Annotated in this window: 55 protein-coding genes, 1 tRNA gene and 1 pseudogene; 31 read left to right on the top strand and 26 right to left on the bottom strand. The window is 67.8% G+C overall.

Features of this window, described 5'->3' with window-relative positions:
* Window positions 1–26: 26 nt before the first annotated feature.
* Window positions 27–461 (top strand): hotdog fold thioesterase, encoded by a 435-nt coding sequence (locus AC14A7_RS09905; RefSeq protein WP_484008547.1) that lies wholly within the window; start codon window positions 27–29, stop codon window positions 459–461.
* Here the strand turns inward: AC14A7_RS09905 and AC14A7_RS09900 are convergent.
* Window positions 458–1,204, bottom strand: coding sequence for a hypothetical protein (locus tag AC14A7_RS09900; RefSeq protein WP_484008546.1), 747 nt, complete (start codon window positions 1,202–1,204; stop codon window positions 458–460). The two genes, AC14A7_RS09905 and AC14A7_RS09900, sit on opposite strands and share 4 nt — an antisense overlap.
* The gene (locus AC14A7_RS09895) at window positions 1,204–1,824 is read right to left on the bottom strand and encodes an ANTAR domain-containing response regulator (RefSeq protein ID WP_484008544.1); all 621 of its coding nucleotides are present in this window, start codon (window positions 1,822–1,824) and stop codon (window positions 1,204–1,206) included. The genes AC14A7_RS09900 and AC14A7_RS09895 overlap by 1 nt, the downstream gene beginning before the upstream one ends.
* A gap of 39 nt (window positions 1,825–1,863) precedes the next feature.
* Here AC14A7_RS09895 and AC14A7_RS09890 point away from each other — a divergent pair.
* From AC14A7_RS09890 to AC14A7_RS09880, 3 genes are all read left to right on the top strand, one after another.
* Window positions 1,864–1,946: transfer RNA gene (locus AC14A7_RS09890), tRNA-Leu, on the top strand.
* A 48-nt stretch (window positions 1,947–1,994) separates the two neighbouring features.
* Window positions 1,995–2,174, top strand: a complete 180-nt coding sequence (locus AC14A7_RS09885; protein ID WP_484008543.1) for a hypothetical protein — start codon at window positions 1,995–1,997, stop codon at window positions 2,172–2,174.
* Window positions 2,175–2,235: 61 nt separating this feature from the next.
* Window positions 2,236–2,688: a cytochrome c oxidase subunit 4 gene (locus AC14A7_RS09880; protein WP_484008541.1), complete on the top strand. Its 453-nt coding sequence runs from the start codon at window positions 2,236–2,238 to the stop codon at window positions 2,686–2,688.
* 1 nt (window position 2,689) lies between these two features.
* Here the strand turns inward: AC14A7_RS09880 and AC14A7_RS09875 are convergent, their stop codons facing one another.
* Complete coding sequence (locus tag AC14A7_RS09875) at window positions 2,690–3,334, bottom strand: DUF1990 family protein (RefSeq protein ID WP_484008540.1); 645 nt, start codon at window positions 3,332–3,334, stop codon at window positions 2,690–2,692.
* 39 nt (window positions 3,335–3,373) lie between these two features.
* On the opposite strand from AC14A7_RS09875, the gene AC14A7_RS09870 reads away from it, so the two are divergent.
* Window positions 3,374–4,198: an NAD-dependent epimerase/dehydratase family protein gene (locus AC14A7_RS09870; protein ID WP_484008538.1), complete on the top strand. Its 825-nt coding sequence runs from the start codon at window positions 3,374–3,376 to the stop codon at window positions 4,196–4,198.
* Window positions 4,199–4,232: 34 nt separating this feature from the next.
* Here the strand turns inward: AC14A7_RS09870 and AC14A7_RS09865 are convergent.
* The 3 genes and pseudogenes from AC14A7_RS09865 to lepA all read right to left on the bottom strand — a co-directional run.
* Window positions 4,233–4,682 (bottom strand): annotated as a pseudogene (locus AC14A7_RS09865) (DUF1990 family protein); the annotation flags it as partial.
* Between the two features lie 8 nt (window positions 4,683–4,690).
* On the bottom strand, window positions 4,691–4,894 hold the full coding sequence (locus AC14A7_RS09860) for a hypothetical protein (RefSeq protein ID WP_484008537.1): 204 nt from the start codon (window positions 4,892–4,894) through the stop codon (window positions 4,691–4,693).
* Entirely contained in the window at window positions 4,894–6,744 is a 1,851-nt protein-coding gene (gene lepA / locus AC14A7_RS09855; protein ID WP_484008536.1) for a translation elongation factor 4, read from the bottom strand. The genes AC14A7_RS09860 and lepA overlap by 1 nt, the downstream gene beginning before the upstream one ends.
* 166 nt (window positions 6,745–6,910) lie before the next feature.
* Here lepA and AC14A7_RS09850 point away from each other — a divergent pair, with 166 nt between their 5' ends.
* The gene (locus AC14A7_RS09850) at window positions 6,911–7,945 is read left to right on the top strand and encodes a hypothetical protein (RefSeq protein ID WP_484008534.1); all 1,035 of its coding nucleotides are present in this window, start codon (window positions 6,911–6,913) and stop codon (window positions 7,943–7,945) included.
* A gap of 56 nt (window positions 7,946–8,001) precedes the next feature.
* Here the strand turns inward: AC14A7_RS09850 and AC14A7_RS09845 are convergent, their stop codons facing one another.
* Together AC14A7_RS09845 and AC14A7_RS09840 are read right to left on the bottom strand one after the other, a co-directional pair.
* Window positions 8,002–8,343 carry a DUF4190 domain-containing protein gene (locus AC14A7_RS09845; protein WP_484008533.1) on the bottom strand — a complete coding sequence of 114 codons (342 nt, stop codon included), beginning with the start codon at window positions 8,341–8,343 and terminating at the stop codon, window positions 8,002–8,004.
* Window positions 8,344–8,395: 52 nt separating this feature from the next.
* On the bottom strand, window positions 8,396–9,535 hold the full coding sequence (locus AC14A7_RS09840) for a pyridoxal phosphate-dependent aminotransferase (protein WP_484008531.1): 1,140 nt from the start codon (window positions 9,533–9,535) through the stop codon (window positions 8,396–8,398).
* 25 nt (window positions 9,536–9,560) lie between these two features.
* On the opposite strand from AC14A7_RS09840, the gene AC14A7_RS09835 reads away from it, so the two are divergent.
* Together AC14A7_RS09835 and rpsT are read left to right on the top strand one after the other, a co-directional pair.
* The gene (locus AC14A7_RS09835; protein WP_484008530.1) at window positions 9,561–10,274 is read left to right on the top strand and encodes an alpha/beta fold hydrolase; all 714 of its coding nucleotides are present in this window, start codon (window positions 9,561–9,563) and stop codon (window positions 10,272–10,274) included.
* A 150-nt stretch (window positions 10,275–10,424) separates the two neighbouring features.
* The gene (gene rpsT, locus AC14A7_RS09830; protein WP_484008528.1) at window positions 10,425–10,685 is read left to right on the top strand and encodes a 30S ribosomal protein S20; all 261 of its coding nucleotides are present in this window, start codon (window positions 10,425–10,427) and stop codon (window positions 10,683–10,685) included.
* Window positions 10,686–10,784: 99 nt separating this feature from the next.
* On the opposite strand, the gene holA is transcribed toward rpsT, so the two are convergent.
* From holA to AC14A7_RS09805, 5 genes are all read right to left on the bottom strand, one after another.
* Complete coding sequence (holA, locus tag AC14A7_RS09825; RefSeq protein WP_484008526.1) at window positions 10,785–11,789, bottom strand: DNA polymerase III subunit delta; 1,005 nt, start codon at window positions 11,787–11,789, stop codon at window positions 10,785–10,787.
* A 10-nt stretch (window positions 11,790–11,799) separates the two neighbouring features.
* Window positions 11,800–13,962, bottom strand: a complete 2,163-nt coding sequence (locus AC14A7_RS09820) for a ComEC/Rec2 family competence protein (RefSeq protein ID WP_484008524.1) — start codon at window positions 13,960–13,962, stop codon at window positions 11,800–11,802.
* A complete protein-coding gene (locus tag AC14A7_RS09815) occupies window positions 13,959–14,525 on the bottom strand; it encodes a helix-hairpin-helix domain-containing protein (RefSeq protein ID WP_484008522.1) in 567 nt (188 codons plus the stop codon). Before AC14A7_RS09815 ends, AC14A7_RS09820 begins: the two co-directional genes overlap by 4 nt.
* 62 nt (window positions 14,526–14,587) lie before the next feature.
* Window positions 14,588–17,149 (bottom strand): leucine--tRNA ligase, encoded by a 2,562-nt coding sequence (gene leuS / locus AC14A7_RS09810; protein WP_484008520.1) that lies wholly within the window; start codon window positions 17,147–17,149, stop codon window positions 14,588–14,590.
* Between the two features lie 94 nt (window positions 17,150–17,243).
* The gene (locus AC14A7_RS09805; protein WP_484008518.1) at window positions 17,244–18,536 is read right to left on the bottom strand and encodes an anthranilate synthase component I family protein; all 1,293 of its coding nucleotides are present in this window, start codon (window positions 18,534–18,536) and stop codon (window positions 17,244–17,246) included.
* Between the two features lie 17 nt (window positions 18,537–18,553).
* Between AC14A7_RS09805 and AC14A7_RS09800 the strand changes: the two genes are divergently transcribed.
* Window positions 18,554–19,333 (top strand): aminotransferase class IV, encoded by a 780-nt coding sequence (locus tag AC14A7_RS09800; RefSeq protein ID WP_484008516.1) that lies wholly within the window; start codon window positions 18,554–18,556, stop codon window positions 19,331–19,333.
* On the top strand, window positions 19,333–20,016 hold the full coding sequence (locus AC14A7_RS09795) for a DedA family protein (protein ID WP_484008586.1): 684 nt from the start codon (window positions 19,333–19,335) through the stop codon (window positions 20,014–20,016). Before AC14A7_RS09800 ends, AC14A7_RS09795 begins: the two co-directional genes overlap by 1 nt.
* A 46-nt stretch (window positions 20,017–20,062) precedes the next feature.
* Here the strand turns inward: AC14A7_RS09795 and AC14A7_RS09790 are convergent, their stop codons facing one another.
* From AC14A7_RS09790 to AC14A7_RS09770, 5 genes are all read right to left on the bottom strand, one after another.
* Complete coding sequence (locus AC14A7_RS09790) at window positions 20,063–20,992, bottom strand: ABC transporter substrate-binding protein (protein WP_484008515.1); 930 nt, start codon at window positions 20,990–20,992, stop codon at window positions 20,063–20,065.
* Window positions 20,993–21,036: 44 nt separating this feature from the next.
* Window positions 21,037–21,810: an ABC transporter permease gene (locus AC14A7_RS09785; protein ID WP_484008514.1), complete on the bottom strand. Its 774-nt coding sequence runs from the start codon at window positions 21,808–21,810 to the stop codon at window positions 21,037–21,039.
* A complete protein-coding gene (locus AC14A7_RS09780; protein WP_484008512.1) occupies window positions 21,741–22,427 on the bottom strand; it encodes an ABC transporter permease in 687 nt (228 codons plus the stop codon). The genes AC14A7_RS09785 and AC14A7_RS09780 overlap by 70 nt, the downstream gene beginning before the upstream one ends.
* Window positions 22,427–23,302, bottom strand: a complete 876-nt coding sequence (locus AC14A7_RS09775; RefSeq protein ID WP_484008511.1) for an ABC transporter ATP-binding protein — start codon at window positions 23,300–23,302, stop codon at window positions 22,427–22,429. Before AC14A7_RS09775 ends, AC14A7_RS09780 begins: the two co-directional genes overlap by 1 nt.
* Window positions 23,303–23,437: 135 nt before the next feature.
* A complete protein-coding gene (locus tag AC14A7_RS09770) occupies window positions 23,438–24,088 on the bottom strand; it encodes a TetR/AcrR family transcriptional regulator (protein WP_484008509.1) in 651 nt (216 codons plus the stop codon).
* Window positions 24,089–24,271: 183 nt separating this feature from the next.
* Between AC14A7_RS09770 and AC14A7_RS09765 the strand changes: the two genes are divergently transcribed.
* From AC14A7_RS09765 to AC14A7_RS09735, 7 genes are read left to right on the top strand one after another with little or no spacing between them, the layout of a single operon-like run.
* Complete coding sequence (locus AC14A7_RS09765) at window positions 24,272–25,345, top strand: App1 family protein (protein WP_484008508.1); 1,074 nt, start codon at window positions 24,272–24,274, stop codon at window positions 25,343–25,345.
* A 41-nt stretch (window positions 25,346–25,386) separates the two neighbouring features.
* Window positions 25,387–25,704 (top strand): helix-turn-helix domain-containing protein, encoded by a 318-nt coding sequence (locus tag AC14A7_RS09760; protein ID WP_484008507.1) that lies wholly within the window; start codon window positions 25,387–25,389, stop codon window positions 25,702–25,704.
* Window positions 25,704–26,999, top strand: coding sequence for a type II toxin-antitoxin system HipA family toxin (locus AC14A7_RS09755; RefSeq protein WP_484008506.1), 1,296 nt, complete (start codon window positions 25,704–25,706; stop codon window positions 26,997–26,999). Before AC14A7_RS09760 ends, AC14A7_RS09755 begins: the two co-directional genes overlap by 1 nt.
* Window positions 27,000–27,033: 34 nt before the next feature.
* On the top strand, window positions 27,034–27,810 hold the full coding sequence (locus AC14A7_RS09750) for a class I SAM-dependent methyltransferase (protein WP_484008505.1): 777 nt from the start codon (window positions 27,034–27,036) through the stop codon (window positions 27,808–27,810).
* Between the two features lie 44 nt (window positions 27,811–27,854).
* Window positions 27,855–28,940 (top strand): winged helix DNA-binding domain-containing protein, encoded by a 1,086-nt coding sequence (locus AC14A7_RS09745; RefSeq protein WP_484008503.1) that lies wholly within the window; start codon window positions 27,855–27,857, stop codon window positions 28,938–28,940.
* A gap of 9 nt (window positions 28,941–28,949) precedes the next feature.
* On the top strand, window positions 28,950–29,990 hold the full coding sequence (locus tag AC14A7_RS09740; protein WP_484008502.1) for an FUSC family protein: 1,041 nt from the start codon (window positions 28,950–28,952) through the stop codon (window positions 29,988–29,990).
* A 23-nt stretch (window positions 29,991–30,013) separates the two neighbouring features.
* On the top strand, window positions 30,014–30,835 hold the full coding sequence (locus AC14A7_RS09735) for a UbiA family prenyltransferase (protein ID WP_484008501.1): 822 nt from the start codon (window positions 30,014–30,016) through the stop codon (window positions 30,833–30,835).
* Here the strand turns inward: AC14A7_RS09735 and AC14A7_RS09730 are convergent.
* The gene (locus AC14A7_RS09730; protein ID WP_484008500.1) at window positions 30,832–31,488 is read right to left on the bottom strand and encodes an esterase/lipase family protein; all 657 of its coding nucleotides are present in this window, start codon (window positions 31,486–31,488) and stop codon (window positions 30,832–30,834) included. The two genes, AC14A7_RS09735 and AC14A7_RS09730, sit on opposite strands and share 4 nt — an antisense overlap.
* Window positions 31,485–32,306, bottom strand: a complete 822-nt coding sequence (locus AC14A7_RS09725) for an alpha/beta fold hydrolase (RefSeq protein WP_484008498.1) — start codon at window positions 32,304–32,306, stop codon at window positions 31,485–31,487. The genes AC14A7_RS09730 and AC14A7_RS09725 overlap by 4 nt, the downstream gene beginning before the upstream one ends.
* Before the next feature lie 41 nt (window positions 32,307–32,347).
* Here AC14A7_RS09725 and AC14A7_RS09720 point away from each other — a divergent pair, with 41 nt between their 5' ends.
* The 4 genes from AC14A7_RS09720 to AC14A7_RS09705 all read left to right on the top strand — a co-directional run bounded on the left by AC14A7_RS09720 (window position 32,348) and on the right by AC14A7_RS09705 (window position 36,087).
* The gene (locus tag AC14A7_RS09720) at window positions 32,348–32,728 is read left to right on the top strand and encodes a hypothetical protein (protein ID WP_484008497.1); all 381 of its coding nucleotides are present in this window, start codon (window positions 32,348–32,350) and stop codon (window positions 32,726–32,728) included.
* Between the two features lie 82 nt (window positions 32,729–32,810).
* On the top strand, window positions 32,811–33,536 hold the full coding sequence (locus tag AC14A7_RS09715) for an ABC transporter ATP-binding protein (protein WP_484008496.1): 726 nt from the start codon (window positions 32,811–32,813) through the stop codon (window positions 33,534–33,536).
* Window positions 33,533–34,810 (top strand): ABC transporter permease, encoded by a 1,278-nt coding sequence (locus AC14A7_RS09710; RefSeq protein WP_484008495.1) that lies wholly within the window; start codon window positions 33,533–33,535, stop codon window positions 34,808–34,810. Before AC14A7_RS09715 ends, AC14A7_RS09710 begins: the two co-directional genes overlap by 4 nt.
* 26 nt (window positions 34,811–34,836) lie before the next feature.
* Window positions 34,837–36,087: an FAD-binding protein gene (locus AC14A7_RS09705; protein WP_484008493.1), complete on the top strand. Its 1,251-nt coding sequence runs from the start codon at window positions 34,837–34,839 to the stop codon at window positions 36,085–36,087.
* A 274-nt stretch (window positions 36,088–36,361) separates the two neighbouring features.
* Here the strand turns inward: AC14A7_RS09705 and AC14A7_RS09700 are convergent, their stop codons facing one another.
* Window positions 36,362–38,842, bottom strand: coding sequence for a DEAD/DEAH box helicase (locus AC14A7_RS09700; protein WP_484008492.1), 2,481 nt, complete (start codon window positions 38,840–38,842; stop codon window positions 36,362–36,364).
* 37 nt (window positions 38,843–38,879) lie between these two features.
* Between AC14A7_RS09700 and AC14A7_RS09695 the strand changes: the two genes are divergently transcribed.
* Genes AC14A7_RS09695 through AC14A7_RS09680 form a run of 4 tightly spaced genes read left to right on the top strand, consistent with a single transcriptional unit; the run spans window position 38,880 to window position 42,051 of the window.
* Window positions 38,880–40,337 (top strand): SDR family NAD(P)-dependent oxidoreductase, encoded by a 1,458-nt coding sequence (locus AC14A7_RS09695; RefSeq protein WP_484008491.1) that lies wholly within the window; start codon window positions 38,880–38,882, stop codon window positions 40,335–40,337.
* The gene (locus AC14A7_RS09690) at window positions 40,331–41,230 is read left to right on the top strand and encodes a hypothetical protein (protein ID WP_484008489.1); all 900 of its coding nucleotides are present in this window, start codon (window positions 40,331–40,333) and stop codon (window positions 41,228–41,230) included. The genes AC14A7_RS09695 and AC14A7_RS09690 overlap by 7 nt, the downstream gene beginning before the upstream one ends.
* Entirely contained in the window at window positions 41,227–41,451 is a 225-nt protein-coding gene (locus AC14A7_RS09685; protein ID WP_484008488.1) for a putative acetyltransferase, read from the top strand. Before AC14A7_RS09690 ends, AC14A7_RS09685 begins: the two co-directional genes overlap by 4 nt.
* Before the next feature lie 51 nt (window positions 41,452–41,502).
* Window positions 41,503–42,051: a TetR/AcrR family transcriptional regulator gene (locus tag AC14A7_RS09680; RefSeq protein ID WP_484008487.1), complete on the top strand. Its 549-nt coding sequence runs from the start codon at window positions 41,503–41,505 to the stop codon at window positions 42,049–42,051.
* An 18-nt stretch (window positions 42,052–42,069) separates the two neighbouring features.
* Here the strand turns inward: AC14A7_RS09680 and AC14A7_RS09675 are convergent, their stop codons facing one another.
* Genes AC14A7_RS09675 through AC14A7_RS09665 form a run of 3 tightly spaced genes read right to left on the bottom strand, consistent with a single transcriptional unit; the run spans window position 42,070 to window position 45,478 of the window.
* A complete protein-coding gene (locus AC14A7_RS09675; protein ID WP_484008485.1) occupies window positions 42,070–43,956 on the bottom strand; it encodes an FAD-binding oxidoreductase in 1,887 nt (628 codons plus the stop codon).
* Window positions 43,953–44,669, bottom strand: a complete 717-nt coding sequence (locus tag AC14A7_RS09670; RefSeq protein WP_484008484.1) for a lysophospholipid acyltransferase family protein — start codon at window positions 44,667–44,669, stop codon at window positions 43,953–43,955. Before AC14A7_RS09670 ends, AC14A7_RS09675 begins: the two co-directional genes overlap by 4 nt.
* Window positions 44,669–45,478 (bottom strand): SDR family NAD(P)-dependent oxidoreductase, encoded by an 810-nt coding sequence (locus AC14A7_RS09665; RefSeq protein ID WP_484008483.1) that lies wholly within the window; start codon window positions 45,476–45,478, stop codon window positions 44,669–44,671. The genes AC14A7_RS09670 and AC14A7_RS09665 overlap by 1 nt, the downstream gene beginning before the upstream one ends.
* An 82-nt stretch (window positions 45,479–45,560) precedes the next feature.
* Between AC14A7_RS09665 and AC14A7_RS09660 the strand changes: the two genes are divergently transcribed.
* The 6 genes from AC14A7_RS09660 (at window position 45,561) to AC14A7_RS09635 (ending at window position 54,356) form a co-directional block, all read left to right on the top strand.
* On the top strand, window positions 45,561–46,403 hold the full coding sequence (locus AC14A7_RS09660) for a hypothetical protein (RefSeq protein ID WP_484008481.1): 843 nt from the start codon (window positions 45,561–45,563) through the stop codon (window positions 46,401–46,403).
* On the top strand, window positions 46,400–48,775 hold the full coding sequence (locus AC14A7_RS09655; RefSeq protein WP_484008480.1) for an SDR family oxidoreductase: 2,376 nt from the start codon (window positions 46,400–46,402) through the stop codon (window positions 48,773–48,775). Before AC14A7_RS09660 ends, AC14A7_RS09655 begins: the two co-directional genes overlap by 4 nt.
* Window positions 48,775–49,593, top strand: coding sequence for a ferritin-like domain-containing protein (locus tag AC14A7_RS09650; protein ID WP_484008478.1), 819 nt, complete (start codon window positions 48,775–48,777; stop codon window positions 49,591–49,593). The genes AC14A7_RS09655 and AC14A7_RS09650 overlap by 1 nt, the downstream gene beginning before the upstream one ends.
* A 69-nt stretch (window positions 49,594–49,662) precedes the next feature.
* Entirely contained in the window at window positions 49,663–50,157 is a 495-nt protein-coding gene (locus AC14A7_RS09645; RefSeq protein WP_484008476.1) for a cation:proton antiporter regulatory subunit, read from the top strand.
* Window positions 50,158–50,168: 11 nt separating this feature from the next.
* Complete coding sequence (locus AC14A7_RS09640) at window positions 50,169–51,356, top strand: cation:proton antiporter (RefSeq protein ID WP_484008475.1); 1,188 nt, start codon at window positions 50,169–50,171, stop codon at window positions 51,354–51,356.
* A gap of 159 nt (window positions 51,357–51,515) precedes the next feature.
* The gene (locus AC14A7_RS09635) at window positions 51,516–54,356 is read left to right on the top strand and encodes a discoidin domain-containing protein (RefSeq protein WP_484008473.1); all 2,841 of its coding nucleotides are present in this window, start codon (window positions 51,516–51,518) and stop codon (window positions 54,354–54,356) included.
* A gap of 44 nt (window positions 54,357–54,400) precedes the next feature.
* Here AC14A7_RS09635 and AC14A7_RS09630 read toward each other — a convergent pair whose 3' ends face one another.
* Both AC14A7_RS09630 and AC14A7_RS09625 read right to left on the bottom strand, forming a co-directional pair.
* Window positions 54,401–55,438, bottom strand: coding sequence for an LLM class flavin-dependent oxidoreductase (locus tag AC14A7_RS09630; protein WP_484008472.1), 1,038 nt, complete (start codon window positions 55,436–55,438; stop codon window positions 54,401–54,403).
* Window positions 55,439–55,503: 65 nt separating this feature from the next.
* Window positions 55,504–56,112 (bottom strand): flavodoxin family protein, encoded by a 609-nt coding sequence (locus AC14A7_RS09625; RefSeq protein ID WP_484008584.1) that lies wholly within the window; start codon window positions 56,110–56,112, stop codon window positions 55,504–55,506.
* Window positions 56,113–56,119: the final 7 nt, after the last annotated feature.

The raw sequence follows: 56,119 nt of genomic DNA, 5'->3' as shown, positions 1-56,119 counted from the left end.
ACAGCCCCCAGACCCGCAAGGATGCCATGACCAAGCTGCCAGACGGCCTCGCGCCAGAGCTCTTCGAACGACTCGTCAGCTCGGGCGGAGGGGCGCTCACGACGAAGATGGGCATCGAGTTCCTCGAGCTCTCTGCTGACTACTCCGTCGCGAGGATGCCGGTCGAGGGCAACACCCAGGTCGTCGGCCTGCTGCACGGCGGTGCGCACGTCGTGCTCGGCGAGTCGCTCGGCTCGATCTCCTCTGCCATCCACGCCGGCCCCGGCCGCTACGCCGTCGGCATCGAGATCAACGCGACGCACAGCCGGTCGATCACGAGCGGCTTCGTCACGGGAACCTGCCGGGCCCTCTCGCTCGGCCGCACCCTCGCGACACACGAGATCGTCATTACGGATGAGTCGGGTCGGCGACTCTCGACCGTTCGCATGACCAACATGCTGCTCGATCAGAAGACCGACTAGTCGAGGCTCGCCAGCCGCTCGGCCACGCGCTCGGCGAGGTCGTCGACCTGCTCTAGCGAGAAGGTACTGTCGGTAGCCAGCTGGGCGGTGATGGCCACCACGGCGTTGTCGAACTGAAGCAGGGTCAGGCGGTACCTGGCCGCGTAGCCGTCGACGATCGTCTCATCCTGCTCGACGGCGGTGACGCCCTCGGGAACCGTCAGCCCAGATGGCGTGCTCGTCGCCACCGCAGACACGTCCCACCCGACCACGCCGTCGCCCTGGTACAGCTCGTATCCTCCGGCAGCGGTGCAGGCTGCGGCGCTGGGAGCGACGGTGCCGAGGAAGGCGACCGCGGCATCCTCCGACTCGAAGGATCGCGCGGCGACGTTGATGCCACCGTCGTCACCCGGGTAGTACCCGGCGATGTCGGCGAACTCGTCGTCGGGAGAGGATTCAACCTCGCTCGGCTGGAGCAGGAACGACACGAAGTAGCTCTTAAGACAGTCGTCTGGCTTGCCGTCGGATGCCTCCCAGAAGGAGAGGATGGATGGGGCCTTCAGCGCGAGCGGCTCGAGGTTGAACGTGGTGTCGATCGGCTGGTCGAGCTGGAGGTCGTCGGCGGAGACGAGCCCCTCGAACTCCGACGCGGCGATGTGACGCGCATCTGGCTGTGGCTCTGGTTCAGGCGCCGCAGTGCATGCGCACAGGATCGCCGCCGAGAGGAGGGCTGTCACACCGGCGATGGCGCGACGACCGTGCACTACTTCTTGGGGCTGAGCTGGTCGATGATCGTGATGGCGACGTCGTGCATGGTGAGCCGGCGATCCATGGATGCCTTCTGGATCCAGCGGAACGCCTCCGGCTCGGTGAGCCCCATCTTGTCGTTGAGAAGGCCCTTGGCCCTGTCGACGAGCTTGCGGGTCTCGAAGCGCTCGGCGAGGTCGGCGACCTCTGACTCGAGCGTGAGGATCTGCGTATAGCGGCTGAGCGCGATCTCGATCGCGGGCAGCAGGTCGTTGGGTGTGAACGGCTTGACGACGTAGGCAAGGGCCCCGGCCTCAGAGGCACGTTCGACGAGCTCCTTCTGGCTGAACGCGGTCAGCAGCACCACGGGAGCGATGTGGTTCTTGTTGAGCTGCTCTGCAGCAGAAATGCCATCGAGCTTTGGCATCTTGACGTCCATGATGACGAGGTCGGGCTTGAGCTCTGTCGCGAGCGCGACCGCTGCCTCTCCATCGCCAGCCTCGCCGACGACGTCGAAGCCGGCGTCGCGAAGGATCTCGACAATGTCCATGCGGATGAGGGACTCGTCTTCAGCGACAACCACCCGTCGCGCGGGGGCTGGCTGCGTCTCCTGGAGGGGCGCGTCTGCGTCTGTCACGAAAATGACTCTACGGTATTCTCAGGATCGTTGTTGTGCGCCGGTGTGGCGGAATGGCAGACGCGGAGCACTCAAAATGCTTTGCTCGAAAGGGCGTGTGGGTTCGACCCCCACCACCGGCACAACGTGGTTTCAGGCTCTTCGCAGGGCGCGCGTCGATAGTGGAGCGCATGAGCGACACACACGACAACGAAGCCCTCATCTCCCCCGGCAGCACCGCGACCGGATCCGGCACGAGCGTCGGAGAGAACCCGGAGCACGAGGGGCTTGCTGACGCGGAGCAGGAGCTCGGCACGACGGAGGCCGATGTGAGCGACGGCAGCGAGCAGAAGCAGCAGCCGATCGACTAGCACTCTCTCCGCGTTCGTCAAGGGCCTAGAGCCGGCATGATCTCGGGCGTCTCATGGATGCATGACAGCGAACGCGCGACTCATGTTCATACTCTGCGGCTTCTTCATCCTCGCCACCACCGTGTACGTGGTGTGGACGCTCGCCTATGGATCCCAACGGGCGGCAACCTATCCGACCACGATCCAGGGCCCGCCCATCGAGTGGGCTGGCACCGTAGCGCTGGGGCTGTGCGCCGTGCTCTCTGGGCTCATCGCCTTCTACCTCACTCGCGTCTCACGCAGCGTCGGCCGCCTCCCCGAAGACCGCGCCGACGCGGAGATCGACGACGGCGAGGCGGAGCAGGGCATGTTCAGCCCACACAGCTGGTGGCCCGTACTGCTCGCCGGGGCCCTCGCGCTCGTGTTCATCGGCCTTGCCGCGGGCATCTGGCTATCGTTCCTCGGCGCGCCGATCGCCGTGCTGGCGATCATCGGCTGGGTCTACGAGTACTACCGCGGGTACTTCTCGCACTAGCTCAGCCGATCGGCCCCGCGAGCGAGCGAAGGTATCGCCTCGTGTAGACCTCCTGCACGATGCGGAGGATGGGGTACCCGCACCACCAGAACAGGTTCGCCGGGCGCGAGAAGGCGCGCACGGTCATCCAGACGGAGTCGTCGTCTCTGTGCTCGACGATCCATGCCTCCTCGCCGTCCTCCGGATGCCCGCGCAGGGTTCCGTATGCGAAGCCGACCTTCTTCGGCTCGTTGACGACGTAGATGACGCGCACGGGGAGCTTGATGCCGATGGGCAGCCGCAGCAGAGCGGTGTCGCCTGCGACGATCATGGGCGTGCCGTCCTCGCCGTAGACAACCTCATCCGCGAGCTCTCCCACCGCGGGAGACTGCGGTTCGCCCTGGTCGTCGAATGTCACGGGAGCGTACGTGCCGTCGGTCACCTGCGGCGGGCTGTCGGTGTGGATGACGCGGAAGCCGCTGTTGCGCTGGATGCCCCAGGTGAGTGCAGCGAGCGAGGCGTACTCGAACCGGGCCTCGCCGTGGCCGATGCGCATGACCCGTTCGATGGCGCGATAGCCGCGTGGTGGGTACCGCAGGAGGTCGTCTGCCTGGGTCAGCCCGATCGCGGCATAGGTGACGGGCTGTTTCCATAGCTCCGTCTTCACCAGGCCATTCTACCCAGCGCCCGGTGCGACACTGGGGTCATGAGAATCGCAGTCACCGGCTCGACCGGCAAGCTCGGCGCTGTCGTCGTCGCCTACCTGAAGGATGCCGGACACGAGGTCGTGGGAATGGACCGTGCCGGAGAGCGAGGCGAGGGCTTCCTCTTCGTCGACGTCGCCGACTACGGCCAGGTTGTCGACGCCCTGCACGAGGGCGGGCGCTTCGACGCGGTCGTGCACCTCGCCGCGATTCCGGCCGGAGGCATCGCCCCGGAGTCGGCAACGTTCCACAACAACATGGGCGCCACCTTCAACGTCTTCCAGGCAGCCCGCCGGGCCGGCATTCGCACGGTCGTCTACGCGTCGAGTGAGACGCTGCTCGGCATTCCGTTCGAGACCGCTCCCCCGTACCTGCCCGTCGACGAGGACTACGACTCGAGGCCGGAGTCGATGTACGCCGTGGTCAAGCACCTCGAGGAGGAGCTCGCGCAGAAGCTCGTGCGCTGGGACGACTCGCTGTCGATCACGGCTCTGCGCTTCTCCAACGTCATGGTGCCCACCGACTACCCGGCGTTCGCCGACTTCACAGCGGAGAACCGCAAGTGGAACCTCTGGGGCTACATCGATGCGCGGGATGCCGCCCAGGCGGTGCTGCTCTCCCTCGTGCGCAGCAAGCCGGGCTTCGACCGCTTCGTCATCGCGAACGCCGACACGGTGCTCGACGTTCCGACGGCATCCCTCATCGCTTCGTACTACCCGACCCTTGAGGTGAAGCGAGAGCTCGGCGAGTTCGAGACACTGCTGTCGATCGAGAAGGCGCGGGCAGAGCTCGGGTACGAGCCGGCGTTCGGGTGGCGTTCCAACTAGTGCGCACGGCGCGGGCCACCACGCGCCCGTACCGTCGCACGAAGTACGCCTGCGCGAGGCGCAGCACGGGTGACAGGATGCGCCAGCCGAGCGTCGCAGGACGCGACACGGAGCGGTAGACGAAGGTCACCATCCCGTCAGCGCCGTGCTCGACGAGGAAAGCCTCCTCGCCGCTGAGCGGGTGGCCCGCGAGGGTCGTATAGCCGAAGCCAGCAGCACTTCGCCATTCCACCCGCACCGGCTCGCGGATGGGGCCGAGCGTGATCGTGTACTCGTCGCCCGCCCGCACCGCGTCCGTCGTCGGACTCACGCGGAACCCGGCGCGGGTCTTCACGCCCCATGACAGCACGATCGCCATAGCCCGGTCGCGCACGGCGTCGCCAGAGCCGAGAGGCGTGCGCCGCTCGACCAGGCGGTAGCCGGGCGGGATTGCAGCGGGAGACGTGCGGGTGATGCCGCCGTGGGCGAAGTTCGGCAGCGGCATCCGCTGCCCTATTTGCGCAGCTCGTGCAGGTTGCGCCGCGCGAAGTAGATGCCGCCGAGGGCAAGCGCGATGAAGAGCAGGCCGAGCAGCACGGGGATGACGGCCGGGGCGGTCGACCCGATAATGATGAGCACGACGCCGACGAGGATCATGCCGATCTGGAACATGATGGCGAACTTCCAGGCGGCTTCGCCCTGCACTGGCTCTGCCACTACTTCTTCTTCTCCTCGACGTCGCCGGTGAGGGCTGCGACGAACGCCTCCTGCGGCACCTCGACGCGACCCACCATCTTCATGCGCTTCTTGCCCTCCTTCTGCTTCTCGAGGAGCTTGCGCTTGCGGGTGATGTCACCGCCATAGCACTTGGCGAGCACGTCTTTGCGGATGGCGCTGATCGACTCGCGCGCGATGATGCGGGCCCCGATGGCGGCCTGGATCGGCACCTCGAACTGCTGGCGTGGAATGAGCTTCTTCAGGCGCTCCGTCATGAGCACTCCGTAGGCGTATGCCTTGTCGCGGTGTACGATGGCGCTGAACGCGTCGACAGCCTCGCCCTGCAGCAGGATGTCGACCTTGACCAGATCGGCCTCCGCCTCACCACTCGGCTCGTAGTCGAGGGAGGCGTAGCCGGCGGTCTTCGACTTGAGCTGGTCGAAGAAGTCGAAGACGATCTCGCCGAGTGGGATCGTGTACTTGATCTCCACCCGGTCTTCGCCGAGGTAGTCCATGCCGATGAGCGTGCCGCGGCGGGACTGGCAGAGCTCCATGATCGTGCCGACGTAGTCCTTCGGGGCGAGGATCGCGGCTCGCACCATCGGCTCGCTGACCGAGGCGATCTTGGTGCCGGTCGGGAACTCGCTCGGGTTGGTGACTGTGAAGTGCTTCTTGTCCTCCGTCGTCACCTCGTATGGCACCGACGGTGCCGTCGCGATGAGGTCGAGGCCGAACTCGCGCTCGAGGCGCTCTGTCACGATCTCGAGGTGGAGGAGCCCGAGGAACCCGCAGCGGAACCCGAAGCCGAGGGCGACGGAGGTCTCTGGCTCGTAGTTGAGCGAGGCGTCCGAGAGCTTCAGCTTGTCGAGCGCCTCGCGCAGGATCGGGTAGTCGCTGCCGTCGATCGGGTAGAGGCCAGAGAAGACCATCGGCTTCGGGTCGGTGTAGCCGGGCAGCGCCTGGCTCGACGGCTTCTGCGCGTTGGTTACGGTGTCGCCGACCTTCGACTGGCGCACGTCTTTCACACCCGTGATCAGGTAGCCGACCTCACCGACACCGAGACCCTTGGATGGCGTCGGCTCTGGCGAGGACACACCGATCTCGAGCAGCTCGTGCACCGCACGCGTCGACATCATCTGGATCTTCTCGCGCGGGCTGAGCTTGCCGTCGATGACGCGCACGTAGGTGATGACGCCGCGGTAGGAGTCGTACACCGAGTCGAAGATCATCGCGCGGCTGGGCGCGTTCGGGTCACCCTGCGGCGGCGGGATGAGCTCGACGACCCGATCGAGCAGGTCTTCGACGCCCATGCCGGTCTTGCCGCTGACGCGCAGCACGTCATCCGGGTGCCCGCCGATGAGGCTCGCGAGCTCCTTGGCGTACTTATCGGGGTCGGCGGCGGGCAGGTCGATCTTGTTGAGCACCGGGATGATGGTGAGGTCGTTGTCGAGAGCGAGGTACAGGTTCGCGAGGGTCTGGGCCTCGATGCCCTGGGCGGCATCCACGAGCAAGATGGCTCCCTCGCACGCGGCGAGCGAGCGAGAGACCTCGTAGGTGAAGTCGACGTGCCCGGGGGTGTCGATCATGTTGAGCGCATAGGGCTTGCCATCGAGGGCCCACGGCATGCGAACTGCCTGGCTCTTGATGGTGATGCCGCGCTCGCGCTCGATATCCATGCGGTCGAGGTACTGCGCGCGCATGTCGCGGTCGCTGACGACACCGGTGATGCCGAGCATGCGGTCGGCGAGGGTCGACTTGCCGTGGTCGATGTGGGCGATGATGCAGAAGTTGCGGATGAACGCCGGATCGGTGGAGGCAGGGGCGAGGGCCGTGGTTGCGCGGGGAGACATTTGTGGCAATTGTCCCACGAACCGCCGCCGCGCTCGTGCTGGTGCCGTTTCTGGCCCCATTTGGAGTGACATCCGCTCAAAATCGCCCCGACCTGCCGTCGATGATCGATATGCTGCGCTTGACTCTTACCCGAGTAGAAGTCCTCACATTCTCGAACGGACGCCCGTGAAGCTCACCCGAATCGCAGCGTCGACCGCTGCGGCCGCCCTTGTCGCAGCATCCGCGTTTGCCCTGGCCACCCCCGCGGTCGCAGCCCCACCCGCGGGCGTGACCTTCGTGGAGGCTGGCGACATCACCCTCAGCGCGACGTTCGCGAACGTCGGCTGGGGAAACGAAAGCCCGGGAGGGCTCTCGAGCACCCTCAACGGTCTCTCAATGGACAACAACGTCGCCCTGTTCTACGGCTTCAACAGCAACGTGCCGACGTCGGGAGGGAGCACGCTTCGCAACATCGGAAACAGCTCCTACTTCTACGCCTCCAATGACGCGGACCTGTTCGCGGAGATCCAGTGGTACACCGACGCGGGCTTCACCGACGGGCAGTACTTCTTCGCAGACCAAGCCGGACCCGAAGCCTTCACCGACCCGGCGGCAATCTGGTACTCGACAGCCACCATCGGAGCCATCAGTGCCTTTTCCCCGACGACTCTCGACGCGTTGGACGCAGAGCTGTTCGCCGACGCATCGTTCTCTGGCGCCTCTGTTCACAGTGTCGGGCTCTACAACGACGGAGGAACGGTATTCCTCTCGTCGTTCCCCGCTGGCGGTAACCTCTTCTTCTTCACCCCCGTGCCCGTCTCCACGGCAGCCGCCTCGATCGGCCAGTACTCCTTCGGCACCGGCGGGTACACCGCGACGACGACTGGCTTCATTCCCGGTGAGACCGTCTCCGTCTATCCCAACACCACCGAGTCGACGAGCGACCCGATCGACATCGTCGCCGACGCCAACGGTGCAGTCACCTACACCTGGATCGCACCGGTGACCACGATGGATGTCGGCACCTACTCGGTCAACTTCTCCACCCAGTTCACCTCCGGCCTCCTTCAGCTCTTCGAGTTCGACGTCGTCGCGCAGGCCGCTCCGGCGGCGCTCGCCGCCTCTGGAACCGACTCCATCGCGACGATAGCCGTGGCAGCAGCCGTGCTCCTCGCCGGCGCCGCGCTGGCCGTCGTTGCACGGCGACGCCGTCTCGCCTAGGCATCACACACGAAACGCGGCTCGGAGAACCCGGGCCGCGTTTCGTCGTTGAGCAGTTAGAGGGCCCAGCTCCAGTCGCCGAAGGCGAGGAACGGAAGGGCGAAGGCGAGGCCGAGGGCGCCGACGATCATCCAGCCGAACAGGGCGAGGCCGCCGAGCACGATGGCGAAGACGGCGAAGGTGCGGCCAGCCGGCTCCTGGCGGTAGCCGAGAATGCCGAGCACGATTGCGGCGACCGGCAGCACGACCGCCTGGCCGGTGACGAGCGAGATGAGCCCGAGCACGAATCCGACGATGCTGAGGGTGCGGGGCGGGACAGCAACCGCTGGCGTCGCGGAGCCTGTGGGGGCGGAGACCGCGGGGGTGGAGATGGTGGGGGTGGCTTCTGTGGTTGTCATGCTCCAAGGCTAGAAAACGCCAGCATCCCAGGCCATCGGGGTAACCCCCGATTCACGCAGCGGGCAGCCGCCCCAGTCCGGTAGTGAGATCCGCCGGGGTCGCCGCGAGGCAGACGCGGATCCAGCCCTCGCCTGACCGGCCGAAGGCGCTGCCGGGGGCAACGGCGACCCTCTGCTCGAGGAGGAAGTCCATGGCCCAGGAGGCGACGTCCCCACCGGTCGCGTGGCTGAGGTCGATCCACACGTAGAACGAGCCCTGCGAGGCATAGAACGGGATGCCGCGGGCGGTGAGCAGCGCCGCAGCGGTCTCGAAGTTGTCGCGATAGTGCCGCGCCGCATCCGTGACGCCCTGCTGGCTGCCCGTGATCGCGGCAACCGCTGCCGCCTGGTCTGGACCGGCAACGCAGCTGATGCTCGCCTCCTGCACCGTGCGCATGACGTCTGCGTAGCCGGGCGGCGTCACGAGATAGCCGACCCGCACCCCCGTCATCGCGTAGGTCTTCGAGAGCGAGAACGCACTCCAGACCCGATCCCCGCCGGGCAGGGACGCGGGGCTCACGTGCTCTGCACCATAGGTGAACGCCTCGTAGACCTCATCGCTGATCACCCACAGGTCGTGCCGCTCGGCGAAGGCGAGCAGCTGCTGCAGGGTCTGCCGGTCGAAGACCACGCCGAGCGGGTTCGACGGGGAGTTGACGATGAGAACGCGGGTGCGCGGCGTCACGAGAGACTCGAGCTGGGCGAGATCGGGCAGGAACCCGTGCTGCGGCAGCAGCTGGTATGGCACGGCGACCGCGTCGAGCATGCGCGCGTTCATCGTGAAGGTCGTGTACCCGGGGTCTGGCACGAGCACCTCGTCGCCGGCGGCGAGCGTGAGCGCCATGGCCTGGTGGAGGGCCTGGGTGGCTCCGACGGTGACCCAGACCCGCTCGACGTCGACGCGGAGGTCGTTGTCGCGCTCGAGTTTGGCTGCGATTGCGGCCCGCAGCTCTGGGATGCCGGCGTTGGGGCCGTAGTGGGTGTGCCCCGCATCCCACGCGTGCTTTGCCGCCTCGGCGATGTGGGGGGCGACGTCGCGATCCGGCTCGCCGATCGCCAGCATGACGACGTCGTCGAGGTGCACCGCGACCTCGAAGATGCGGCGGATTCCCGACCCGGGAACGGACTCGATGTGCGGGGCGAGGTGCGGCATGACCTCAGGCTAATACGGTGGTCTCATGGCCGGATCCGTGGTGCTCGTGCACGGCCTTCGCACGTCGTCGACGATGTGGCGCGCCCAGCGCGAGCTGCTCGAGTCGCGCGGTGTCACCGTCGTCACCCCGGACCTCCCTGGTCACGGAACCCGCATGCGGGAGCGCTTCACCCTCGATGGCGCCGTGCGCACGATCGACGAGGCGGTGCGCGCTGCTCCCGAGCCCGTGCTGCTCGTCGGGTTCTCGCTCGGCGGCTACCTCTCGATCCACTACGCAGGGCTCGCGCGACAGCCGATCGCCGCGCTGCTCGCCGCGAGCTGCGGCACCCAGCCGCACCGCCTCATCCTGTGGGGGTGGCGGGGGCTCGCCGCCGTCACCCACCGCTTTCCCGACCGCGGCCTCCTGCTCAACAACACGCTGCTGCGGCTGTTCGTGCGCGACCGGCGTCTCGTCGACGACGTGCTCGCAGGCGGCGTTGCCCTGGAGGTCATGGATGACGTGCTGCGCCAGCTGCGACCGGTCGACGTTCGCGCATCGCTGGCCCGCATCCCGCAGCGCGTCACCTTCGTCAACGGCAGCCTCGACCACTTTCGGCTGCAGGAACGTCGGTACCTGCTGGCCGCTCGCGACGGTCGACTCGAGCACGTGCCTGGCGCGACCCACCTGGTGAGCCTGACGCAGCCAGCTCGCTTCAACGCGATCCTGCTCGACACGATGGGTGCCGCTGGCATCGGGTAATTGCCCACAGGGCCGCGCTACGGTATCGTTGCCTGTTGGCTTGCGCGCACATCTTGCGGATGTTCGCGATAGAGCGGCCGGTTGCCCCCACACACCTCTAACCGGCACGGCCGCACACACATCCATTCAGATCGAAAAAGGTACACACACGTGGCAAACATCAAGTCGCAGATGAAGCGAATTCTCACCAACAAGAAGTCGCAGGAGCGCAACAAGGCTGTCAAGAGCGAGGTCAAGACCGCGGTTCGCGCAACGCGCACCGCCATCGCGACCGGTGACAAGGCTGCGGCAGCTGCCGCTCTCGTCGTCGCCTCGAAGAAGCTCGACAAGGCTGCCAGCAAGGGTGTCATCCACCAGAACCAGGCTGCCAACAAGAAGTCGGCTATCGCCAAGCAGGTTGCAGCGCTCTAAGCGTTCTCTCTCTTCACGAAGGCCCTCCGTTCGCGGGGGGCCTTCGTCGTTGGGGCAGGGCGCAGCTCCAGCTCTCCGGCGCAGGCCTCTTGTGGCGAGTTACGCGTCGCCGCGGCGCGCGATGACGCCGACCATGCGCTCGAGGGCATACACGGGGTCGCGGCCGCCGCCCTTGATCTGGGCATCCGTCTCGGCGAGCAACTCGATCGCTGTCGCCAGCCCCGCATCGCTCCAGCCCCGCACGTCGCGGCGGGCGCGGTCGACCTGCCACGGCGCGAGGCCGAGCTTCTGGGCGAGCTGGCCGGATGGCGCGGTGGTTCCGGCGACCTTGGCCATCGTGCGCACCTTCATGGCGAAGGCGGCGAGCATGGGCACGGGGTCGGCTCCCGAGGCGAGTGCATGCCGCAGCAGGATAAGGGCGTCGCCGTGCTTGCCGGCGATCGCGGCATCCGCGACGGCGAATGCGTTCGTCTCGACCCGACCGCCGTAGTACTTCTCGATCGTGACCTCGGTGATCTCGTCGCTCGCGTCGGCGAGCAGCTGCTGGCAGGCGGCGGCGAGCTCAGCCAGGTCGTCGGAGAAGGCGCTCACGAGCATGCGTAGGGCTCCCCCGCTGATGCGGCGCTTGGCCGTCGCGAACTCGGCCGCGGCGAAGTCCTGCTTCTCGGTGTCCTTCTTGAGCTCTGCACAGACGACCTCGATGCCGCCGCCGAGACCGGAGCGCAGAGCGTCGAGCAGCTTCTTGCCCCGCACGCCGCTGGAGTGCCGCAGCACGACGTAGGTGTCGTCGGCTGGGTTCTCGAAGTAGGAGATGGCCTCGGTGATGAACGCGTCGGTGCACTTCTCGACGTTGCTGATGCGGATGAGGCGCGGCTCGTTGAACAGGCTGGGGCTCGCGAGGGTCAGCAGCTCCCCCGGCGCGTACTGGTCTGCCTCGATGTCGTTGACCTCGATGCTCGGGTCTTCGAGGCGCAGTGTGTCGCGAAGGATGCGGATCGCCCGGTCGGCGAGCACGCCCTCCGGCCCGCTGACGAGCACGACGGGTGCTGGACGCACGCGATCCCACGACACCTGGGGAATGGATACCGTCGCCTTGCCTGCCACGCCCGCCAGCCTACCCGGGGGCTGCGACGCGGGAGGTCCACACCGTCGGCCCGGGAGATACGAGGATGAGCCCGTCGAGGTCGGTGCGGAACACGGTCGTGCCCGTGCCCGCCAGTGTCGCCAGCAGGGAGTCGGTCGGGTGCCCGTAGGTGTTGTCGGCCCCGACGCCGATGAGGCCGACGGATGCCCTTGCCGCCTCATAGATGCGCGGCGCCTGGTCGGCGGAGCCGTGATGCGCGACCTTCACGAGGTCGACGGCTGGCACCCCGCCGGCGACGACCCGCGACTGCGCCTCCTCCCCGAGGTCGGCGAGGGCGATGGCCGATAGGCACGCGCACTCCGTGCCGGGAAGGAAGGTCATCACAATGCCAGCGTCGTTGCCGGCGAGGGCCGCGGGCTTGGGCCAGAGCACCTCCCAGCGCAGCTGGCCGAGCACCCCGTGCAGTCCGCGCTCAGCCACGGTCACGTGCGCCCCGCTCGACACGAGCGAGCTCACGATGCGCTCGTGCACCGGGCCGCCCGTCGGCCCGATGAGCACCTCGTCGGCGAGGCCGAGCACGGCAGGCACTCCCCCGGCGTGGTCGGCGTCGAAGTGGGTGAGCACGAGCAGGTCGAGGTGGCCGATGCCGAGGTCGCCGAGGCACGCGGCGAGCAGATCCGGGTCTGGGCCCGTGTCGATGAGGGCGAGCTGGTCGGCGCTGCGCACAAGCGTCGCGTCCCCCTGGCCGACATCGCACATGGCGAACTGCCAGTCGGCCGGCCGGTCGACGAGCACGCCGAACCGGGTGCCGCCGGCGATGCCGAGCAGCACGACGAGCACAACGGCCGCCACGACGCGGGCCGACCGGAACCGCAGCCCGAGGATGCCGAGCACCGTGACCACCCCCAGCAGGATGACGCCGACCGCACCGCCAGGCCACGGGATGCTGCCGAACGGCAGCGAGGCGAAGAACGTCGCGACAGCGGCGATCCAGCTCGCAGGAAGCCAGGCGATCGCTGCGAGCACCTGCCCGAGCCACGGAACGATCGGCAGAACGATGCACGCGAGGAGCCCGATGATCGTGGCGGCGGGGGCCGCGGGCTCGGCCAGCACGTTGGCCACGACGCCGTAGGTGGGGAGGGAGGGCTCGAGCAGGATGAGCACGGGCTGGCAGCACACCTGCGCGGCCAGCGGAACCGCGATCACCGTTGCCAGCGGCAGGGGCATCCACCGCTCCAGCAGCCGCGCGATCGGCGCGGCGAGCAGCAGCAGGCCGCCGGTGGCGAGCACGGAGAGGACGAACCCGAAGTCTCGGGCGAGCCACGGATCGCCGATCAGGAGCACGATGACGGCGAGGGCGAGCACGGGAACGCCCCGCACCGGCCGCCCGCTCGCGAGGGCGAGCAGCACGATCGTGGCCATCACGGCGGCACGCACCACGCTCGGCTCTGGCGTGACGAGAACGACGAAGGCGGCGAGCACGACGAGGGCGGCGACCACCCGCGCGGTGCGCGACAGACCGAGACTTCGGCCGAGCAGCACAATGAGGCCGACGACGATCGCGCAGTTCGAGCCCGACACGGCCGTCAGGTGGCTGAGCGAGCTCGCCTTCATGGCGGCGTCGAGCTCGTCACCGACCGCACGCGTGTCGCCGATGGCGAGGCCCGGCAGCAGGGCGGCGCCGTCGCCGGGCAGGGCCGATGCGGCATCCATGAAGGTGGAGCGAAGGCCGTTCGCCCAGTCGAGCACCAAGGGGGATGGCTCGTGCGGCTCGATGCGTGTGGCGAAGACGAGGTAAGCCGTGTGCTCGCCCGGCGGCGTGGCCGCAGCGCGACCGGAGACGAGCACGGTCGAGCCGATGGGAGCATCGAGGTCTCCGAACACGTGGACGGGAGCCCCGGCGATCGTGCCCTGCGCAGAACCCGTGACGACGAGCGGCACCTGCGTGAGCTGCCCCGGCTCGATCGGGGACCGCGAGTCGACTCGCACGGCGATCACAGTGCAGAGCAGCGCGGCGACGATGCAGCAGAGCGCGATGATGCCCGGCCACCGCACCGCGAGAACGACCACGGCCCCCGCCCACAGCGTGACTGCCACCCACGGTGTCGCTTCGAGGATGCCGACGAGAACGCCAGCGGCGATCCACCCGATGGCAGCGGGCACGGCAAGCCGCAGGTCGACGCCGGAGGTCACACGGTCACGAGTTCGCGAAGGCCCTCGAACGTCTTCTCGCCGATGCCGGTGACGCCGAGGAGGTCGTCGACCGCGGCGAAGCGGCCGTTCTGCTCTCGCCAGGCGATGATGCGCTGCGCGAGAGCGGGGCCGACGCGCGGCAGTGTCTCGAGAGCCGATTGGTCTGCGGTGTTGAGGTTGACCTTGCCGCCGACGACAGCGCCGGCAGCGTCGAGGGCCGGCAGCTCGCCGACCAGCGGCACGTAGAGCTGCTCGCCGTCGGAGAGCACCCGGGCGAGATTGAGCTGCGCCTCGTCTGCGCCGTCGGCATAGCCACCCGCCGAGGCGATCGCATCCACCACCCGGTCGCCCTCGCGCAGCTGGTAGAGCCCGGGCTCGCCAACCGCCCCGAGCACGTGCACGAAGATTCCGGTCGTCACGGGAGCCGCACTCGCGAGCGGCTGCACCGTCGTCGCGCCGGGCCGGTTGGCCAGCGCGCTGACCAGCACCGCGACCGCGAGGGCGGCGAGCAGCAGCACGACGACGGCTCCTGGCCCGATACGGAAGCGGGAGCCTGTCGTCACCTGCCGAGGCTAGATGCCAGCCCGCGCTGGCATCCGGGCCTCAGCGACGTGGTGTGAAACGACTACTTCGTTGCGATGTTGACGAGCCGTGGGGCTCGCACGATGACGTTGGTGATCGGGGTGTCGCCGAGCGTGCGCACGACGGCGGCCGAGGCGCGGGCGAGCTTCTCTAGCTCCTCTGGCGTGATCTTCGGGCTCACCTCGAACTTGTCGCGCATCTTGCCGTCGACCTGCACGATCGCCATGACCGACTCCTCGATCAGCAGGTGCGGGTCGGGCTTGCGCCAGCTGGCGAGGGCGACGGTCGGCTCGTGGCCGAGCTGCTCCCACATCTCCTCTGCCGTGTATGGCGAGAACATCGAGAGCGCGATCGCGATCGCCTCCGTCGCCTCGCGCACCGCGGCGTCACCACCGCCGGCGCCGGAGTCGATGGTCTTGCGGGTCGCGTTGACGAGCTCCATCAGCCGGGCGACGACGACGTTGAACTTGAACGACTCGACGAGGCCGGGGGCGTCGTTGAGGAAGCGGTGGGTCTGCTTGCGCAGGGCGGAATCCCCGGTCTTCCACTCGATGTCGGGCGACGACGTCACGTCACCGGCGAGGCGCAGCGCCCTGGCGAGGAACTTGACCGAGCCGGCTGGGGAGACGTCCTCCCAGTTGATGTCGTCCTCCGGCGGGCCGGCGAAGACCATGGTGAGACGGATCGCGTCGACACCGAACTCGTCGATGACGTCGCCGAGGTTGACGCCGCCCTTCGACTTCGACATCTTCGAGCCGCCAGAGAGCACCATGCCCTGGTTGAGCAGCGCGCTGAACGGCTCTGTGAAGCTCACGTAGCCGAGGTCGAACAGCACCTTGGTGATGAAGCGCGCGTAGAGCAGGTGAAGGATGGCGTGCTCAACGCCGCCGACGTACTGGTCGACCGGCGCCCACTTCTCTGCCATCGCGGGGTCGAACGCCTTGGTGTCGTCGTGCGGCGCGAGGAACCGAAGGAAGTACCACGAGCTGTCGACGAAGGTGTCCATCGTGTCGGGGTCGCGCAGTGCTGCGCTGCCGTCGCGCGGGTCTGGAACGGTCACCCAGTCGGTCGCCGCGGCCAGCGGGGACTTGCCCTTCGGCTGCAGGTCGAGGCCATCGGTGGATGGCAGCAGCACGGGCAGCTGGTCCTCCGGCACAGGAATGAGCTCGCCATCGGCGCCGTGGATCATCGGGATCGGGGTGCCCCAGAAGCGCTGCCGGCTGATCAGCCAGTCGCGCAGCCGGTAGGTCTTCGCGGCGCGGCCGACGCCGGCCTCCTCGAGCTGTTCGATGATCTTGCGGATCGCGTTGCTCTTGCTGAGCCCGTCGAGCGGGCCGGAGTTGATCATGCGGCCGTCGCCGTGCAGCGCCTCACCGGTCGTGCCAGGGTCGAGGGCGGGCAGGTCGTCTGGCAGGATCGCCTGGCCGTGCTCATCGAGCTCCAGCACCGGAATGGATGCCGTCACCGGCGCGTTCGTGTCGACGACGACCACAACCGGCAGGTCGTACTTTCGCGCGAAGTCGAGGTCGCGCTGGTCGTGCGCCGGCACCGCCATGACGGCACCGTGGCCGTAGTCGGCGAGCACGTAGTCCGCCGTCCAGATCGGGATGCGCTCCTTGGTGACGGGATTGATGGCGAAGCGGCGCAGCGGAATGCCGGTCTTCTCGCGCGTCGCATCCTGCCGTTCGATCTCCGTGCTCTTCTGCGCCTGCGCGAGGTACTCCGCGAACGCCTGCTGCACCTCGGGCGTCGAGCCCGCCGCGAGCTCTGCCGCGAGCTCGGAGTCGGGGGCGACGACCATGAAGGTCACGCCATAGAGGGTGTCGGGGCGGGTGGTGAAGACCGTGACCTTCTCATCCCTTCCCTCGATCTCGAAGTCGACGTCGGCGCCGATAGAGCGCCCGATCCAGTTGCGCTGCATGGCGAGCACCTTGCTCGGCCATGAGCCCTCGAGCTGGTTGAGGTCGTCGAGCAGGCGGTCGGCGTAGTCGGTGATCTTGAAGTACCACTGCGTCAGCTTCTTCTTGACGACGACGGCACCGGAGCGGTCAGAGGTTCCGTCGGCGAGAACCTGCTCGTTGGCGAGCACGGTCTGGTCGATCGGATCCCAGTTGACCCAGCTCTCCTTGCGGTAGGCGAGGCCCTTCTCGTGGAGCTTGAGGAACAGCCACTGGTTCCACTTGTAGTACTCGGGGTCGCTCGTGGCGAGCTCGCGCTCCCAGTCGACGGATGTCGCGTAACGGCGCATCGACGCCTTCTGCTCCGCGATGTTGCCGTAGGTCCACTCAACCGGGTCGACGCCGCGCTTGATCGCCGCGTTCTCTGCCGGGAGGCCGAACGAGTCCCAGCCGACCGGGTGCAGCACGTTGAAGCCTTGCAGGCGCCAGTAGCGCGCAACGACATCGGCGAGCGCGTAGGCCTCGCCGTGGCCCATGTGCAGGTCGCCCGAGGGGTAGGAGAACATGTCGAGCACGTACTTGCGCGGCCGCTTGTCGTCGGGGTCGCCAGAGCGGAAGGGCGCCAGCTGATCCCAGATCGGAAGCCACTTCGCCTCGAGCGCCTTCGGATCGAAGGCGGGGGCGTCGTCGCGGGGGTCGTGCTGCATGACAATCTCAATCCTGTGGCTTGGGGGGTCGAGCCGGTCGGAGCCGAAGTCCGACTATCTAGGGTAGCGAACGCAGTGCGTGGATGCGGTCGCGTCAGGCATCGCCCGCAACCAGCACCGCCAGCAGCGCCTGCGCCTTGAGCTTCGCCTCCGCGAGCTCCTCCTGCGCGATGGAGAGGGCGGTGATGCCGCCGCCGGTTCCTATGGTGGCGCCGGCGGCATCCAGCACGATCGAGCGGATAACCATGGCGAGGTCGACGCTGCCGTCGGCGGCGAAGTAGCCGAAGGCGCCGGAGTAGATGCCGCGGGCTCGACCCTCGATCTGCTCGAGCAGCTGCGTGGCGCGCAGCTTGGGCGCGCCCGTCATCGAACCGGCTGGGAAGCAGGCCTCCACGGCATCCACCGCAACGAGGTCGGCGCGCAGCTGGCCGCGCACGGTGCTGACCAGCTGGTGCACGTGCGGGTAGCTCTCGACCGCGAGCAGGCTCGGCACCGACACCGTGCCGACCTCACTCACGCGGCCGATGTCGTTGCGCATCAGGTCGACGATCATGAGGTTCTCTGCGCGCTCCTTGTCGCTCGCAAGCAGCTGCACCCGAAGGGCAGCATCGGAGTCGCGGTTCGCGCCGCGGGGCCTCGTGCCCTTGATCGGCTTGGACTCGATCAGGCCATCCATCGAGACGCTGAGGAAGCTCTCTGGCGACGCGCTGAGCAGGCTCACCTCACCGATGCGCAGAAGAGCGCCGTGATGCGTCGGGCTCGACCGGCGCAGGGCGAGGTAGGTCGCAAGGGCATCCGGGGTGACCGCGACCTCCGCCTCGGTCGTGAGGCACAGTTGGTAGGCCTCCCCCTCGACGATGGCCGCCTGGCAGGCCTTCACCATGGCGAGGTACTGCTCGTCGTCGTATCGCCACCGCACCGCAGCCGCCTGCGGTTCGTGCGGGAACACAGTCTCGGCATCGCGAGTAAGTGTGCGCATGGTGGCGTGGAACCAGCGGCGCAGCGGCGAGGTCCAGCGGTCGGCGATCACGATGATCTCGGCAGTGCCGGTGGCGTGGTCGAACAGGATGCCGCGGTCGACCCAGAGAAGCCCTGCATCGGGATACCGCGACGCATGACCAGGCTCTGTGCCGAGCGTCTGCGCCCGCAGCTCGTAGCCGAGCCAGCCGATCCAACCGAGCGGGGCGCTGGGCTCAGCCACGGTATCCATCGATCGCACGCGCGCGAACGGGTCGCCGTACACGGCGATGGTCGCCTCGCCGACGAAGCTCAAGCCTGACGTCGCAGAGTCACCACTGTCGAGCCAGACCGTGTTGGTGCGGTCGCGGTAGAGCGCGGAGTAGGCCTGCTCCGCCGTCAGAGGGAACCCGACGGATCGTCGCAGCACTCGCATAGCCTTAGCCTATGAGTTCGCCAGCCCCCGTTATCGCCGACGTCTACCGGTGGAGTGGCACGTCACTCGAGCTGCTCGACTACTGCGACCTCACCGAGTCGACGATCGTCGCTGCCGACTCCTGGCTCGTCGACAATGGCCGCACGCTCGCCATCGACCTGCACCGGTCGAGGTTTCTCGAGCACGCACCGGGCGCGGAGGCGTTCTGGGATGCGGCTCTCGCGGCCGTCCCCGCCGATGGCGACTGGTTTCCCCGGGTCGAGCTGCACTCGAACGGCCGGATGCTGCTGCGCCTTCGCAGCGCACCGGAACGCACCCTCTCCCTGACGCTTGCCACCCACCACGGACCCGACCTGCGCACGACTCCGACGGTGAAGGGCCCCGACCTCGTCGCGATGCGACGCCTGCGGGCACAGGCGCAGCAGGACGGCGCAGACGAGGCCGTCATCCTCTCCCCCGACGGATTCGTCGTCGAGGGCTCCTACAGCGCGCTGGTCTGGTGGCGGGGTGCGATCCTGTGCTACCCGCCGGCCGAGTTCGACCGCGTGCCGAGCGTGACAGCGCGCTCGCTCATCGGCCTCGCGACAGCCCTCGGCGTCGAGACGCTGGACGAGGCCGTCACCCCCGCAGAGCTCGACGGCACAGAGCTCTGGGCGCTCAACGCGCTGCAGGGCCCACGCATCGTCACCCACTGGATCGACGGGCCCGGCACGGCGGAGCTTCCGGGCCGCCTGGCGCAGTGGCGGTTGCGGCTCGGCGCCCTTCGACGGCCGATTGCGGGGGCGACGTGATCAACGACATCCTCGATGCGATCCTGTCGACGGTGCAGTCCGTCGACCCGGTGCTGCGCACGCTGCTGGCTGGCCTCGGCATTCTGCTCGAGACGAGTGTGCTCGTCGGGCTCATCATTCCCGGCGACACGATCGTGCTCGTGGCCAGCACCGGTGTCGAGGGCGGGGTGCAGTACATCGGGCTCGTCGTCACCGTCATCGTCGGCGCACTGTGCGGCGAGAGCATCGGCTTCGCGCTCGGCCGCTACTTCGGGCCGAGAATTCGTGCGTCGCGGCTCGGCCGCCGCATCGGCGAGGGGCACTGGGTGCGGGCAGAGAACTACCTCGACCGCCGGGGCGGCATCGCCGTCTTCCTCTCGCGCTTCCTTCCCGTACTGCACTCCCTCGTTCCCGTGACCGTCGGCATGAGCACTATGCGATACCGCCGGTTCATCGCCTGGACCGCCCCGGCCTGCGTGCTGTGGGCCTTCGCCTACGTGACGGTCGGCTCAGCCGCGGCCGGCAGCTACCGCGAGCTCTCGACCAGCCTGCACACCGCCGGGTACGTCTTCGTCGGCATCATCGGGGTGTTCATTGCCCTCGTGGTCATCGGCAAGCGGCTGCTCGAGCGGTCGCAGGTGCGGCACATGGAGTCTCCCGGCGACGGCGACGCCAACACGATCGACGAGCTCCCCGGGGAATGACAGCGGCGCGGCCCCCGAAGGAGACCGCGCCGCTGAGTGAGGCAGGCTACTTTAGGAAGCCGTTCTCGGTGAGCCAGTCGGTCGCGACCTTCTCTGCAGACGGCTTGTCGTCGCCGCCGTAGATCTCATTGAGCTCGAGCAGACCCTCGGTCGTGAGCTTCGCCGATACCGCGTTGAGCAGGTCGGCGAGCTCGTCGCTGTTGATGTCGGCGTCGAGCAGCGGGATGACGTTCTGCGCCGCGATGAGGTTCTCTGGGTCGTCGAGAACGACGAGGTCGTTCTGCTTGATGGACGGCGTCGTGGTGTAGATGTCAGCCACCTGGATGACGTTGTCGAGCAGGTCCTTGAGCGTGCCAGCCCCGCCGAAGTCATCGATCGCCTTGAACGTGAACCCGGTCACGCCGTAGACCGACTCGAGCCCAGAGCGGCCGTAGCTGCGGCCCTCGAACTCGGTGTTGGCACCGAGGGTGAAGGCGCCATTGAGGGCGGCGAGGTCGCCGATCGAGGTGACGTTGTTGGCCGCAGAGAACTGGGGGGTCACAACGAGAGCGTCGGCGTCCTCTGCCGATGCCGCGTCGAGCACCTCGAGCCCGAGCGGCTTGAGCGCAGCGGGCAGCGCGGCTACGACATCCTCCGTCGACGTTGCCGTTGCCTCGGGGTCTGCACCGTAGAGCAGGTTGCCCGCGTAGTCGGGGATCAGGTCGATGGAGCCATCGGCGAGGGCGGGAATGAAGACCTCGCGCGCACCGATCGAGAGGTTGTAGTCGACGGTGTATCCGGCATCCGCGAGCACCTGCCCGTAGATCTGCGCGAGGATCTCGCTCTCAGGAAAACCCTGTGAGCCGATCGTGATCGAGTTGTCGTCTGTGACGTCGCCGGTGTCGAGGGGGTTCGACTGGGCGCAGCCCGCGAGGGCGACCGTGAGGCCGATGGCAACCGTTCCGAGGACGGCGCGCTTCTTGGTGGTGGAGAACATGCTGTTTCCTTTCATGGGGGTGGGATCTCTTGGGGAGGGTGGGGTCAGTTGGCACCAACGCGAATGGCCGGTGCACGGTGCGATCTCGTCGGGCCTGTGACACCGCGCGGCGTGACGAGCTTCTGGGTGAGCGCGAGGATGGCATCCACCGACAGCGCGAGCGTCGCGACGAGGATCGCACCGGCGAGAGCGCGGGTGTAGTCGCGGTAGGCGAGCCCCTCGATGAGGAACCGGCCGAGGCCCGTGAGCCCGACATAGGCAGCGATGGTGGCCGTCGCGATCACCTGAAGGGTCGCCGACCGGATGCCCCCGATGATGAGCGGAAGACCGAGCGGCACCTCGACCCGCCACAGGATCTGCCACTCCGTCATGCCGATGGCCCGAGCGGCGTCGATGGCCTGACGGCTCACCGACTCGAGCCCGGAGTATGCACCGGCGAGCAGCGGCGGCACCGCGAGCAGCGCAAGCACGAAGACGAGCGGCCACAGGCCGAGACCGGTGAAGAGAACGATGAAGAGCAGCAGGCCGAGGGTCGGCAGCGCCCTCGCCGCCCCGCTGATCGCGATGACGACGTTGCGGCCCGTGCCGGTGTGGCCGACGAGCAGGCCAAGCGGCAGCCCGACGATGAGCGCGGCAAGAATGCTCAGGCCGGAGTAGAACAGGTGGTCGCCGAGTCGGCGAAGGATGCCGGTGTCACCGCCGAGGTTGGCCGGGTCGAACAGGAACGCGATGGCGTCGGCGAAGAGGTTCACTGGGTCACCTCTGCTGCCACCCGCGCGAGCCGACGGCGCTCCGCCGTCGACTGAACCCTTGTCCACGGCAGCAGGATGCGACCGACGAGCACGAGCAGCTGGTCGAAGACCACGGCAAGCACCATGACCGCGACGATGCCGATCACGACTTCGGTGGGGAAGGTTCGCTGGTATCCGTTGAGAAACAGGTAGCCGAGGCTCTGCACGCCGATGAGCGATCCGACGGTGAGCAGGCTGATCGTGCTCACCGCGACGACCCGAAGGCTCGCGAGGATGACGGGGCCGGCGAGAGGCAGCTCGACCGTCCAGAAGCGGCCGGCGCGCGAGTAGCCGACTGCCGTCGAGGAGTTGACGACGTCTGCCGGAACCGAGGCGAAGGCATCCGCTGCCCCTCTCGCCATGACGGCGACGCCGTAGATGCTGAGTGCAACGACGACGTTGGCCTCGTCGAGGATGCGGGTGCCGAGCACCGCGGGCAGCACGATGAACAGCGCGAGCGACGGGATGGTGAACGCGGCACCGGACACGAAGAGGATGACCGAGCGGATCGCGGGGTGCAATGTTGCGAGCCACCCGAGTGGAACAGCGGCTATGAGCGATACGAGGATCGGGATGACGCTCAGCCTCGCGTGATCAGCCGCGAGACCGAGAACCAGATCCAGGTTCTCCCATAGCCAGGTCATCAGGCGTCGCCCGCCTGGTCGGTCTTGTCGGAGATGCTGTAGGCGAGCTTGCCGCCGGGCGCGCTGATGACGCCGGCGGCGTATCCGGTTCCGTCGACGAGCAGCACGTCGTCTCCCGACGCCCTCGAGGCGGTGAGACGTCGCTTGCCGCGCTGGGCACCGATGAAATCGGCGACGAAGTCGCTGGCAGGGTTGGCGAGGATGTCGCGCGGGTGGCCCACCTGCGCGATCTTCGCGCCCTTCTCGAGGATGACGACCTGGTCGCCGAGCAGGAACGCCTCGTCGATGTCGTGGGTGACGAAGACGACGGTCTTGTCGAGCTCGCGCTGCAGTCGAAGCAGCTCCTGCTGCAGGTCGGCTCGCACGATCGGGTCGACGGCGCCGAAGGGCTCGTCCATGAGCAGGATGTTGGGGTCGACCGCGAGTCCGCGTGCCACCCCGACCCGCTGCTGCTGCCCGCCCGACAGCTGGGACGGGTACCGCTGCGCGAGCGAGGGGTCGAGCCCGACCGTGTTCATGAGCTCAAGCGCCCTCTCGTGTGCCTGCGCTTTCGGCACGCCGGTGAGCCGGGGAACGGTGGCGATGTTGTCGATGACCCGGCGGTGCGGGAGGAGCCCGGAGTTCTGCATGACGTAGCCGATCCGGCGGCGAAGGGCCACCGGCTCCACCGTCGCGATGTCCTCGTCGTCGATGAGCACAGAGCCGCTCGACGGGTCGACCATGCGGTTGATCATGCGCAGCAGCGTGGTCTTGCCGGAGCCGGAGGAGCCGACGAGCACCGTTGTCTTACGCGACGGGATGAGCAGCGAGAAGTCGTCGACCGCCAGGGCATCGTCGGTGAAGCGCTTAGAGACAGAGCGAAACTCGATCGACATGAGGTTCTCTTCCTGGCTCCGGGGTTCGACGCTCGCGCGACGCGCGACATATTGACCTAAACATCATTCGCAGCGAACGACATTCCGGATTGAGGCAAATCTCACCAAAAGCCCCCGACATTGGGAGGCACGCGCCTACTTCGCGCCGAAGTGCTCCGCGAGGAGCCCGTAGACGGCGTCACGGCTCGCATCGAGGAACTGCTGCTCGCCCTCTGGGTTGTAGAGGAAGGCGCGAGCTGCCAGTGCGTCGGAGATCTCGATGGCGCATTCGAACAGGAACGCGGTCTTCTCGTCGTCGAGCAGGTCGAACCGCGCGACAAGGGCGGCACGAAGCGTGTCTGCAACGACGGAGTTGAAGGTGCGCTCGTTCGGCGCCGGGCGCAGGTCGATCACGTCGCCGACGCGGAGCGAGCGGAAGCCCGGCTCGTTGCGGAACGCATCGACGAACACACCGAATGCCGCGCCGAGGGCGTCGGCCCAGTTCTCGTTCTTCTCGTCGTTGATCTCGACGACCGTGCGCTCGAGCGTGCGCTCGAGGTTGCGAGCCGCGAGCGCCTGGAGAACGGCGATGCGATCGGGGAAGTAGCGGTACACCGTGCCGATGGATGCCCCGGCGCGCTCTGCGACCATGGCGGTCGTGAGCCGCTCGTAGCCGAGCTCGTCGATGACCGCGGCGGCGGCGTCGAGCAAACCGGCCAGTCGTGCGGTGCTGCGAGCCTGAACCGGCTCGTTGCGCAGAGCGAGGTTACCCAGGTGTGCCGGCTCCGCGAGGGTTGAGAATGACATGTGGATCTCCTTCGTCGTCCAGTCGAATCCTATTCGGCCCCCCGCTCCGAGGCCGCGTGACGTGCTGGTACTAATAATTCACCTATAGCGACCAATTCTCGACAGTTTTCTTCAGCTTTAGCTGGGTATTGGCCGAATCGGATGCGAAAAGCGAACATCCGCACCGCATGGAAGGATGGACGGATGCCAGCGCCCCAGGACGTCATCGCGACCCCGGAGACGCCAGCACCTCTCCTCCATCGCGCAGCCCGTATCGAGGACTCGTTCCACCGCCTCCGGGTGCGCTGGGGCCGCCGACGCGGACTCATCGCCGGAATCGTGCCGTTCGTCGGCTACGGCTCCACGTCGTGGGTGCGCGTGCTGTGCCGCGTGCAGCTCGTGCGACCGGGAGAGAGGCGCACCCCGCTCGTGAACGCGCGTGGATGGCGCAGCTTCACCGGCATCCATGTCGGCAACGCGACGGTGACGGTGCGTGCCGGCCGCATGACCCGCGAGGTGCGCGCCGACCGCGGCGGCGTCGTCGACGTGCGCATCGACGCGAAGCTCTCGCCGGGATGGCACGAGATTTCGATCTCGGTCGAGGGGTCTGAGCCCGTTGTCGCCCCGGTCTACATCGTCGACCCCTCGGTGAGGTTCGGCCTTGTCTCTGACATCGACGACACCGTCATGGTGACAGCGCTCCCCCGCCCGTTCCTCGCGGCATGGAACACCTTCGTGCTCAACGAGCACGCCCGCAGGCCGGTTCCCGGCATGGCCGTGCTCTACGAGCGGCTCAAGCGCGAGCATCCCGGTGCTCCCGTCATCTACCTCTCGACGGGAGCGTGGAACGTCGCCCCGACGCTCAACCGCTTTCTCGAGCGCAACCTCTACCCGCAGGGGTCGCTACTGCTCACCGACTGGGGCCCGACGCACGACCGATGGTTCCGCAGCGGCCAGGAGCACAAGCGCACCACGCTTCGCCGACTCGCGAGCGAGTTCCCCGAGCTGTCGTGGCTGCTTGTGGGCGACGACGGCCAGCACGACCCGGAGCTCTACCGCGACTTCGCGGTGGAGTCACCGCAGAATGTGGCCGGGGTGGCCATCCGCCAGCTGTCGACGAGTGAGGCAGTGCTCGCCGGTGGCCGCAACAGCGAGGGTCCGAAATCCACTCCCGGCGTCGAGTGGTTCTACTCCCCGGATGGCGCTGGCATCGCGGAGCAGCTGAGCGAGGCGGGCATCCTCCCGCCTGACACATTCCCGAAATATAAAAGTCGTTAATGTAGCTTTTATATCGAGTGTAAGTCTGTAAGACTATATTTATGGCTATTGCATCAGGCATACATTTGGATGCCTCGACCGTCGAAATCGAGCAGCAGCTCGGTGAGCAGGTGCGCGCCCTTCGCATCGCAGCCGGACTCGACCAGGCCCAGCTGGCGAGCCTCGCCGGGCTCAGCCTCGGAGCCGTGAAGAACCTCGAGCAGGGCAACGGCTCGAGCCTTCGCACCGTGGTGCGGGTGGTTCGTGCGCTCGGCCGCGACGACTGGCTCACCGCCCTTTCCCCCCGCGTCGGGGTGAGCCCGATCGACGTGCTGCGCGCCCGCCGGCAGCCGCGCAAGCGCGTGTACCGGCAGCGCTGATGTACTACCCGGTTGATGCCGTCGAGGTTCGCGCGTGGGGCGAGCGCGTTGGTGCGGTCGCCCTCGACCCATCGCTCGGCTGCTACGCCTTCGAGTACTACCCGGAATGGTCAGGGCGTGGAGTGGAGCTCGCGCCCGGAGTCATGCCGACCGGCGGGGGCCCATACGCCTTTCCCCAGCTGCCGGTCGATACCTACCACCGGCTTCCGGCCATGCTCGCCGACGCCCTGCCCGACGACTTCGGCAATGCTCTCATCGACGCATGGCTGGCAACGCACGGTGTCGCGAAATCGGCGGTGACGCCGCTCGACCGCCTTGCCTATATGGCCTCCCGCGGCATGGGAGCCCTCGAGTTCGCGCCGTCCCGTGGCCCACGGCACCGCCGCCCCAGCGCCGTAGAGCTCGGCGCACTCGTCGAGGGTGCGCGATCCCTGCTGCACGGCGAGTTCGGCGACGACCGGGAGACCAAGGCGGCGGTGCAGGGGCTCATCCAGGTCGGCACCTCGGCCGGTGGAGCGCGCGCCAAGGCCGTTATCGCGTGGAACCGCGCGAGCGGCGAGATTCGGTCGGGCCAGCTGCCCGCCGAGCCCGGATTCGAGCAGTGGCTCATCAAGCTCGACGGCATCGCCCACGACTGGCAGCGCGGCGACGACGAACTCGGCGGCGGCGGTGGCTACGGCCGCATCGAGTACGCGTACCACCTCATGGCCACGGCAGCGGGCATCCGCATGATGCCGTCAGAGCTGCTCGAGGAGAACGGCCGGGCCCACTTTCTCACCAAGCGGTTCGATCGCGCCGACGACGGCAGCCGCATCCACTCGCTCACCCTGTGCGGCATGGCGCACCTCGACTTCCGGCAGCGGGGCACGCATGACTACGCCCAGCTGTTCCAGGTCGCGGCGCAGCTCGGTCTCGGCTCGCAGGACCGCACCGAGATCTTCCGGCGCATGGTCTTCAACGTATTCGCGGCCAACTGCGACGACCACACCAAGAACCACTCCTTCACCCTCGCGGGGCCAGGGCAGCGCTGGCAGCTCTCCCCCGCCTACGACATCACCCACGCCTACAACCCCAACGGCGCATGGACCTACCAGCACCTCATGTCGGTCAACGGCGTCTTCTCCGGGGTGTCGATGGACGACCTCCTCGCCGTCGCCGACCGTCACCAGGTTCCCGGAGCGAAGGCCGCAATCGCCGACGTGCGCGCCGCGGTGGACTCCTGGTCGGAGTTCGCCGAAGCCGCCGGGCTGCCGGCCTCCCGCGCGGCTGGCATCGCCGCGTCGTTCCCGGCGTAACCGCGATCTCGCAGCCGCTACCCTTGAATCCATCATGACGAGGTTCTCAGACGGCTCAGCAGGCGACGCGGACTACGGGCAGATCGGCACCGGATACGCGAAGATCCGGCAGCCAGACCCTCGCATCACCGCGCAGTTTCACGAACCGTTCGGGCTCGCCCGCACCGTGCTCAACGTGGGAGCGGGGGCCGGCTCCTACGAGCCGACCGATCGCGACGTCACGGCCGTCGAGCCGTCGGAGTCGATGCGCGCGCAGCGCCCTCCGCACCTCTCGCGCGCGGTGGATGCGACAGCCGACCACCTCCCTTTCGCCGACGACTCCTTCGATGCCGCCATGGCATCCGTCACGGTCCACCAGTGGCCGGATCTCGAGGCGGGCCTCGGCGAGATGCGGCGCGTCACGACCGGGCCGGTCGTCATCCTCACATTCGACCCCGTTCCGCCGAAGCACTGGTGGATCATGGACTACGTTCCAGAGCTGCTCGAGGTCGAGGGGCGCCGCATGCCTGCCATCGACCGCGTCGCCGCCGCGATCGGGCCGGTTACGGAGGTTCGCCAGATTCTCGTACCCAACGACTGCACCGACGGCTTCGGCCAGGCCTTCTACGGGCGCCCGGAGCGAATGCTCGACCCGGAGGTACGCCGAGCGATGTCAGCGTGGAGCTTTGTCGACGACGACACGGTCAGGCGCTTCGTCGACACGCTCGCGGCCGATCTCGAGTCGGGCGCGTGGGACGAGAAGTACGGGTCGTTCCGCGACCTCGACGTGTTCGACGTCGGCCTTCGCCTGGTCATCGGGCACCGGGCGTAGCCGCCAGCCACTGAGCTATCGGGGGCATCCCTGATACTGGACGAATGACGCGCGCCTTCACCGCCGATCGCCGACTCCTCGCCAGCCTGCGGCTCAGCGCTCAGCACATCGCCGGCGAGCCGCTCGACTCCCCGGCCGCGGTCGTCGGCCACCTGCTCGGTATTCAGGCGCAGGACTACCCTGGCGCGATGTGGTCGGTCGGCCTTCGCACGGCCAACGCGACCTTTGCCGACGTCGAGCGGTCGATCCAAAAGCGCGAGGTGGTGCGCTCGTGGCCGATGCGCGGGACGCTGCACCTCGTGCCGGCCGCCGACCTTGACTGGATGCTGCGCCTCACGGGCGAGCGCATCGTCGCCGCGGCTGCGGGCCGACACCGCCAGCTCGGACTCGACGAGGCGCAGTTCGCCACCGCGACCGCCGCGGCAGAACGGGTGCTGGCCGGCGGCCATGTGCTCTCGCGCGCCGAGCTGCTCTCTGCCTTCGACACCGCGGGCGTCGACACCGGCGGACAACGCGGGGCCCACCTGCTGCTCGCCCTCAGCGCACGCAGAGTGCTCGTCTTCGGCCCGATGCGAGGCAAGACGCCGACGTTCACCCTGCTCGAGGAGTGGGTGCCGCAGCCACGGCAGCTCGAAGGCGATGAGGCGCTGGCCGAGTTCGTTCTTCGCTACTTCACCGGTCATGGGCCGGCGACCGTCCGCGACTTCGCGTGGTGGAGCTCACTCACTCTCACCGATGCGCGCCGCGGCCTCGCGGCCGTCGCATCGCAGCTCGAGGCGATCGAGGTGGAAGGCGTCACCTACTACCACCGGTCCGGCCTCGAGCCAGCGCTGGCCGGAGTGCACGCACTGCCGGGCTTCGACGAGTACGTGCTCGGCTACCAGGACCGATCGGCCCAGCTCTCGCCGGAGTTTGCCACGACGATCGTGCCGGGTGGCAACGGCATGTTCCTCTCGACGATCGTCGTTCGAGGCGAGATCGTCGGAACATGGCGGAGAACCGCGAGCGCCACGAGGCTGCGTGTCGAGGCGGTGCCGTTCGGAGCGCTCGGCGTTCGCGAACGTGCGGCGTTTGAGCGGCGGCTCGATCGCTACGGCCGCTTCGTGGGGTTGCCGGTCGAGTCGGTCTAGCCTGAGAGCATGCGCCGGTTTCCCACACTGCAGACCACTGCGCGATCCCCCATCCTCCAGGTGGTCAAGACGTCGATCGCCGTCGTCGCGGCATGGATGCTGTGCGCGGTCATCTTTCCCGGTACGCCCCCGATCTTCGCGGCCATCGCCGCCCTCATCGTCGTGCAGCCGAGCGTCAACCAGTCGCTCGCCAAGGGCGTGGAGCGAAGCGTCGGCGTGATCCTCGGCGTTGTGCTCGCCTACGGTGTCGGCTTCGTGTTCGGCACGCCGGGCTGGGTGGTTCTCGCCGCTGTCGTCATCTCCCTCGTTGCCGCCTGGGTTCTCAAGCTCGGCCCCGGCTCTGCCAACCAGATACCGATCAGCGCGATGCTCGTGCTCACCATGGGCACCCTCGAGGTCTCGTACGCCGCAGAGCGCATCGTCGAGACGGTCATCGGGGCGGTGATCGGGCTGGCCGTCAACGTGGCGATCGTTCCGCCGGTGCTGTTGCAGCCGGCGCACCTGGCCGTGGCGCGTCTCGGGCGCGAGGTTGCGGCATCCATGGATCGCCTGCAGCAAGTGCTGCGCGAGCCGAGCGCTCCCGCGCAGCTCGAGGAGATGCTCGCCAAGGCGCGCACCCTTCGCGGGCTCCGGCAGGTGGCAGAGGATGCCGTCGCGCGCGGCGACGAGAGCCTCACGCTCAATCCCCGTCGCAGCCGCCATCGCCGCGTGCTGCAGCACGACGTCGAGGTGCTCGCGAGGCTCGGAATCCTGGTGACCCGCGTGCTCGGCATGAGTCGCGCGGTGCACGACCACTACAGCGCGGAGCTCACGACGGATCCGGCGGTCATCGCCATCGCGACAGAGCTCGGCCGCGCAGCGCACGACGTGCGCCTCATCGTGCAGGACTCCGACGGCTCGTCCACAGAGCCGATCACCTCGGAGATACCGGCCCTCACGTCGCCGCTGCGCGTGCTTCGACCCAACGAGGACAACTGGATCCTCATCGGCTCGCTCATGGAGGACATGCGCCGGGTGCGCGAGAACATCGTCGACGCCGAGGAGCGCTAGCCCTGCCTCGATACAGTGGGCGGATGCTGCACAAAGCGGTCGCGCTGGCCCGTTCCAGCCACCCCGGACCCTCCATCGCGGTGACGATCGTCACTGTCGTGCTATCGATCGGCGCACAGCTGGAGCCATGGCGGGTGGTTCTGCTCGGCCTCGTGATGCTGCTCGACCAGCTATCGGTCGGCTGGTCGAACGACTGGCTCGACGCCGCGAGGGACCGCGCCGTAGGCCGCGCAGACAAGCCCGTCGCCGCCGGGCTCGTCTCGATCGGCACGGTGCGAGCCGCCGCGATCAGCGCGGCCGTGCTTGCCATCGCCCTGACCGTGCCCCTCGGATGGCAGGCGACCGTCGTTCACTTCGTCGTGCTCGCGAGCGCATGGTCGTACAACGCCTGGCTCAAGAACACGGCCGTCTCCGTCGCGCCCTTCGCCCTGAGCTTCGGGCTCCTGCCCGCCCTCGTCACGCTGTCGGCAGGGCAGCCGGCCGTCGCGGCGTGGTGGGCGCTCGGTGCCGGAGCACTGCTCGGTATCGCGGCGCACTTCTCCAACGTGCTCCCCGACCTCGAGGCAGACCGGGCAACCGGTATCCGCGGGCTGCCGCACCGGGTGGGGCCGCGGGTCTCCGGGGTGGTCATCGCCTCGTCGCTCGGCACGGCATCCGGCCTCCTGCTGTTCGCGAGCACCGACCTTGTGCACGTCGCGGGCTTCGTCGTAGCCGTTGCCCTTGCAGCCACGACCCTCGTTCTCGTGCTCACCCGCCCGCCGACGCGCCTGCTGTTCCAGCTCATCATCGCGGCAGCGCTGCTCGACGTCGTGCTGCTCGCCGTGAGCGGCTCGAGCCTGCGCTAGCCCGCGAGCGCCGCGTCGAGCGCCGTCAGCACCCGCTCGTCGGCCAGCACGCGAAAGTGCCCGGTGACAGGCACCTCGATGTTGACTGCTCCCGGCAGGGCGCATCCCTCGGGTATGTGCGTGTCGACCGATCCGTAGATCGAGGTGATGCGGGCGTTTGCCACCGCGCTGGCCGTGAGCCACGCCATGGTGCGCTCGGTGGGGCGAAACGCGCGCAGCTGGGGGTCGACCATGTACCGGGCGTAGCGGGAGCCGCCGAACGGCGTCGCGATCGCGATGAGCCGGTCGATACGCCCCTCTGTGTCGTCGAGCAGCATCATGTGCTTGCCGATGAGCCCGCCCTTGCTGTGGGCGACGATGACGACTCCGTGCAGATCGGCGGCCTCGAGGTAGTGCTGCGCGACGGCCGCCGACTCTGCGATACCCCGCGCATTGCGGCCGAGCTCGCGCACGACGTGCACGGGATGACCGGCAGCGTGGATGCGCTCGGCGAGTGGCCGCAGGAACGTCCACGGCTCGTAGACCCCCGGCAGCAGCAGCACGGGAGCGAGTGAGCCGTCGAGATAGGACTCGCCCGTGCCGCGTCGAAGGCTCGATGCCATCATTCGAAGCGCTGCGGCGTAGTCGACGAGGTAGGCGAGCGGCGAGATCACGGGGAGACGTGCTCCATGATGCGCTGCGACAGGATGCGGGGCGCCGAGTACATGATCACGTGGGCTCCCGGCACCACGGCCAGTGACCCCCGCGGAGCGAGCGCCGAAGCCGCGGTCGCCCATGGCACCGGAACGATCGGATCGCGTTCCCCCACCACGACGAGCGTGTCCGCCTCGATGAGCGGGATGCGCTCCTCGATCGGGTAGCCGATCATGTGCGGAATCTGCCGGAGGTAGTACAGCGCCCTTCCGGTGAGGAAGTAGCTGTACAGCCCGAAGGCATCTGCTCGCGGCGGCTCGCGGAAGAAGTCGCGAACAAGGTCGAACAGCTGCCGCACAGCCGTGCGGCGCTCCGGATTGGTGACGGGCGAGAGCAGCACGATCGAGTCGCTCAGCTCTGGCATCGTCACGGCGATCTCTGTGACGACCTGGCATCCCATCGAGTGCCCGACGAGCACCGGCTCCGATACGCCAGAGGAGTGGACGACAAGCCCGAGGACGCGCGCGTGCTCCTGGATCGTGACGTCGCGACGAGGGCGGGGCGAGGATCCATAGCCCGGCAGATCGACGAGCCACACGTTGGCGTCGTGCGCGAGGGCGGCAGCAAGCCTCTCGAAGTAGTGCGACGAGACTCCGAGACCGTGCACGAGCACGTAGTTGCGGGCCGGGTTCTCGACATCCGCTGGCCGCGGAAAGCGCTTGACCACGACCGCGAGCCCGTCGACAACAGCCCGGCTGCGGTACCACGTCACGCCGTTGGTGCGACGGGGGCGATAGGTCGACTCACCACGCTCGAGCAGGTCGCGACGAAACTTCACTGTGACAGCCTATGAGCAGCAACTGGGCGCACAATGGGAGCATGACCAGCACCTATGTTCCCGGCGTCTGCAACATCGGCCCGGCGGAGCGTCGCGCGCGCCGCCAGCTCGGCTGGGCGGGGCTCGTGGTGACGGTCGCCGCTCTCGTCGCCTTCCCGCTCCTCGGGGTGCCCGACGTGCTGCGCGTTCTCGTTGCCATCCCGGCGGCGACCGCCGCGAACGGATTCCTTCAGTCGGCGATGCACTTCTGCGTCGGCTTCGCCATGCGCGGGCTCTACAACCTCGGCACATCGGTCGGAGCAGTGGAGAACGTGATGGATGCCGAGCAGCGGCGCGCAGACCAGAAGAAGGGCGCGCAGATCATGCTCTACTCCGTCCTGATCGCTGCGGCCGTCGTCGCCATCGCGATCCTGCTGCCGTAGCTCCCCGCTACGCCGAAAGGAGTAGCCGCCGTTCGGCCCTGTGGCGGATGTGCGGCCCGCTCACCTGCGGGAGCCTGTGGATATGACAAGCACAGTGCTATCCATCACCGACCTCACGAAGGTCTACGGCAGCGGCCCGAGCCGCTTCGACGCCCTCACGGGGGTGAGTCTTGACATCGCCGAGGGCGAATCCGTCGCCATCGTCGGCAAGAGCGGGTCGGGCAAGTCGACGCTCATGCACATCATGGCCATGCTCGACACCCCCACCTCTGGCAGCCTCGTCGTCGACGGTCACCCGGCAGAGAAGCTCACGGGCGCGAAGCTCAACGAACTGCGCAACCGCACCTTCGGCTTCGTCTTCCAGCAGTTCTTCCTCACGCCGACCGCGACGGTGCTCGAGAACGTCATGCTGCCACTCGTGATCGCCGGGGTGCGCCCCGCCGAGCGCAAGCGCCGCGCCATGGACACCCTCGTGCGCCTCGGGCTCGGCGACAAGGCGCTCAACAAGGCGACCGATCTCTCTGGTGGCCAGAAGCAGCGCGTTGTCATCGCCCGCGCCCTCGTCAACAACCCGCGCATCATCTTCGCCGACGAGCCGACCGGCAACCTCGACAGCGCCACCGGCGCCGCCGTCGAGGACACGCTCTTCGCCCTCAACCGCGACCAGGGCATCACCCTCGTCATCGTGACCCACGACGAGGACCTCGCGGCGCGCTGCGACCGCCGCATCTACCTCCGCGACGGGGAGATCGTCGAGTCCCTTGCCTCGACGGGCTCGACCACCGAGTCAGAGGCGGTGGCAGCATGAGGGCCGTCGACGTCATCCGCGGGGCGATCCGCAACTCGTTCCGCAGCAGGCTACGCACCAGCCTGACCGTCATCGCCATCTTCATCGGGGCGTTCACCCTCACGATCACCAACGGGCTCGGCACCGGCATCAACAACTACATCGACACCCAGCTCTCCTCCATCGGCGCGGACGACGTCATGAGCATCACCAAGCCGCAGGAGCAGACGGAGGAGACGGACGGGCCGACGAAGTACGACCCGGAGGCCGCGTCCGCCATCGCCGCCGACGGCCCTCCCGGATTCTCCGTGCTCGCCATGGACGACGCCGACCTCGAGACCCTGCGCGGGATCGACGGCATCGTCTCCGCCGAGGCCGTCGTCGCGGTTGGCCCCGACTACATCCAGTACGGCTCTGGAGACCGATTCGAGATCAGCGTCGGCGAGGCGGGCGAGAGCCCAGACCTCGTCGCGGGCTCGTTCGACCCGGGCGCGCGCGAGCCGCAGCTGGTGCTGCCCACCGATTTCGTCGACCCGCTCGGATTCTCGAGCAACGCGGATGCCGTCGGCAGCACCGTGACGATCGCCGTCACGGACGGCGAGGGAACGCAGCACGAGCTGGACGCGACCGTCGCGGGAGTGCAGGAGCCCACGTTGTTCGGGTCGACCGCCCTCATGAACGACGAGCTCACGGCATCCCTGTTCGATCTGCAGCAGACCGGTGTGACCGGCGACCAGGGCTTCGCGACGGCCACCGCTCGCTTCGACGACTCCCTCGACGCGGTCGGCATCGCCGACCTCAAGTCTGCTCTTGTCGACGCGGGCTACGAGGGCGTCACGACCGCCGACCAGCTCGGCGCCTTCAAGGCGGTCATCGACGGCATCATCCTCGTGCTCAACGCCTTCGCCATCATCGCGCTCATCGCAGCCGGCTTCGGCATCATCAACACGCTGCTCATGAGCGTGCAGGAGCGCACCCGCGAGATCGGGCTCATGAAGGCCATGGGCATGAGCGGCGGACGCATCTTCGGGCTGTTCAGCCTCGAGGCCGTGTTCATCGGACTCCTCGGCAGCGCCATCGGCGCGGTCATCGCGATGGGAGCTGGCACCGTCATCAGCTCCGTGCTGTCGAACGGGCTGCTCGAGGGCCTCGCAGGGCTCCAGATCATCGCCTTCACCCCGCTCTCCATCGCGACGGTGCTGCTGCTCGTCATGGCCATCGCCTTCGTCGCCGCCGTGCTTCCCGCCTCGCGGGCGGCGCGCCAGAGTCCCATCGACTCGCTGCGGTACGAGTAGTCGCACGGGCCGGGGAGAATGGGAGCATGAGCTCCCCCTCCCCGGCCCACAACTGGGCCGGCACCCACACCTACGCCGCGGCCAGCATCGTCACCCCTCGTACTGTCGAGGAGCTGCAGCACATCGTTGCAGCGAACCCGCGGGTTCACGCCCTCGGCAGCCGCCACTCGTTCAACGACCTGGCCGACACCGACGGTGTGCTCGTCGACACCTCGGCACTGCCGCACTCGCTCGAGGTCATCGACGACGACACGGTGAAGGTCGCGGCCTGGATGCGCTACGGCGACATCGCGACAGCCCTCAAGCCCCACGGGCTCGCCCTGCACAACCTCGCCTCCCTCCCGCACATCTCGGTGGCGGGAGCCGTGGCGACGGGCACCCACGGATCCGGCGATGGCAACAGCAACCTGGCCGGCGCGGCTGCGGGGTTCGACATGGTCGACGCGCACGGGGAGCTCGTCTCGCTGCAGCCGGTGGACGACGACTTCGACGGCGCGGTAGTCTCTCTCGGTGCGCTCGGGATCCTGACCACCATCACGCTGGATGTCGAACCCGCCTTCCAGGTGCGACAGGACGTCTGGGACGACCTGCCGTGGGATGCCGCCCTCGAGAACCTCGACCGCATCACCTCAGCCGCCTACAGCGTCTCGATGTTCACCGACTGGAGCGGCGACACCATCGGCTCGACCTGGCTCAAGCAGCTCGTGCCCGGAAAGGTGCGCGGTGAGCTGTTCGGAGCCCGCAAGCGCGAGGCCGACCGTCACCCGCTGCCTGACATCGACGCCTCCTCGACGACCCAGCAGGGCGGCGTGCCGGGGCTGTGGAGCGACCGGCTGCCGCACTTCCGCATGGAGTTCACCCCGTCGAACGGCGAGGAGATCCAGAGCGAGTACCTCGTGCCCCGCGTCAACGCGATCGCCGCGCTCGAGGCGATACGCGCCCTGTCGCCGCTCGTCACGCCTCTGCTGCACATCACCGAGATCCGCACTATGCGGGCGGATTCGCTGTGGATGAGCGGCGCCTACGACACCGACTGCGTCAACATCCACTTCACCTGGAAGAAGCTGCCGGTCGAGGTTTCCGCCGCCCTGCCGATCATCGAGCAGGCACTGCTGCCCCTCGGAGCGCGGCCGCACTGGGGCAAGTGGTTCCACGCCGGGGTCGAGGAGATCGCGCCGCTGTACCCGCGCTACGACGACTTCCGGTCTCTCGTGCTCGCGCGCGACCCCGACCGCAAGTTCGGCAACGCGTACCTCTCGCGGGTGCTCGGGCTCTAGTCGGCGCGGGGGCCGTCCGTCGCACTCTGCCCACCCAGTTCACCGTGTGCGCTCTCTGACTCTGCAGTAAACCTGGCGTGGCGCACCTACTCGGCGCTAACAGGACTGATCTACATGACCTCACGTCCTGTTGGCCGGTCCTGTTGGGGCCGAGTCAAACGACGGTGCCTACGGAGCTGCGTGAGAGACCGCAGGCGGGCTCGGTCTTGACCCGCGGCGACCGCGGTGCGAACTTCGGGCACCGGCAATCGGTCCCGACGGCCGGCACCAGCGCTCACCCGTCCAAGCGCGCTACCGACTGCACGGCGATGACCGCGACACCCGCCTCCTCGGAGGCAAGAAGGTCGACGGTCGCCCTGATGCGCCAGTCGTGGTCGCCCGCGGGGTCGGCGAGGATCTGCTGCACCGTCCACAGGAACGCACCCTCATCGACGACGAGCATCGCAGAGCTGCGGGCGTCGCCGTCGGTGCCGATCGAATCGTGCTCCGCGTAGTACAGCTCGAGGGCGGCATCCCAGTCGAAGTCCGGGTCGAGCGCTTCGAGCTCCTCGACCTTGTCGAGGGCGGCGAGCTGCACCCGCCGGAACAGCTCGTTGCGCACGAGCACCCGGAACGCGCGGGGGTTGGCTACCACCGACGGCGGCGCGGGCGGCAGCACCGGCCCCTCCACCGGAGCGGTCGGGTTGATCAACTGCTCCCACTCGTCGAGCAGGCTCGAGTCGACCTGCCGCACGAGTTCGCCGAGCCACTCGATGAGGTCGAGCAAATCCTCGTTCTTCGCCTCGTCTGGAACGGTCTGGCGAATCGCCCGGTACGCATCGCTGAGGTATCGCAGCACGAGGCCCTCGCTGCGCGCCACGTTGTAGTAGCCGACATAGTCGGCAAACGTCATCGCCCGCTCGTACATGTCGCGCACCACGGTCTTCGGCCGAACCTCGAAGTCGGCCACCCATGGCTGGGTCTTCAGGTACTCGCCGAAGGTGGCATCCAGCAGCTCCTTCAACGGCTGAGGATGCCGAACCTCCTCCAGAAGCTCCATGCGCTGGTCGTACTCGATGCCCTCGGCCTTCATCGCGTTCACGGCCTCACCGCGCGCGAGGAACTGCTGCTGCGAGATGATCGGCCGCGGATCGTCGAGGGTCGACTCGATGATGGAGATCACATCGAGGGCGTAGGTGGGGCTCTCTGGGTCAAGCAGCTCGAACACCGCGAGGGCGAAGGGCGAGAGGGGCTGGTTGAGGGCGAAGTTCGGCTGCAGGTCGACGGTGAGGCGAATGACGCCGTTCTCCTGCGTCACAACTCCCGCCGCCCGCAGCGTGCGGTAGATCGACAGCGCCGTGCGCGCGAGCTGCAGCTGCCGCGCCCGCGGCTCGTGGCTGCCGAAGATGAGGTCGCGCAGCTCGGTGAAGGCATCGCCCTCTCGGGCGATCACGTTCAGGATCATCGAGTGCGTGATCTGCATGCTCGACACAAGGGTCTCCGGTTCGGCGGCAATGAGCCGCTCGAACGACGGCTGGCCCCACGACACGAAGCCCTCTGGCGCCTTCTTGCGCACGAGCTTCTTGAGCTTCTTCGGGTCGTCCCCTGCCTTGGCCACGAGCCTGGCGTTCTCCGCCTCGTGTTCCGGCGCCTGGCAGACGACGGTTCCCGCGGTGTCGTAGCCCGCGCGGCCGGCGCGACCGGCGACCTGGTGGAACTCCCGTGCAGTGAGCTGCCGCATCCGGGTTCCGTCGTATTTTGTCAGCGCCGTGAGCAGCACGGTGCGAATGGGCACGTTGATGCCGACCCCGAGGGTGTCGGTGCCGCAGATCACGCGCAGCAGCCCCTGCTGGGCGAGCTGCTCGACCAGCCGCCGGTACTTGGGCAGCATGCCGGCGTGGTGCACGCCGATTCCGGCCCGGATGAGGCGGCTGAGCGTCTGCCCGAAGCGCGTGGAGAAACGGAACGCCCCGATCGCGTCGGCGATCTCGTCTCGCTGCTCCTTCGTCACGATCTTGACGCTCGACAGCGCCTGCGCTCGCTCGAGGGCGGCTGCCTGGGAGAAGTGCACGATGTACACGGGGGCCTGCTTGGTGGCGAGCAGGTCTTCCACCGTCTCGTGAACGGGCGTGAGCGCGTACTCGTAGGTCAGCGGAACAGGCCGCTCGACCCCGGTGACGACGGCGGTCTCGCGCCCCGTGCGGAGAGTGAGGTCGTCGGCGATTCTCGAGACATCTCCGAGGGTCGCCGACATGAGAACGAACTGCACCCGCGGCAGAGTAAGCAGTGGAACCTGCCACGCCCAGCCCCGCTCTGGGTCGGCGTAGAAGTGGAACTCGTCCATGACCACGAGGTCGACGTCGGTGTCGGCTCCCCCGCGCAGCGCGAGGTTGGCGAGGATCTCTGCCGTGCAGCAGATGATCGGAGCGTCGGAGTTCACCGAGGAGTCGCCAGTGATCATGCCGACGTTCTCTGCGCCGAAGATGTCGACGAGCGCGAAGAACTTCTCGCTCACCAGCGCTTTGATCGGGGCCGTGTAGAAGCTCCGCCGCCCCTGCCCCATCGCGGCGAAGTGAGCGCCGATGGCGACGAGCGACTTGCCCGTGCCCGTCGGGGTGCTGAGGATGAGGTTCGCGCCAGACACGATCTCGATAAGCGCCTCCTCCTGCGCGGGGTAGAGCGACAGACCGCGGCCCGTCCAGAACGACGAGAAGGCATCGAAGGCGGCATCCGGGTCGAAGGGCCTCGGCAGCAGGTCGAGCAGAGCGGAGGCCATGGGTCGAGCGTAGCCGGGGCGCGGCATACAATTTCGTGTGCCCTCCGAAACTCCGCAGATCGACCCGACGGAGCTCGAGACGACCCTCCGAGTTCTCGCCCAGCTCGCCCATCTCGAGGATGACGACCCCGACTTCGTCACCGTGCGACGCGCGACGGCCAAGATGTTCAAGGCCGTCAAGCAGGTCGGCCGCGCGGAGAAGAGACAGCGCATCGCCGAGGCGGACCGCGCCGTGGTTGCGGCCACCGCGACCGGGGCTCCCGATCGCATCGATGACGAGACCCGCGGCATCCCGATCGCCACACGCACGAAGACCCCGACCGCCGGCGAGCTCCTTGTGCCGCGCTCCTGCTACATCTGCAAGCAGAAGTACACGCTCGTCGACGCCTTCTACCACCAGCTCTGCCCCGACTGCGCTGCGCTGAGCCACGACAAGCGCGATGCGCGCACCGACCTCACCGGCAAGCGCGCCCTGCTCACGGGCGGCCGCGCCAAGATCGGCATGTACATCGCCCTCCGCCTGCTGCGGGATGGCGCCCACACGACGATCACCACCCGCTTTCCCCGTGACGCGGTGCGCCGCTTCACCTCCCTGCCCGACTCGCCGGAGTGGATCGACCGCCTGCGCGTCGTCGGCATCGACCTGCGCGACCCGGCACAGGTCATCGGGCTCGCCGAGTCGGTGAGCGAGGCGGGGCCGCTCGACATCCTCATCAACAACGCGACCCAGACGGTGCGCCGCTCGCCGGGCGCCTACCAGCCGCTCGTCGACGCCGAGCTCGCGCCCCTGCCCGATGGCCCGCTGCCGGAGCTCGTGACCTTCGGCCACACCAACGACCAGCACCCGCTCGCGCTGCAGCAGTCGGTGGCAGCGCACCCGATCCTCGCCGCGGCAGCCGCGAAGGCAGAGGAGCTCACCGAGCAGGCGATGGCAGCGGGGTCGAGCTCGCTCGACCGCCTTGCTGCCGGCACCGCGATCGACGCCGGTGGGCTGCTGCCCGACCTCGACCACCAGAACTCCTGGACCCAGCATGTGCAGGAGGTCGACCCGCTCGAGATGCTCGAGGTGCAGCTGGCAAACACGACCGCACCGTTCATCCTGATCTCGAAGCTGCGACCCGCGATGCAGGCCTCGGCCGCGACGAGGAAGTACATCGTCAACGTCAGCGCGATGGAGGGCGTCTTCGGCCGCGGCTACAAGGGCCCAGGGCATCCGCACACCAACATGGCGAAGGCTGCGGTCAACATGCTCACCCGCACCAGCGCCCGCGAGATGTTCGAGACCGACGGCATTCTCATGACGAGCGTCGACACCGGCTGGATCACCGATGAACGACCGCACCCGACGAAGGTGCGTCTCGCTGAGGAGGGCTTCCATGCCCCGCTCGACCTCGTCGACGGAGCGGCCCGCGTCTACGACCCGATCGTGCGCGGCGAGGCTGGCGAGGAGCTCTTCGGCGTCTTCCTCAAGGATTACAAGCCGGGTGCATGGTGAACGCGGCCGCGATCCTGCTCGCGCTGCTGCTGGCCACGATTCCCACGACTGACACGTTCACGACAGCCGACCACCCCGCGGGCACTCCGGCGGAATGGATCGTGCCGGAGGGCGTCACGAGCGTCACCATCACCGCGGCAGCAGGCAATGGCGGCAGTTTCGTACCAACCAGGCCCGGGGGCCTCGGTGCCGTTGTCACCTCGGCCTTTGAGGTGACGCCCGGCCAGTCGCTGACCATCGTGCTCGGCGCAGATGGCAGCGCCACCGGGCAAGGGGGCGCCGGCTACGGCACCGGCGGAGTGGGAATCAAGGGAGCAGGAGGCGGCGGAAGCACCGCCGTACTGATTGACGGAGAGGTCGTCCTCCTCGCCGGTGCCGGAGGAGGCAGCGGCGGAGCGGCGACTGACGGTGGTGGTGGTGGTGGTGGCGGTGGCGGAACGCCCGCAGGCACTGCCGGAAGTCGCAATGCGGGCCTTCCCGGCTCCGAGGGAACGGGCGGAACTGGTCGCGCCCCGTGGGGCGGGCCGGGCGGAACAGGACTGCAGGGCAGCGGCGGAACCGTCGGCAGCGACAACGGCGCCGGCGGCGGCGCCGGCTGGGGCGGTGGAGGCGCCGGAGGTTTCAAGGGCGATGGAGCCGGCGGCGGCAGCTACCCGAGCACCCTCGACCCTGCCGCCTACGCCCTGCGCACCGACACCACGGTCGACGGCTGGGTCACCCTCGACTACGAGCTGCCGGAACCGGAGCCAACCCCGTCGCCAACGCCCGTGGTCGAGCAGTCGGCAGCCTTCGACACGGGGTTGCTCGGGGCGGTGGCGGCAGGGATCCTCGGCCTCGGCCTCGTGCTCATCATCGCCACGGCGATCGTGCGCGGCAGGCGTCGGCGCCGATGACCGGCGTCGAGTTGCTTCGGGGAGCCGGCGACGGCATCCGCGTCGTCATTCGCTACCGCCTGCACGATGAGGACAACGGTGCAACGGATGCCGTCGGCTACGTAAGCGGTCGCAACGACACCCACATCGTCGTGGCCACCGTTCGCGGGCTGGTCACGATCGCCTTCGACGACGTCATCCTCGCCAAAGAGGTTCCCCCACCGCCCGCTCCGCGGCGCTGACGCACCCCGCCGCTACGATGGACGTAGCGTAGCGAGGAGCGGAGGATCGGGATGGCAGCGCGCGGTGCAGTCGACGAGCGCATCGAGAGTGCTGCCCTCGACATCCTGCGCAGCCGGGGACCCCTCGCCGTCACCATCGAGGCCGTCGCGCACAGCTCCGGCGTCGCCAAGACCACCATCTACCGCCGACACGAGAACCGTGGCTCGCTTCTGCGCGCCGTCGTCTACTCGTCGAGCACCTCGATGGAGGTGCCGCCCGATCTCACCGCCTACGCGATGCTGCACTGGTTTCTCGGGCACGCCCGCGACACCATCGACAACGTGGTCGGACGCGGAACCGTCGCCGCACTGCTCGTCAATGACGACCCGGAGTTCACGGCCCTGCTGCTCGGCATGATCCGCACCCGCAGCCAGCCGCTGCGCGATGCGCTGCGAGAGCGCAAAGCGGCGGGTGAGCTGCGCGAGTCGATCGACGTCGAGCTGCTCATCAGCCTGCTGCTCGGCACCTTCATGGCGGAGTCGATTCGCGGCAAGTCGACCAGCGAGAGCTGGGCCGACGAGGTGCTGGCCCTGTTGTGGCCAGCCCTCGCCGCTGAGTAGGCCGAGTCGGCCGACCCCTTACGCCTTGGCTGGTGTCTTCTTGGCCGCGGGAGCCTTGGCTGCCGGAGCCTTCACCGCCGGAGCCTTGGCTGCCGCTGCCGTCTTGACGGCTGGAGCCTTCACAGCGGGAGCCTTCGCAGCCGCTGCCTTCTTCGCCGGAGCCTTCTTCGCCGCTGCAGCAGAGGTCGCACCGAAGCGGCCAGCCGCGCCAGCCGACTTCTCGTGCTTCGGGTCGGCCGTGATCTTGCCGGGGTTGAAGTTCGACCCTGGATCGACACCGGAGAACAGCGCGTTCATGACGACGACGCCGCCAGTGGAGATGTCCTCCTCCAGCCACGGCGAGTGCTCGACACCGACGCCGTGGTGGTGCGAGATGGTCGCCTCGTTGTCGACGAAGGACTGCTGGATGCGGTTCTTGACCAGGTTGTACTCTGCGATCGGGTCGTTCTTGAAAACGAACGCGAACGTGAAGTAGAGGCACGCACCCGAGTGGTAGGAGTGGCTCATGTGCGACATGATCCAGCCCTTGATGCCGATCTCGTCGAACGCCGACTGCGCAGCAGCGTAGGCGGCGTCGTGCACCTGGTTGACCCTCGACCACGGCATGGCGGTCTCTGACACATCGCCGGCGGCGCCCATGTCGAGAAGGAAGTCGCGGATGTACGGGGTGTCGAACTTCTTCTGGTCGTAGAGGATTCCGGGGCCGGTGCCGACGAAGGTGATGCCGTCGTGGTCGCGGATGATCTTCTCGACGAGCAGCCGCTGGCGCTTCGCGTGCTGCGGCGAGCCCTCGTAGCCGATGAACGAGAGGCACAGGCCGCTGAGGTCCTTGCCCCACTTGGCCTGCATGATCCTCGGCAGAGCGGTCTCTGCCATGAACTTGTCGAGTCCCTTGCGCTTCTTCGAGGTCGAGAGCGAGAACTCGGTCTCGCGGGCGTCGGAGATGCGGGTGATGGATGGCGCGGCATCCGACTCCGAGATCGCCTGCATCGCCGCGATACCCGCCTCCCAGGTCGGGAAGAAGTAGGCGTAGACATCGCGCTTCTCTGGAACACGGTGCACCTGAACCGTCACCTCGGTGATGACGCCGAGTCGGCCCTCGGAGCCGAGGATCATCTCGCGAACGCTCGGTCCGCTCGAGGTGGATGGCAGCGCGCGCAGCACAAGGAGGCCGTCGGCGCGGGCGACGCGAAGGCCGCGCGCGATGTCGGCGATGTCGCCGTACTTGTCGGACTGCATGCCGCTGGAGCGGGTGGCGACCCAGCCGCCAACGGTCGAGTGGGTGAAGCTGTCGGGGAAGTGGCCGATCGTCCAGCCCTTGTCGTTGAGCTGCTTCTCGAGGTCGGGGCCCTGGGCTCCGGCCTGGATGACGGCGAGGCCCGACTCCTCGTCGATGGAGGTGACGAGGCGAAGCCTGCCGAGGTCGAGCGAGACGACGGTGCGCTTCTCGGTGGGAAGCGGCTCGAGGCTGCCGGCGATATTGCTGCCGCCGCCGAACGGGATGATGACGGCGTTTGCCGCGACGGCCGCCTGCACCACCGCGAGCACCTCTGCCTCGTCGGCAGGGTAGACGACGACGTCGGGGGCGCGCTCGATCCAGTTGTTGCGAATGCGCACGAGGTCGCGAAGGCTCTTGCCGTAGGTGTGGATGACGCGCAGCTTGTCGTCGGTCGACACGTTGTCGGCTCCGACGATGCCCGTCAGCGTCTTGGTGAAGGCGGCGGTCACGTTGCTCTTCGGAACGTTGAGCTCCTCGAAGACCGGCTCGCCCTGCTTGGTGGCGTTCTCGAGGTCAAGGCCGACGTTGCGGATCACGAACGGCGCGAAGCCGGGCTTGTCCTCGTAGTGGAAGCCAACGCCCTCGTTGCCCCAACCCCACCACTTCATGTGCTTGACGTCAGTCATTTCTTGCCCTTCGCTTCTATTTTCGGGACGCCCGGGATGGTCACGGAAGCGTGCAGCTTCTCAACCTCGAGGGCAAGGCGGTGGGAGAACTCTTCTGAGGTCTCACCGTCATGGTGGCGCATGGGAGCGCCGAAGACTATCGCGACACGATACCGGCCCCTCGACGGCCAGCTCTGGCCGCGCGGCATGGCCACGTTCGCGCCAACGATGGCCACCGGAACACACGGCACGTCGCAGGTGATCGCAAGTGCTGCCGCTCCGGCTTTGAAGCGGCCCATCTCGCCGGTGGCGGAGCGGCCGCCCTCTGGGAAGATCAGCAGCGGCACGCCGCGCTCGAGCAGTCCCTTCGACAGGCCGCCGCTCTTGCGGGCACCGACGCGGTCGACAGGGAACGCGTTGAAGAACAGCGCGGTGAGCCACTTTCGCCACTTGACGTCGAAGAAGTAGTCGGCAGCAGCCCCGGCCGCGAGGTAGCGCGCGTGGCGATAGGGAAGTCCGCCGATGATGAGCGGTGCGTCGAGGTGGCTCGAGTGGTTGGCGACGACGACGAACGACGGCCCGAGCTTTTTGAGGCGCGCAGCGCCGTGCACCTCGACCTTCGTCAGACTCCAGACGAGCGGCTTGAGCATGAGTCGCTGGGCGACGAAGCGCATGCCGACGAACAGCGGGGAGGTGAAGCGGTCGTTGTGCCGCGTCTCGATCTCGTCGGCCATCAGCGAGTGCCGGCCCCGTGCGCGGAGGTGGCCACCGGCGCGTCGTCGCGGCTGGAGGAGATCGCGCGCGAGATCCAGCGCACCGCTGCGCGCGGCAGGTGGCGGATGACCCACATGATCACGGAGTACCGGGCGCTCGGCACGACGATCGTGCGGCCGCGCTCCGATGCGCGGATCGCGGTCTCGACCGTCGACGCCGCATCGACCCAGAGGAAGCTCGGAATCGAGCCGGCGTTGATGCCTGCCCTCTCGTGGAACTCGGTGCGCACCCATCCCGGGCAGACCGCGAGCGCGGTCACCCCCGTTCCGCGCAGCTCGTTGGAGAGCCCCTCGGTGTAGTTGAGCACCCACGCCTTGATCGCGGAGTATGCCCCGGTGGTGATGAATGCCGCCGTGCTCGAGATGTTGACGATGCGACCGCTCCCCCGCGAGGTCATGGCCCGCGCTGCGGCCCCGCTGAGCACGAGCACTGCGCGGCACATGACGTCGAAGGCGGTGTCGAGCGGCTCGACATCGGGTGTCGCGAGCTTGATGTGCAGGCCGAAGCCCGCGTTGTTGACGAGGATGTCGATGGGCGAGGCAGCATCCTCGATGCGGTTCGCGACGCGCGCGACCTGCGATCGGTCCGCCAGGTCGGCCGGAAAGAGCTCGACGCTCGGGGCGCCGAGCGAGCGCAGCTCTGTCGCCGTGGACTCGAGTCGGGCGGCATCGCGCGCGACGAGGACGATGTCGTAGCCACGGCGCGCATAGCCCTTGGCGAATTCGGCGCCGATGCCCGACGTTCCGCCCGTGATGAGAGCCGTAACCATGTGCCTAACATTACGCTACGGGGAGCGTAGCGATACTGCGTAGACTCGTGCCTGACGAGTGGTTCCCCCGACCCCGAGAGGTATGCAGTTGCCGGAATACAGTGGCTCGAACGTCGACGACGTCAATCGCCCTGCTCCTGACTTCGACGTGCGCGAGTACGCGCGCACGGCGGTCGGCAACCTGCGAGAGGGACTGAACCTCGAGGCGTACGAGTCCTCCCCTCTCAGCGTCGAGACGCTTCGCACCATCGCGCTGCTGCAGGCAGTGGAGCGCTCAACGATGCAGCACCTCCGAACCGTGCTCGTCACCCCGACGCACAAGGACGCCCGAATCACAGCCTTCCTCACCACGTGGGCATTCGAGAAGTTCTGGATCGCCGACGCCCTCTCTGGCATCCTCGCCGCGCACGCTCCCCTGCCAGCCTCTCCGCGGAGACCTGCCATCGTGCGATTCGGCCGAGAGGTGGCGGAGCGGTTCGCCCCCATCCGCGAGTCCCTCGTCGCCAACCACATCGGCGTCCCCATGCTCGCCGTGCACATGGCCACCGGTGCGATCGACGGCTGGCTGACGCAGGCGGCCTACGCCCGCATCGCCGAGCTGGAGCCGAACACAGAGCTCGCCTCGACGATGGAGACCGTCATCGGCATCAAGGCGCGTCACCTCACCTTCTTCGAGCCGCAGTCCGAGTACCGACTCGGAGCCTCGGTGACGGCATCGAACCTCGCTCGCAAGCGACTCTCCCGGTCGGCGTGGCCGATCGGCGCAGACGAGCTCCCCACCTCTGATCGACACTTCTTCTTCGACCGCCTCTTCCGCTCGTCCCCCGGGCTGGCCGAGAGCATCGATTCCGCCATCGACGGCCTGCCAGGCCTCTCCGGACTCGGGCTCATCGCCCGAACCGCAGGAACCAGGAGCGCAGCATGACCCCCACACCCAAGACCACGACCGCAAAGACCGCAGCAGTCGCCAAGCCATCGAAGGCGCGGGCCAACGGCCTCACCAACGAGCACGTCTTCCTCACCGGTGCCACCGGATTCGTCGGTCAGGCCGTGCTCGAGCGCCTGCTCAGCGCATACCCGAAGACCCGCATCTCGGTGCTCATCCGCGCCAAGGGCAGCGCCCCGGTCGAGCAGCGGCTCACCCAGCTCATGCGCAAGCCCGTCTTCACCAACTGGATCGAGTCGGTTGGCGGAGAGGAGAAGGCCCTCAAGGAGGTCGCCCGCCGCGTGACGGTCGTCAACGGCAGCCTCGCCCACGTCGGCAAGCTCCCCAACGACATCGACGTCGTCATCCACGGCGCATCGACCGTCTCGTTCGACCCGCCCATCGACGAGGCCTTCGACACCAACGTCGGCGGCGCGTTCAGCGTCTACGGCGCACTGCTCGACAGTGGCAGCAATCCGCACGTCGTGCACGTCTCGACCGCCTATGTGGCCGGCATTCGCAAGGGTGTCTCCCCGGAGGCATCCCTCACCCACAACGTCGACTGGCGCACGGAGTACGAGGCGGCCAAGTCGGCGCGCATCCGTGTGGAGAACGAGTCGCGCCAGCCCGATGCCCTTCGCGGCTTCCTCGAGGCGGCCAAGGCGAACAGTGGCAAGGCCGGCCCGCAGGCCGTCGCGACAGAGGCCGAGGCCGCTCGCATCACCTGGGTGACCAAGACCCTCGTCGACCACGGCCGCATGCGAGCCGAGAGCCTCGGGTGGACCGACGTCTACACGCTCACGAAGGCCTTCGCCGAGCGTGCGGCAGAAGAGCTGTGGGCGCAGAGCGGGCACCGTCTCTCTGTGCTCCGGCCCTCGATCATCGAGAGCGCCGTTGCGCATCCGTACCCCGGATGGATCGACGGCTTCAAGGTGGCCGACCCGCTGATCATCGCCTACGGCCGCGGTCTGCTGCCGGAGTTCCCCGGCGTTCCCGACAGCGTGCTCGACATCATCCCGGTCGACCACGTCGTCAACGGCATCATCGCGGTCGCCGGCACCCACCCAGAGCCCAACGACGTCACCTATTACCAGGTGGCCTCCGGCCGCAGCAATCCGCTGCCCTTCCACGTGATGCACGGCTACGTGCACGAGTACTTCGTCAACAACCCGGTGCCGAGGGATGGCGAGCCGGTCAAGGTGCGCCGCTGGCGCTTCCCCGGTGGCGAGCGCGTCGAGCAGGCGCTCGTGCTGCGCGAGAACATGGCCGCGCGCGCCGAGCGCCGCATCACCCGCAAGCGCACCCTCACCAAGCGCCGTCGCGCGCGCTTCGACAAGATCAAGCGCCTGCAGCACGGCCTCGAGGTCATGCGCGGCTACTCGGAGCTCTACCGTGCCTACGTGCAGACCGAGGTCATCTTCGACGACCGCAACACGCGGGCGCTGCACCAGTCGCTCACCCCAGAGCTGCAGGCCACGCAGGGCTTCGACGTCACCGCGATCGACTGGCACGAGTACACCCAGAAGGTGCACTTCCCCGCGATCACGACGATGACGAAGGCCTTCGTCACCCGCCCCAAGGAGAAGGCGCGCACCGCCCGCGCGCTGCCGAAGCGCACCGACGTCGTCGCCGTCTTCGATCTCGAGGGCACGGTCGTCAAGTCCAACCTCGTGCAGCAGTACCTCTGGCTCTGGTCTGGCATGCCGCCAAAGCGCTGGATCGTCGACGCGGTCAACTTCGGCTTCTCGCTGCCCAAGTACATCCGGGCTGAGCGCCGCGACCGCGGCGAGTTCATCCGCACGTTCATGCGGCGCTACAACGGGTTCAAGGTCAGCGACATCCAGCGACTGGTTCGCGGCAGTGTCGGCCGCAAGCTGCTGCGCCGCGCGATGCCGGAGGCCCTCGCCCAGGTCAAGGCGCACCGCGAGGCCGGCCACCGCACGATTCTCGTCACCGGCACGATCGACCTCATGATCCAGCCGCTGCTTCCCTACTTCGACGAGGTCGTGGCGGGAAGCATGCACGACAACGACGGCGTGCTCACCGGCTTCCTCGCCGACCCGCCGCTGGTCGACGAGGCGCGGGCCGCCTGGCTGCGCAACTACGCCGCGGCGAACGGCATCAACCTCAGCCAGTCCTACGGCTACGGCGACAGCCACGCCGACCTCGCCTGGCTCCAGCTGGTCGGCAACGCGAACGTGGTGAATCCCGACCTTCAGCTGTATCGTCACGCTCAGGAAAAACGCTGGAACATCCTCGACTGGAAGCGTCGTGCGCGCGTCGAGTCGAGCGGGCCCGCCGAATCAGGAGCCCGCACCGAATCACCCGACAGGCGCTCACCAGAGACCCAAGCGGAAGGCACTGCAGGCTAATGGCATTCGATATCGACAAGTTCACGAGCACCTCCGTCAGCGTCAACTGGAGCGACCTCGACTTCGACGACTTCAAGTCCAATCCGCTGCCGGCGTCGACACTGCGCAGCCTGCGCTACATGTGCGACATCGAGTACCACACGGTCTGCTACCTCCGTGACCTGCTCGTCACCCCCTCCCACAAGGAGGAGGAGGTCAGCGCCTTCATGACCATGTGGAACCGCGAGGAGTTCTGGCATGGCGAGGCACTTGCCGCCGTGCTCGGCGCCCACGACATCACCGTCGACTTCGACGAGCTGAAGGCGACACGCCTCAAGCTCGGCTGGCGCGACCGCCTCGACCCGGTCAAGCAGTCGCTCATGGGCAACATCATCGGCAAGGACTTCATCGCCGTTCACATGATCTGGGGCGCCGCCAACGAATGGTCTGCCGTCGCCGCCTACAACCGGCTCGCCGACCTCGAGAAGCACCCGGTTCTCGCTGTGCTCCTTCGCCGGATCGCCAAGCAGGAAGCCCGCCACGTCGCCTTCTACGCCACCCAGGCCCGCGACCGCCTCGCGCGCAGCAAGACCGCCCAGGTGATCGCCCGCTTCGCCCTCAAGAACGCGTGGGGCCCGGTCGGCTCGAGCGTCATGCCGAAGGACGAGGTCAAGCACGTCATGAGCCACCTCTTCGCCGGCGAGGAAGGCCTGCGAGAGATCCGCAAGCTCGACGAGCACATCCAGCGCATGCCGGGCCTCCAGGGGCTCACCATCGTCGAGACCGCGCTGCGCGGGCGTGGAATCCCGTCATGGGATGGCATCGCTGCAGCGGTCTGAGCCAGCACGGTCGGCACAGCAGCCACCGGATTCGGAGGTTCGAGATTTCGCGCCTGATAGGTTCGAACCGTGGCCGTGCGCATTGAGAAGGTAGACCTCCCCGGTATCGGGTTTCGCCATGATGTCATCGTGTCGAGCGGGAGGCGCATCAGCGTCGTCTCGCATCGCGATGGATCACGAGAGCTCGCGCTCTTCGACGAGATCGATCCGGATGCGAGCACCGACTCCATCCCCCTCAACGACCAGGAGGCAGCGGCGCTCGCCGACCTCCTCGGCAACACGGTCATGCTCGGCCAGCTGAGCCACCTCACCGACGAGGCGACGGGCCTCTTCACAGAGCACCTGCTGCTCGGCCCAAGCTCGAAGTACGCCGGCCGGCCGCTCGGCGACACCAAGGCTCGCACCCGCACGAGTGTCTCGATCGTCGCCGTCGTCCGCGATGGTGACGCGATCCCATCGCCGAAGCCCGATTTCGTGCTCGAGGCCGGCGACTCGATCGTCGCCGTCGGCACGCGCGGTGGTCTCGACCAGCTCGCCAACATCCTCGCTGACAGCTCGGGCTAGGGCGACCGGCCGTGCACGACACCACGCTCCTCCTCATCGAGGTCGGCGCCCTGCTGCTCGGCCTCAGCCTGCTCGGGCGCGTTGCCGGGCGCTTCGGCATCTCGCCCATCCCCTTCTACCTGCTCGCCGGGCTCGTCTTCGGCCACGGCGGCTTCATCCCGCTCGATGCGAGCGAGGAGTTCTTCCTCGTCGGCTCGGAGATCGGCGTCATCCTCCTCCTTGCCATGCTCGGCCTCGAGTACTCCGCCGATGAGCTGCTCGGCAACCTCAAGCGGTCCCGCATGGCCGGTCTGCTCGATGCGCTGCTCAATGCGACCCCCGGTGCGATCTTCGGACTCGTGCTCGGCTGGGGGCCGGTCGGCGCCGTCGCACTCGCCGGTGTGACCTGGGTGTCGTCATCCGGTGTCATCGCCAAGGTGCTGCGCGACCTGGGCCGACTGAGCAACCGCGAGACGCCCGTCGTGCTGTCGATCCTCGTGATCGAAGACCTCGCGATGGCCTTCTACCTCCCGCTGCTCTCAGCCCTCGTCATCGGGGCCAGCATCGCGGATGGCGCCATCGCCCTCGCGATCGCCGTCGCGGCCGTGCTGGTCATCCTCTACATCGCCCTCAAGCACGGGCGCATCGTCTCCAGCCTGTTCTCGCCGAAAGACAAGGAGTCCCTGCTTCTCGGCGTGCTCGGCCTGACGATGCTCATCGCCGGACTCGCGGCAGAGGTCAACGTGTCATCCGCGGTCGGCGCGTTCCTCGTTGGCATCGCGCTGTCTGGCAAGGTCGCCCACAACGCGGTCGAGCTTCTCACGCCGCTGCGCGACCTGTTCGCCGCGATCTTCTTCGTCTTCTTCGGGCTCTCGACCGATCCGGTCGACATGATCCCGGTGCTGCTTCCTGCCGCGCTGCTCGCGGCAATCACCATCGCGACCAAGACCCTGACCGGCTACCTCGCCGCCAAGCGGGCGGGCATCGGTATTCCCGGACGATGGCGCACCGGTCTCGTCATCACGCCCCGCGGTGAGTTCTCTATCGTCATCGCGAGCCTCGCTGTCGCGAGCGGCAACGTCGATCCCCGGCTGGCGTCGCTCGCGACCGCCTACGTGCTCATGACTGTCATCGCGGGCCCGCTGCTGGCTCGTGTTCCCGACGCCGAGTGGTTCAAGAACCTGGTGCGCCGGCGCCTCGCTTCCTCCGCCACGCAATAGCGGTCACGCACGGGCCGAACGTGACTGATCCTACTTTTTTCATGGCTTAATTTAAGTTCTGGACAAAGTGGCCGGTCCTCTGCAATGCTGACGCCGTAGACGCATCGGTCTGCGTGGCCCGCGCCCCCCGGCGCGTGCCGATACTGGTCAAGGAGGATCATGAGAAGAAGAGGCATTGTGATTGCCGCGCTCGTCGCGGCAACACTCGTGGCAACAGTCGCCACTCCCCCCGGCGAGGCCGAGGCCGCCGCCATCACCGCGAGCGATTTCATCAAGGCGAGCGGCAACGTGCTGAAGACCAACTCCGGCACCGGCTCGACCATCAACCTGCGTGGCACCAACATCGGAGGCTGGCTCGCCCAGGAGGACTGGATGTCGCCGCTCGGCGAATTCGCCGCCGACCGCACCGGCTGGTCGAGCACCGCGAGCGCCGGAACCTCATCCAACGCCCTCGATGGATCGTCGACGTCCCGCTGGACGACCAACGCCAACCAGACCGGAGCGGAGTGGATCCGCCTCGACCTCGGTGCGCCGACCCTCTTCAACCGGCTGTCGATCGACAACTCGAGCAACGCCGGCCAGTACCCCCGCAACGTCAACGTCGAGACCTCGACGAACGGAACCACCTGGCTGAGCGTCGCGAACCAGCCGGGAACGGATGGCGTCACGACGGTCAAGTTCAGCCCCCAGGTGGCTCGCTACGTGCGCGTCAGCGCCACCACTGCCGCTGCGGCGCTGTGGTCGGTCGGCGAGATCAACCTGTTCAACGACTCCGTGCTCAACAACAGCACGCACACCGCGACGGCAACCTCGACCGCGGGCGGAACGACAACCGCCATGGGGCTCGACGGCAACGTCGGCACGGTGTGGCAGAGCGGTGTCGCCCAGGCGCCCGGTCAGAGCTACACCATCGACCTCGGTCGAAACGTCGACATGGACAAGGTGCTGTTCGATGCCGGTGCCGCCACATCCAATGACTACCCGCGCATCTGGGATGTCTACACCTCCTACGACAACGTGAACTTCACGCACGTCGCGAGCGGATTCGGCGCCAACCGCGTGATCCAGGCCGACTTCCAGGGCGGCAAGACGGGGCGCTACCTACGCATCGCATCCAACGGCACGTCGTCCCAGTGGTGGTCGATCGCCGAGATCGCGATCTCGAGCGGCAACAACCTCGACCGCGCCGGATGGTATGTCTCGTCGTCGGTCGGGGCGACGCCCGCGAACGTCAACGACAACAACACCGGCACACGCTGGACAACGGGCACGGCGCAGGTCTCCGGCCAATCGCTGACCGTCGACATGGGGGCGCTCATCACGCTCAACAACGTCACGACCGACACCGCCAAGAACACCGGCGATGAGGACGACTGGGCGCGCGGGTACACCCTGCAGCTCTCGCGCGACGGATCCGTGTGGACGACCGTGGCATCCGGCGTCGGCCAGAAGAAGGCGACGACCATCGGCTTCGTTGCCCAGTCGGCTCGCTGGTTCCGCATCACCACGACGGCCTCGGCCGGCAACTGGTGGTCGATCGGCGAGCTCACGGCCGGTCTGTACAACGACGACTACTCGATGCAGAACACGATCACCTCGCGCTTCGGCACAAGTGGCGCGCAGACGATCATCAACGCGCACCAGGACACCTGGTTCACGGCGACCGACCTCGACAACATCCAGGCGGCCGGCATGAACTTCATCCGGGTGCCCATCGCGTGGAACCAGTTCCTCAACCTCGACGGCACGTGGAAGTCGAGCCCGTGGACGAAGATCGACTGGGTCATCAACGAGGCGAGCGCGCGCGGCATCTACGTGCTCATCGACCTGCACACGGTTCCCGGCGGCGGATGCCCATGGGGCAGCTGCGGTCGCATCGGTCCGAACCCGAACGGCTTCTGGGGCAACGCGACCTACCAGAACTGGGTTGAGGACATCTGGAAGGCCATCGCCACGCGCTACAACGGCAACCCCGGCGTGGCTGGCTACGACCTCATCAACGAGCCGCTCATCGACTACGGAGAGGATGCCGATGACGTGACGCAGAAGAGCGCGTACTACGACCGTCTCTACGACGCCGTGCGCGCCATCGATGCGAACCACACGATCTTCCTCGGTGCGTTCTTCAGCGTGAACTCGCTCGCGCATCCATCCGTCTACGGCTGGAGCAACGTCGTCTACGAGTACCACCCCTACGACATGCCGAACTCGAAGGACTGGACCTCGCAGAACAACCTCGTGACGAACGAGCTCAACGGCCTCGCCGCCAAGCTCTCGAACCCTGGCGTGCCGATGCTGTATGGCGAGTACTCGCTCTACTACAACGACGACGTCTGGTCGCGCTTCATGGCCGGGCTCAACGCCTCGAACGTCTCGTGGTCGAACTGGACCTACAAGGTCAAGGGCACCGAGACCGATGGCTTCGCCTACTGGGGAATGTGGTTCAACAACCAGAAGCCGGTGCCGATCATCAACAGCGATGCCTCTGCCACGTTCGTGTCGAAGCTCGGTCAGTTCGGCACGGCCAACTTCACGAAGAACACGCGGTTCGTCGCGACCATCGCGAAGTACGCGGGCGGCCTCAGCACCTACAACCCGGTAGCCGTCAGCCACACCGGATGGACGGCGACAGCCTCCTCGACGGCCGGCGGCTCGTCGACGGCCGCCGGCATCGACGGTGCCAACGGCACCGCGTGGGCGACGGGTCTCGCGCAGGCGAGCGGCCAGTGGTACCAGGTCGACATGGGATCGAACAAGACGGTCGCGATGGTCATCGTGCAGACCCCCTCCGGGTCGACGATGGACTACCCCCGCGGCTTCACGCTCGAGACGTCGACGAACGGCACGACGTGGACGACGGCGGCGACGGGCATCGCGTACGGCTGGAAGCGGCCCATCTCGGTGACCCCGGTCACGGCACGGTACATCCGCATCACCCAGACCGGCGTCGCGCCGCAGTGGTGGTCGGTAGACGAGGTGACGGTCTACTCCTCGTACTAACCCGATGAAGCAGAGGCCCCCGGCACCCGCCGGGGGCCTCTGTGTCAGTCCTTCGCGAGCTCTGCCCGCACGAGCGGGATGACCTGCTCTCCATAGAGGCGGATGCTCGCCATGAGCTGCTCGTGCGGCATGCGCCCGTTGCTGTACTTGAGGTCGAAGCGCTGGTTGCCGAGAGCCCGTGTCGTCGCGACGATCTTCTTCGCAACTGTCTGCGGCGATCCGGCATAGAGGGCACCCGTCGCGACCTCGTTCTGAAACTGGTCGCGCGTCATCGGGCCCCAGCCGCGCTCCGCGCCGATGCGGGCGTGCATGGCGCTGTAGTGCGGCCACAGCTCCTCTGCAGCCTGCTCGTCGGTCTCGGCGATGTGGCCGGGCGAGTGCACGCCGATCGGGCGGAAGCCGTGCCCGAACTGCTCGGTCGCGCGACGGTACAGCTCTGCGTACGGCGCGAAGCGCTCGCTCGCCCCGCCGATGATGGCGAGCGTCAGTGGCAGGCCGTACTTGGCCGCACGAACGACCGACTCCGGGCTGCCTCCGACACCGACCCACGTCGGGATAGAGCCGCCCTCCGTCTTCGGGTACACCTGCTGGTTCTGCAGCGGAGCGCGCAGCGTTCCGGTCCACGTCACCGGCTCCTCCTTGAGCAGCTCGGCGAAGAGCTCGAGCTTCTCCTCGAAGAGCTCCTCGTAGAGGTGGAGGTCGAGCCCGAACAGCGGGAACGACTCGGTGAACGAGCCGCGACCGACGATGAGCTCGGCGCGGCCGTTCGAGACGGCGTCGAGGGTGGCGAAGCGCTCGAAGACGCGCACCGGCTCGTCGGAGCTGAGCACCGTGACCGCGGAGCCGAGCCGGATGCGCGAGGTGCGCGATGCGATCGCGGCAAGCACCATCTCCGGGCTGGAGACGGCGAAGTCGTCGCGGTGGTGCTCGCCGATGCCGATGAAGTCGACACCGAGCTCGTCGGCGAGCACGGCCTGGTCGACGAGGTTGCGGATCACCTGCGCATAGCTCAGGGTCGAGCCGTCGGGGCCCTCCGTGACGTCACCGAAGGTGTCGAGTCCGAACTCCAGGTCGTGCGCCATGCTGTGCTCCTCTTTCCATGCAAACGTATTGCTGAGTCAAACACAGGCACGGCGCAGGTCATTCCCTACGAGGCGGGGTACCCGGATGCCGCCAACGCGGTTGCGAGGTGGGCGGCGTTGGCAGCCACGGTCTTCGTGGCGGCAGCGGTCGCATCGGGCACCCGCTTGAGGTCGATGTAATCGGTCGTGTGCATCGCCTCGCCGTTCCAGTAGGTGCCGCCCTGGGCTGGGATCGTGAAGCCGACGTCGTTGAGCGCCTGCATGAGCTGCGAGGTGATGTGGTGCGCGCCGTCCTCGTTGCCGACGACACCGACGACAGCGACCTTGTCGAACAGGATCGGGCGGCCAGCCCCGTCGGTCTCGCCGAGTTCGGCGTCGAGCCGTTCGAGCACGCGCTGGGCGACGCTCGTGGCCTGCCCCATCCAGGTCGGGGAGACGATGACAAGGATGTCGGCGGCAAGCACCTGCGCACGGATGTGCGGCCAGTCGTCGCCAGCCCCCATGTCCTTCTCGACGCCCGGCTTGACATCGAAGTCGACGACGCGAAGAGCAGAGCCGGGAACCCCGCGCCCCTCCAGCTCCATGAGGATCTGGCTGGCCATGAGCGCACTGCTCGATGGTGCGGGCGAGGGCTTGAGCGTGCAGACGAGGGCAAGGGCGGTAAGAGTGGACATGGCTCGA

This window comes from Conyzicola sp., assembly GCF_057073975.1.
Note: the sequence above shows the minus strand (reverse complement) of the source record. Positions and strands in the feature narration are given on the sequence as shown.

Coding starts and splice junctions, on each gene's coding strand:
- AC14A7_RS09665 (WP_484008483.1), bottom strand. CDS start 45,478: ATGGTTACGGCTCTCATCACGGGCGGAACGTCGGGCATCGGCGCCGAA.
- AC14A7_RS09630 (WP_484008472.1), bottom strand. CDS start 55,438: ATGGCGCACGACCTGGAGTTCGGACTCGACACCTTCGGTGACGTCACG.
- AC14A7_RS09755 (WP_484008506.1), top strand. CDS start 25,704: ATGTACTACCCGGTTGATGCCGTCGAGGTTCGCGCGTGGGGCGAGCGC.
- AC14A7_RS09835 (WP_484008530.1), top strand. CDS start 9,561: ATGGCCGGATCCGTGGTGCTCGTGCACGGCCTTCGCACGTCGTCGACG.
- AC14A7_RS09885 (WP_484008543.1), top strand. CDS start 1,995: ATGAGCGACACACACGACAACGAAGCCCTCATCTCCCCCGGCAGCACC.
- AC14A7_RS09760 (WP_484008507.1), top strand. CDS start 25,387: ATGGCTATTGCATCAGGCATACATTTGGATGCCTCGACCGTCGAAATC.
- AC14A7_RS09680 (WP_484008487.1), top strand. CDS start 41,503: ATGGCAGCGCGCGGTGCAGTCGACGAGCGCATCGAGAGTGCTGCCCTC.
- AC14A7_RS09845 (WP_484008533.1), bottom strand. CDS start 8,343: ATGACAACCACAGAAGCCACCCCCACCATCTCCACCCCCGCGGTCTCC.
- AC14A7_RS09625 (WP_484008584.1), bottom strand. CDS start 56,112: ATGTCCACTCTTACCGCCCTTGCCCTCGTCTGCACGCTCAAGCCCTCG.
- leuS (WP_484008520.1), bottom strand. CDS start 17,149: ATGCAGCACGACCCCCGCGACGACGCCCCCGCCTTCGATCCGAAGGCG.
- AC14A7_RS09660 (WP_484008481.1), top strand. CDS start 45,561: ATGCAGTTGCCGGAATACAGTGGCTCGAACGTCGACGACGTCAATCGC.
- AC14A7_RS09745 (WP_484008503.1), top strand. CDS start 27,855: ATGACGCGCGCCTTCACCGCCGATCGCCGACTCCTCGCCAGCCTGCGG.
- AC14A7_RS09780 (WP_484008512.1), bottom strand. CDS start 22,427: ATGACCTGGCTATGGGAGAACCTGGATCTGGTTCTCGGTCTCGCGGCT.
- AC14A7_RS09870 (WP_484008538.1), top strand. CDS start 3,374: ATGAGAATCGCAGTCACCGGCTCGACCGGCAAGCTCGGCGCTGTCGTC.
- AC14A7_RS09770 (WP_484008509.1), bottom strand. CDS start 24,088: ATGTCATTCTCAACCCTCGCGGAGCCGGCACACCTGGGTAACCTCGCT.
- lepA (WP_484008536.1), bottom strand. CDS start 6,744: ATGTCTCCCCGCGCAACCACGGCCCTCGCCCCTGCCTCCACCGATCCG.
- AC14A7_RS09800 (WP_484008516.1), top strand. CDS start 18,554: ATGAGTTCGCCAGCCCCCGTTATCGCCGACGTCTACCGGTGGAGTGGC.
- AC14A7_RS09675 (WP_484008485.1), bottom strand. CDS start 43,956: ATGACTGACGTCAAGCACATGAAGTGGTGGGGTTGGGGCAACGAGGGC.
- AC14A7_RS09740 (WP_484008502.1), top strand. CDS start 28,950: ATGCGCCGGTTTCCCACACTGCAGACCACTGCGCGATCCCCCATCCTC.
- AC14A7_RS09635 (WP_484008473.1), top strand. CDS start 51,516: ATGAGAAGAAGAGGCATTGTGATTGCCGCGCTCGTCGCGGCAACACTC.
- AC14A7_RS09650 (WP_484008478.1), top strand. CDS start 48,775: ATGGCATTCGATATCGACAAGTTCACGAGCACCTCCGTCAGCGTCAAC.
- AC14A7_RS09670 (WP_484008484.1), bottom strand. CDS start 44,669: ATGGCCGACGAGATCGAGACGCGGCACAACGACCGCTTCACCTCCCCG.
- AC14A7_RS09905 (WP_484008547.1), top strand. CDS start 27: ATGACCAAGCTGCCAGACGGCCTCGCGCCAGAGCTCTTCGAACGACTC.
- AC14A7_RS09750 (WP_484008505.1), top strand. CDS start 27,034: ATGACGAGGTTCTCAGACGGCTCAGCAGGCGACGCGGACTACGGGCAG.
- AC14A7_RS09790 (WP_484008515.1), bottom strand. CDS start 20,992: ATGTTCTCCACCACCAAGAAGCGCGCCGTCCTCGGAACGGTTGCCATC.
- AC14A7_RS09700 (WP_484008492.1), bottom strand. CDS start 38,842: ATGGCCTCCGCTCTGCTCGACCTGCTGCCGAGGCCCTTCGACCCGGAT.
- AC14A7_RS09880 (WP_484008541.1), top strand. CDS start 2,236: ATGACAGCGAACGCGCGACTCATGTTCATACTCTGCGGCTTCTTCATC.
- AC14A7_RS09710 (WP_484008495.1), top strand. CDS start 33,533: ATGAGGGCCGTCGACGTCATCCGCGGGGCGATCCGCAACTCGTTCCGC.
- AC14A7_RS09655 (WP_484008480.1), top strand. CDS start 46,400: ATGACCCCCACACCCAAGACCACGACCGCAAAGACCGCAGCAGTCGCC.
- AC14A7_RS09735 (WP_484008501.1), top strand. CDS start 30,014: ATGCTGCACAAAGCGGTCGCGCTGGCCCGTTCCAGCCACCCCGGACCC.
- AC14A7_RS09765 (WP_484008508.1), top strand. CDS start 24,272: ATGCCAGCGCCCCAGGACGTCATCGCGACCCCGGAGACGCCAGCACCT.
- AC14A7_RS09705 (WP_484008493.1), top strand. CDS start 34,837: ATGAGCTCCCCCTCCCCGGCCCACAACTGGGCCGGCACCCACACCTAC.
- AC14A7_RS09840 (WP_484008531.1), bottom strand. CDS start 9,535: ATGCCGCACCTCGCCCCGCACATCGAGTCCGTTCCCGGGTCGGGAATC.
- AC14A7_RS09715 (WP_484008496.1), top strand. CDS start 32,811: ATGACAAGCACAGTGCTATCCATCACCGACCTCACGAAGGTCTACGGC.
- AC14A7_RS09690 (WP_484008489.1), top strand. CDS start 40,331: ATGGTGAACGCGGCCGCGATCCTGCTCGCGCTGCTGCTGGCCACGATT.
- AC14A7_RS09720 (WP_484008497.1), top strand. CDS start 32,348: ATGACCAGCACCTATGTTCCCGGCGTCTGCAACATCGGCCCGGCGGAG.
- AC14A7_RS09685 (WP_484008488.1), top strand. CDS start 41,227: ATGACCGGCGTCGAGTTGCTTCGGGGAGCCGGCGACGGCATCCGCGTC.
- AC14A7_RS09775 (WP_484008511.1), bottom strand. CDS start 23,302: ATGTCGATCGAGTTTCGCTCTGTCTCTAAGCGCTTCACCGACGATGCC.